Source organism: Psychrobacillus sp. FSL K6-1415 (genome assembly GCF_038003185.1).
Classification (GTDB): domain Bacteria; phylum Bacillota; class Bacilli; order Bacillales_A; family Planococcaceae; genus Psychrobacillus; species Psychrobacillus psychrodurans.
In genome coordinates this window covers 1,672,263-1,729,933 of the sequence record NZ_JBBOOQ010000001.1, presented here as the reverse complement: position 1 = coordinate 1,729,933, position 57,671 = coordinate 1,672,263, and the positions used below count along the sequence as shown (strand labels likewise).

The 57,671-nt window shown below is 34.2% G+C and carries 55 protein-coding genes and 1 tRNA gene (2 of these 56 cut by a window edge); 16 read left to right on the top strand and 40 right to left on the bottom strand.

The annotated features are described in order from the left end of the window. Nucleotides 1–356 carry the 5' end (the start) of an acetyl-CoA C-acetyltransferase gene (locus MKY60_RS08040; RefSeq protein WP_241598779.1) on the bottom strand. The gene continues 826 nt to the left of window position 1, outside the view, so only the first 356 of its 1,182 coding nucleotides appear in the window; it begins with the start codon at nt 354–356; its stop codon lies off the left edge, out of view. A gap of 106 nt (nt 357–462) precedes the next feature. Here MKY60_RS08040 and MKY60_RS08035 point away from each other — a divergent pair, with 106 nt between their 5' ends. Together MKY60_RS08035 and MKY60_RS08030 are read left to right on the top strand one after the other, a co-directional pair. Further along, nucleotides 463–1,359, top strand: a complete 897-nt coding sequence (locus MKY60_RS08035; RefSeq protein ID WP_241598777.1) for a hydroxymethylglutaryl-CoA lyase — start codon at nt 463–465, stop codon at nt 1,357–1,359. 11 nt (nt 1,360–1,370) lie between these two features. Then, nucleotides 1,371–2,300, top strand: a complete 930-nt coding sequence (locus tag MKY60_RS08030) for an alpha/beta hydrolase (protein WP_241598775.1) — start codon at nt 1,371–1,373, stop codon at nt 2,298–2,300. A gap of 62 nt (nt 2,301–2,362) precedes the next feature. Here the strand turns inward: MKY60_RS08030 and MKY60_RS08025 are convergent, their stop codons facing one another. The 5 genes from MKY60_RS08025 to yneA form a co-directional block, all read right to left on the bottom strand. Continuing rightward, a complete protein-coding gene (locus tag MKY60_RS08025; RefSeq protein ID WP_090561886.1) occupies nt 2,363–2,581 on the bottom strand; it encodes a YneF family protein in 219 nt (72 codons plus the stop codon). Between the two features lie 209 nt (nt 2,582–2,790). Beyond that, on the bottom strand, nt 2,791–4,791 hold the full coding sequence (tkt, locus tag MKY60_RS08020) for a transketolase (protein ID WP_090561888.1): 2,001 nt from the start codon (nt 4,789–4,791) through the stop codon (nt 2,791–2,793). Nucleotides 4,792–4,877: 86 nt separating this feature from the next. Further along, nucleotides 4,878–5,111, bottom strand: coding sequence for a DUF896 domain-containing protein (locus MKY60_RS08015; RefSeq protein WP_090561890.1), 234 nt, complete (start codon nt 5,109–5,111; stop codon nt 4,878–4,880). A gap of 62 nt (nt 5,112–5,173) precedes the next feature. Then, a complete protein-coding gene (locus tag MKY60_RS08010; protein ID WP_093494613.1) occupies nt 5,174–5,824 on the bottom strand; it encodes a YneB family resolvase-like protein in 651 nt (216 codons plus the stop codon). After that, on the bottom strand, nt 5,821–6,138 hold the full coding sequence (gene yneA, locus MKY60_RS08005) for a cell division suppressor protein YneA (RefSeq protein ID WP_093494612.1): 318 nt from the start codon (nt 6,136–6,138) through the stop codon (nt 5,821–5,823). Before yneA ends, MKY60_RS08010 begins: the two co-directional genes overlap by 4 nt. A gap of 173 nt (nt 6,139–6,311) precedes the next feature. On the opposite strand from yneA, the gene lexA reads away from it, so the two are divergent. Then, nucleotides 6,312–6,932, top strand: coding sequence for a transcriptional repressor LexA (gene lexA / locus MKY60_RS08000; protein WP_090561896.1), 621 nt, complete (start codon nt 6,312–6,314; stop codon nt 6,930–6,932). A 186-nt stretch (nt 6,933–7,118) separates the two neighbouring features. Here the strand turns inward: lexA and MKY60_RS07995 are convergent, their stop codons facing one another. Further along, nucleotides 7,119–7,694 carry a peptidoglycan DD-metalloendopeptidase family protein gene (locus MKY60_RS07995; RefSeq protein ID WP_269915716.1) on the bottom strand — a complete coding sequence of 192 codons (576 nt, stop codon included), beginning with the start codon at nt 7,692–7,694 and terminating at the stop codon, nt 7,119–7,121. Nucleotides 7,695–8,300: 606 nt separating this feature from the next. Here MKY60_RS07995 and MKY60_RS07990 point away from each other — a divergent pair. The 5 genes from MKY60_RS07990 (at nt 8,301) to MKY60_RS07970 (ending at nt 11,520) form a co-directional block, all read left to right on the top strand. Then, nucleotides 8,301–8,840: a hypothetical protein gene (locus tag MKY60_RS07990; protein ID WP_241598770.1), complete on the top strand. Its 540-nt coding sequence runs from the start codon at nt 8,301–8,303 to the stop codon at nt 8,838–8,840. A gap of 326 nt (nt 8,841–9,166) precedes the next feature. Continuing rightward, nucleotides 9,167–9,337: a hypothetical protein gene (locus tag MKY60_RS07985; RefSeq protein ID WP_241598768.1), complete on the top strand. Its 171-nt coding sequence runs from the start codon at nt 9,167–9,169 to the stop codon at nt 9,335–9,337. Nucleotides 9,338–9,735: 398 nt separating this feature from the next. Further along, nucleotides 9,736–10,170, top strand: coding sequence for a hypothetical protein (locus MKY60_RS07980; protein ID WP_340929451.1), 435 nt, complete (start codon nt 9,736–9,738; stop codon nt 10,168–10,170). 348 nt (nt 10,171–10,518) lie between these two features. After that, nucleotides 10,519–10,653 (top strand): hypothetical protein, encoded by a 135-nt coding sequence (locus tag MKY60_RS07975; protein WP_276517598.1) that lies wholly within the window; start codon nt 10,519–10,521, stop codon nt 10,651–10,653. A 255-nt stretch (nt 10,654–10,908) separates the two neighbouring features. Continuing rightward, nucleotides 10,909–11,520 carry a site-specific integrase gene (locus MKY60_RS07970; protein WP_340879453.1) on the top strand — a complete coding sequence of 204 codons (612 nt, stop codon included), beginning with the start codon at nt 10,909–10,911 and terminating at the stop codon, nt 11,518–11,520. Between the two features lie 108 nt (nt 11,521–11,628). Here MKY60_RS07970 and glnA read toward each other — a convergent pair whose 3' ends face one another. From glnA to MKY60_RS07895, 15 genes are all read right to left on the bottom strand, one after another. Beyond that, entirely contained in the window at nt 11,629–12,963 is a 1,335-nt protein-coding gene (glnA, locus tag MKY60_RS07965; RefSeq protein WP_090561905.1) for a type I glutamate--ammonia ligase, read from the bottom strand. 40 nt (nt 12,964–13,003) lie between these two features. Next, the gene (locus MKY60_RS07960; RefSeq protein WP_090561907.1) at nt 13,004–13,387 is read right to left on the bottom strand and encodes a MerR family transcriptional regulator; all 384 of its coding nucleotides are present in this window, start codon (nt 13,385–13,387) and stop codon (nt 13,004–13,006) included. A gap of 137 nt (nt 13,388–13,524) precedes the next feature. Beyond that, nucleotides 13,525–14,775 carry a methionine gamma-lyase family protein gene (locus MKY60_RS07955; RefSeq protein WP_340929449.1) on the bottom strand — a complete coding sequence of 417 codons (1,251 nt, stop codon included), beginning with the start codon at nt 14,773–14,775 and terminating at the stop codon, nt 13,525–13,527. A gap of 79 nt (nt 14,776–14,854) precedes the next feature. Next, on the bottom strand, nt 14,855–15,154 hold the full coding sequence (locus MKY60_RS07950; protein WP_340929447.1) for a rhodanese-like domain-containing protein: 300 nt from the start codon (nt 15,152–15,154) through the stop codon (nt 14,855–14,857). A gap of 74 nt (nt 15,155–15,228) precedes the next feature. Beyond that, nucleotides 15,229–15,450: an RNA chaperone Hfq gene (hfq, locus tag MKY60_RS07945; protein WP_090561914.1), complete on the bottom strand. Its 222-nt coding sequence runs from the start codon at nt 15,448–15,450 to the stop codon at nt 15,229–15,231. 63 nt (nt 15,451–15,513) lie between these two features. Further along, nucleotides 15,514–16,434 (bottom strand): tRNA (adenosine(37)-N6)-dimethylallyltransferase MiaA, encoded by a 921-nt coding sequence (gene miaA / locus MKY60_RS07940; RefSeq protein WP_340929445.1) that lies wholly within the window; start codon nt 16,432–16,434, stop codon nt 15,514–15,516. Continuing rightward, complete coding sequence (locus tag MKY60_RS07935) at nt 16,427–17,323, bottom strand: alpha/beta hydrolase (RefSeq protein ID WP_340929443.1); 897 nt, start codon at nt 17,321–17,323, stop codon at nt 16,427–16,429. Before MKY60_RS07935 ends, miaA begins: the two co-directional genes overlap by 8 nt. A 25-nt stretch (nt 17,324–17,348) precedes the next feature. Next, nucleotides 17,349–18,995: a glycerol-3-phosphate dehydrogenase/oxidase gene (locus tag MKY60_RS07930; RefSeq protein WP_340929441.1), complete on the bottom strand. Its 1,647-nt coding sequence runs from the start codon at nt 18,993–18,995 to the stop codon at nt 17,349–17,351. Further along, nucleotides 18,996–20,507 (bottom strand): glycerol kinase GlpK, encoded by a 1,512-nt coding sequence (gene glpK / locus MKY60_RS07925; protein WP_340929439.1) that lies wholly within the window; start codon nt 20,505–20,507, stop codon nt 18,996–18,998. A 12-nt stretch (nt 20,508–20,519) separates the two neighbouring features. Beyond that, nucleotides 20,520–22,328, bottom strand: a complete 1,809-nt coding sequence (gene mutL, locus MKY60_RS07920; protein ID WP_340929437.1) for a DNA mismatch repair endonuclease MutL — start codon at nt 22,326–22,328, stop codon at nt 20,520–20,522. Between the two features lie 21 nt (nt 22,329–22,349). Next, nucleotides 22,350–24,917, bottom strand: a complete 2,568-nt coding sequence (mutS, locus tag MKY60_RS07915; RefSeq protein WP_340929435.1) for a DNA mismatch repair protein MutS — start codon at nt 24,915–24,917, stop codon at nt 22,350–22,352. Nucleotides 24,918–25,254: 337 nt separating this feature from the next. After that, on the bottom strand, nt 25,255–25,809 hold the full coding sequence (gene cotE / locus MKY60_RS07910; protein WP_340929433.1) for an outer spore coat protein CotE: 555 nt from the start codon (nt 25,807–25,809) through the stop codon (nt 25,255–25,257). 118 nt (nt 25,810–25,927) lie between these two features. Beyond that, nucleotides 25,928–26,449, bottom strand: a complete 522-nt coding sequence (locus tag MKY60_RS07905; RefSeq protein ID WP_340929431.1) for a nucleotidyltransferase family protein — start codon at nt 26,447–26,449, stop codon at nt 25,928–25,930. A 54-nt stretch (nt 26,450–26,503) separates the two neighbouring features. Next, nucleotides 26,504–28,126, bottom strand: a complete 1,623-nt coding sequence (locus tag MKY60_RS07900; protein WP_340929430.1) for a hypothetical protein — start codon at nt 28,124–28,126, stop codon at nt 26,504–26,506. Then, nucleotides 28,119–28,913, bottom strand: a complete 795-nt coding sequence (locus tag MKY60_RS07895) for an ABC transporter ATP-binding protein (RefSeq protein ID WP_340929428.1) — start codon at nt 28,911–28,913, stop codon at nt 28,119–28,121. The genes MKY60_RS07900 and MKY60_RS07895 overlap by 8 nt, the downstream gene beginning before the upstream one ends. Before the next feature lie 193 nt (nt 28,914–29,106). Between MKY60_RS07895 and MKY60_RS07890 the strand changes: the two genes are divergently transcribed. Next, nucleotides 29,107–30,306: a CynX/NimT family MFS transporter gene (locus tag MKY60_RS07890; RefSeq protein ID WP_340929426.1), complete on the top strand. Its 1,200-nt coding sequence runs from the start codon at nt 29,107–29,109 to the stop codon at nt 30,304–30,306. A 40-nt stretch (nt 30,307–30,346) separates the two neighbouring features. On the opposite strand, the gene MKY60_RS07885 is transcribed toward MKY60_RS07890, so the two are convergent. Further along, entirely contained in the window at nt 30,347–31,402 is a 1,056-nt protein-coding gene (locus tag MKY60_RS07885) for a nitric oxide synthase oxygenase (protein ID WP_340929424.1), read from the bottom strand. A gap of 346 nt (nt 31,403–31,748) precedes the next feature. Between MKY60_RS07885 and MKY60_RS07880 the strand changes: the two genes are divergently transcribed. Together MKY60_RS07880 and MKY60_RS07875 are read left to right on the top strand one after the other, a co-directional pair. After that, nucleotides 31,749–32,012: an excalibur calcium-binding domain-containing protein gene (locus MKY60_RS07880; RefSeq protein WP_090561940.1), complete on the top strand. Its 264-nt coding sequence runs from the start codon at nt 31,749–31,751 to the stop codon at nt 32,010–32,012. Nucleotides 32,013–32,284: 272 nt separating this feature from the next. After that, a tRNA-Val gene (locus tag MKY60_RS07875) sits at nt 32,285–32,357 on the top strand. A gap of 127 nt (nt 32,358–32,484) precedes the next feature. On the opposite strand, the gene MKY60_RS07870 is transcribed toward MKY60_RS07875, so the two are convergent. From MKY60_RS07870 to MKY60_RS07855, 4 genes are all read right to left on the bottom strand, one after another. Continuing rightward, entirely contained in the window at nt 32,485–33,618 is a 1,134-nt protein-coding gene (locus MKY60_RS07870; protein ID WP_340929422.1) for a site-specific integrase, read from the bottom strand. Between the two features lie 103 nt (nt 33,619–33,721). Then, nucleotides 33,722–33,907: a helix-turn-helix domain-containing protein gene (locus MKY60_RS07865; protein ID WP_340929419.1), complete on the bottom strand. Its 186-nt coding sequence runs from the start codon at nt 33,905–33,907 to the stop codon at nt 33,722–33,724. Nucleotides 33,908–33,911: 4 nt separating this feature from the next. Beyond that, nucleotides 33,912–34,040: a hypothetical protein gene (locus MKY60_RS07860; protein WP_340929417.1), complete on the bottom strand. Its 129-nt coding sequence runs from the start codon at nt 34,038–34,040 to the stop codon at nt 33,912–33,914. Between the two features lie 170 nt (nt 34,041–34,210). Next, nucleotides 34,211–34,852 carry a hypothetical protein gene (locus tag MKY60_RS07855; protein WP_340929415.1) on the bottom strand — a complete coding sequence of 214 codons (642 nt, stop codon included), beginning with the start codon at nt 34,850–34,852 and terminating at the stop codon, nt 34,211–34,213. Nucleotides 34,853–35,509: 657 nt separating this feature from the next. On the opposite strand from MKY60_RS07855, the gene MKY60_RS07850 reads away from it, so the two are divergent. From MKY60_RS07850 to MKY60_RS07840, 3 genes are read left to right on the top strand one after another with little or no spacing between them, the layout of a single operon-like run. Continuing rightward, complete coding sequence (locus tag MKY60_RS07850; RefSeq protein WP_340929413.1) at nt 35,510–36,967, top strand: tyrosine-type recombinase/integrase; 1,458 nt, start codon at nt 35,510–35,512, stop codon at nt 36,965–36,967. 12 nt (nt 36,968–36,979) lie between these two features. Next, on the top strand, nt 36,980–38,104 hold the full coding sequence (locus tag MKY60_RS07845; protein WP_340929412.1) for a tyrosine-type recombinase/integrase: 1,125 nt from the start codon (nt 36,980–36,982) through the stop codon (nt 38,102–38,104). Further along, nucleotides 38,101–39,063 (top strand): tyrosine-type recombinase/integrase, encoded by a 963-nt coding sequence (locus MKY60_RS07840; protein ID WP_340929410.1) that lies wholly within the window; start codon nt 38,101–38,103, stop codon nt 39,061–39,063. The genes MKY60_RS07845 and MKY60_RS07840 overlap by 4 nt, the downstream gene beginning before the upstream one ends. Before the next feature lie 497 nt (nt 39,064–39,560). Here the strand turns inward: MKY60_RS07840 and ltrA are convergent, their stop codons facing one another. From ltrA to MKY60_RS07815, 5 genes are all read right to left on the bottom strand, one after another. Next, nucleotides 39,561–40,889, bottom strand: a complete 1,329-nt coding sequence (ltrA, locus tag MKY60_RS07835) for a group II intron reverse transcriptase/maturase (RefSeq protein ID WP_340928248.1) — start codon at nt 40,887–40,889, stop codon at nt 39,561–39,563. A 615-nt stretch (nt 40,890–41,504) separates the two neighbouring features. Next, complete coding sequence (locus tag MKY60_RS07830; protein ID WP_340929409.1) at nt 41,505–41,693, bottom strand: hypothetical protein; 189 nt, start codon at nt 41,691–41,693, stop codon at nt 41,505–41,507. 14 nt (nt 41,694–41,707) lie between these two features. After that, on the bottom strand, nt 41,708–42,037 hold the full coding sequence (locus tag MKY60_RS07825) for a YolD-like family protein (protein ID WP_340929407.1): 330 nt from the start codon (nt 42,035–42,037) through the stop codon (nt 41,708–41,710). Between the two features lie 11 nt (nt 42,038–42,048). Beyond that, on the bottom strand, nt 42,049–43,308 hold the full coding sequence (locus tag MKY60_RS07820; RefSeq protein WP_340929406.1) for a Y-family DNA polymerase: 1,260 nt from the start codon (nt 43,306–43,308) through the stop codon (nt 42,049–42,051). Continuing rightward, complete coding sequence (locus MKY60_RS07815; protein WP_340929404.1) at nt 43,305–43,508, bottom strand: LexA family protein; 204 nt, start codon at nt 43,506–43,508, stop codon at nt 43,305–43,307. Before MKY60_RS07815 ends, MKY60_RS07820 begins: the two co-directional genes overlap by 4 nt. Nucleotides 43,509–43,865: 357 nt before the next feature. Here MKY60_RS07815 and MKY60_RS07810 point away from each other — a divergent pair, with 357 nt between their 5' ends. Then, the gene (locus tag MKY60_RS07810; RefSeq protein ID WP_340929402.1) at nt 43,866–44,702 is read left to right on the top strand and encodes an ATP-dependent DNA ligase; all 837 of its coding nucleotides are present in this window, start codon (nt 43,866–43,868) and stop codon (nt 44,700–44,702) included. Here MKY60_RS07810 and MKY60_RS07805 read toward each other — a convergent pair. The 8 genes from MKY60_RS07805 to MKY60_RS07770 all read right to left on the bottom strand — a co-directional run bounded on the left by MKY60_RS07805 (nt 44,662) and on the right by MKY60_RS07770 (nt 54,069). Then, nucleotides 44,662–44,901, bottom strand: coding sequence for a DUF3006 family protein (locus MKY60_RS07805; protein WP_340929400.1), 240 nt, complete (start codon nt 44,899–44,901; stop codon nt 44,662–44,664). The two genes, MKY60_RS07810 and MKY60_RS07805, sit on opposite strands and share 41 nt — an antisense overlap. Then, nucleotides 44,898–46,253 (bottom strand): MBL fold metallo-hydrolase, encoded by a 1,356-nt coding sequence (locus MKY60_RS07800; protein ID WP_340929397.1) that lies wholly within the window; start codon nt 46,251–46,253, stop codon nt 44,898–44,900. Before MKY60_RS07800 ends, MKY60_RS07805 begins: the two co-directional genes overlap by 4 nt. Nucleotides 46,254–46,279: 26 nt before the next feature. Then, the gene (locus MKY60_RS07795; protein ID WP_340929396.1) at nt 46,280–46,843 is read right to left on the bottom strand and encodes an excalibur calcium-binding domain-containing protein; all 564 of its coding nucleotides are present in this window, start codon (nt 46,841–46,843) and stop codon (nt 46,280–46,282) included. Nucleotides 46,844–47,153: 310 nt separating this feature from the next. Next, nucleotides 47,154–48,851: a P-loop NTPase fold protein gene (locus tag MKY60_RS07790; protein ID WP_340929395.1), complete on the bottom strand. Its 1,698-nt coding sequence runs from the start codon at nt 48,849–48,851 to the stop codon at nt 47,154–47,156. Between the two features lie 185 nt (nt 48,852–49,036). Then, the gene (locus MKY60_RS07785; protein ID WP_340929394.1) at nt 49,037–49,435 is read right to left on the bottom strand and encodes a hypothetical protein; all 399 of its coding nucleotides are present in this window, start codon (nt 49,433–49,435) and stop codon (nt 49,037–49,039) included. A 351-nt stretch (nt 49,436–49,786) separates the two neighbouring features. After that, the gene (locus tag MKY60_RS07780) at nt 49,787–50,626 is read right to left on the bottom strand and encodes a nuclease-related domain-containing protein (protein ID WP_340929393.1); all 840 of its coding nucleotides are present in this window, start codon (nt 50,624–50,626) and stop codon (nt 49,787–49,789) included. 295 nt (nt 50,627–50,921) lie between these two features. Then, on the bottom strand, nt 50,922–52,760 hold the full coding sequence (locus MKY60_RS07775; RefSeq protein ID WP_340929392.1) for an excinuclease ABC subunit C: 1,839 nt from the start codon (nt 52,758–52,760) through the stop codon (nt 50,922–50,924). Between the two features lie 370 nt (nt 52,761–53,130). Beyond that, a complete protein-coding gene (locus MKY60_RS07770) occupies nt 53,131–54,069 on the bottom strand; it encodes a DUF3800 domain-containing protein (protein ID WP_340929390.1) in 939 nt (312 codons plus the stop codon). 196 nt (nt 54,070–54,265) lie between these two features. On the opposite strand from MKY60_RS07770, the gene MKY60_RS07765 reads away from it, so the two are divergent. Beyond that, nucleotides 54,266–57,671, top strand: the 5' portion of a protein-coding gene (locus MKY60_RS07765) for an SIR2 family protein (RefSeq protein ID WP_340929388.1). Its footprint extends 50 nt past the window's final position; only the first 3,406 of its 3,456 coding nucleotides appear in the window; it begins with the start codon at nt 54,266–54,268; its stop codon lies off the right edge, out of view.

Genomic DNA, 57,671 nt, shown 5'->3' with positions numbered 1-57,671 from the left:
ATGTTTTCCATTCCACCTGCAACAATAATATCTGCATCTCCTGCAATTATAGCTTGAGTAGCAAGATGAATTGCTTTTAAGCCAGACCCACATACTTTATTAATAGTCAGAGCAGAAACTGATTGTGGTAAACCAGCCTGAATAGACGCCTGTCTAGCCGGATTTTGTCCTAAACCTGCTTGAAGGACATTCCCCATAATTACTTCGTCCACAGCATCTTTAGAAACCCCTGCTTTTTCTAATGCCTTTTCAATTACAATAGCACCTAGTTTAGTAGCTGGCACATCTTTCAAAGCCCCTTGAAACGAACCAATTGCAGTTCTAACTGCGCTTACGATTACAACTTCATTTGTCACGTGATTTCCTCCTTGTTTCCCCTGTATTAAACAAACTTCTACAAAGCAAAATTTAAATTTGCTTGTTTAACCATCCTTTCTTTACAATAAAGAGGGAGGGATGATTATGTTTAGTTTACCAAATAAAGTGACAATTATCGAGGTAGGTCCAAGAGATGGCTTACAAAATGAAAAAAACGAGGTGCCGACAGAAGTAAAATTAGCCTTTATCGAAAAACTGCAACTTGCAGGAATAGAGGAAATGGAATTGACTTCTTTCGTATCACCAAAATGGGTACCACAAATGAAAGATGCCAATGAAATAGTCACCCAAGTTAAAAAGTTGGGTAGACAACTCGTATTAACACCTAATCATAAGGGCGTTGAAATAGCCAAACAATCCGGTGCACAGAATTTCGCCGTTTTTGTTGGGGTTTCAAACAGTTTTAATAAAAAAAATATTAATAAAACTACGACAGAAAGTATGGATGAACTCAAGCCTATTGTGGGAAAACTATTACAAGAAGGTCATTTTGTTCGTGCCTGTATATCCACTGCATTTTATTGTCCATATGAAGGAAAAGTAGATTCATCGGACACGCTTGCATTATGTAAGGAATTTGTTTCATGGGGTGTAAACGAACTTAGCGTAGCTGACACTATTGGAATGGCTAATCCTCGGGAAAGCTATGAATTATTCGACTCACTAAAGAAGGAATTCCCTGCTACACTAATAACTGCTCATTTTCACGATACTAGAAAAATGGGAATAGCCAATATTCTTGCTAGCCTACAAGCAGGAATTGATCGATTTGATACATCAGCTGGTGGTCTAGGCGGCTGCCCTTTTGCACCTGGTGCTACAGGAAATGTAGCAACCGAGGATGTTGTGAATATGCTACATCAAATGGGCATTGGGACGAATATAAATCTCGACTCATTGCTTAAGGCAGTAGAAGTGGTTGAACCGTATGTGTCCAGGCAGATAGACACGGGAATGTATAATCTATTTAAAAGTAAGTAGGGGTTGATCAGATGAAGAAACGTGTAATTATTTGGACGAGTATTTTTACTAGTGTCTTGACCGCTATGGCTACGTTCTTTGGTTTCTTTGTAACTAATAGGCTTATGTATATGAAGAAAAAAGAAAATGATTTTATATTAAACCGTGAAATAACTTCTAAACGATTAGATGAAGCATGGTTTAACGCAGTAAATAAAACCGAACAATGGATTGAATCTAAAAATGGATATTCCTTAAAAGCAATTTTTGTCGAGCCATTAGAAACAAATAATTATGTCGTTATTTGCCATGGAGTTACAGAAAACAAAATTAACTCACTACGTTTCGTTCGTATGTTCGAAAGACTAGGCTTTAATAGTGTCGTCTACGATCATCGTAGACATGGTGATTCTGGTGGCAAGACAACTAGTTTCGGCTTTTACGAAAAGGTAGATTTACAATCTATTGTTGAGGCAGTAAGAGAAAGAGCTGGGAAAGATGCGGTTTTAGGTATCCATGGGGAATCTATGGGCGCTGCTACTACATTATTGTATGCTGGTTCTATAATAGATGACGCTGATTTTTATATTTCAGACTGTGCATTTTCTGATTTTGAGCAGCAAGTTTATCATATAATGACACAGACGACTCCACTTCGTACTAGTTTAGCCATTCGATTTGCTAATTTGTTTTTGAAACTTCGTGATGGATATACGTTAAATCTCGTCTCACCAATTGATGTTATAGACAAGATTGAAAAACCTGTCTTGTTTATCCACAGTTTGCAGGATGATTTTATCTTACCTAAAATGACCGAAGATTTATACGAAAAAAAACAAGGCCCAAAGACTTTAGAATTATTTGATATTGGTGAGCATGCTAAATCCTTCAATGAAAACAGCAAGGAATATGAGCAAGTTGTTGCAGATTTCCTACAAGAAAATGGCTTACTAAACAAATAAAATCTATTTTCAAATGAAGTAAAGTTTCTTTCAAATAAAAAAGCACTCAGCTGAGTGCTTTTTTATTTTTGCATTTTATTCATTTGATTCATCATTTGTTTAACTTGTTTTTCAGAAGGCTTACGACCCATTTGTGCCATCATCATACGAAGCATTTGTTCATTGATCGGTGGATTTTCTTTTAAATATTTCATCATATATTGACGTGCCGCAAAAAATCCTATTGCCACACCAGCGATTAAAGCAACAATTATAATAACAATCCAAATCCATGTTTGCATATATTCTCCTCCTTTACGAACTTATCTACGTGTACAAGACACCACCCCAAATTATACTATAGATTCTTTTTGCATTCTATTATAATTTTAAATAAAGTGAAACTTCACTTTGAAAGGGTATCTTCTACAGCAACCACATGCAATTGCGCGTATAAAAAAAACAATTCGAATACTTAATATCAAAGTATTCGAATTGCTTGTACAACTTTTTACTTTTGAAGTAATGCTTTCATTTTTGCAACTACGTTCTCTACAGAGAAACCATATTCTTTCATTATAATTTCACCAGGGGCACTTGCACCAAATTTATCAATAGCAATTACGTCCCCTTCAAATCCAACATAACGATGCCATCCTAATGAAGCACCCATCTCAATTGCAAGACGTTTCGTTAAATGAGATGGTAGTACCGCATTTTTATAAGCCGAATCTTGCTTCTCAAACAAATCCCATGATGGCATAGAAACGACAGAAACTTCGATTCCTTCTTTAGAAAGTGCTTGTTGTGCTTCAACAGCAAGACTTACTTCTGAACCAGTTGCAAGTAAGATTGCTTCCGCTTTTTCATTAGGTGCTACAACATAAGCTCCTTTTGAAACTCCTTCTTTAGCTAGTTCAACAGAATTTTCAAGAGTCGGTAAATTTTGTCTAGAAAGAACTAAAACTGTAGGATTATTTTTTGATGATACAGCTAGTTTCCACGCTTCTGCAGTTTCATTAGCATCAGCTGGACGGATCACAGATAATCCAGGCATTGCTCGTAAAGAAGCTAAATGTTCCACTGGCTCATGAGTTGGGCCATCTTCCCCGACAGCGATACTATCATGCGTGAATACATACGTTACAGGAAGTCCCATTAATGCCGATAAACGAATTGCTGGTCTTACATAATCACTAAATACGAAGAACGTACCTCCAAATACATTTAGCCCACCATGTAAAGCCATTCCATTTAAAGCAGTTCCCATTGCAAATTCACGTACACCAAACCATATGTTTTTCCCAGCATAATCATCAGCTGAAAAATCTCCAACATTTTTCATAGTTGTTTTGTTCGATCCCGCTAAATCGGCACTACCACCGAAGAAAGATGGTAGGTTTTGAGCAATTGCATTAATTGCTTCTCCAGAAGCAGAACGAGTCGCATGTGAAGTACCAGCTTCATATGTTTTAAGAGCGTCTGCAAAGTTTTCAGGTAATTCACCAGAAATCGCAGTTTTTAGTGTCGAAGCTAACTCAGGGAATTCAGACTCATACTTCTTCAGTTTTTCATTCCAAGCGGACTCTTCTTGAATACCTAAACGTTCTGATGCTTGTTTAAACGTGTCATAAACTTCATCTGGAACATAAAAGTCCTCTTCAAATAACCATTTATATTCAGCTTTAGCTAAAAGTGTTTCGTCTTTTCCTAACGGCATGCCGTGAGCATCTGACTTACCAGAACGGTTAGGAGAGCCAAACCCAATAACAGTTTTAACTTCAATAATTGTTGGCTTGTCATTTTGAGACTTCGCTTTTTCAATAGCACTTGAAATTTCTTCAATATTATTTCCGTCTTTTACATGAATGTAGTTCCAACCGTATGAATCAAAACGTTTTTCTACATTTTCTGAGAATGATTTATTTAAATCACCATCTAAAGAAATATCATTACTATCATATAATACAATTAATTTATCCAACTGAAGATGTCCAGCAAGAGAAATTGCTTCTGCAGCTACACCTTCCATTAAATCACCATCACCACATAAAGCGTAAGTGTAATGATCAATAATAGAATGGTTTTCTTTATTATAAGTAGCAGCTAAATGCGCTTCCGCCATCGCCATTCCTACTGCCATTCCAATTCCTTGACCAAGTGGACCTGTTGTTGCTTCTACTCCTGCAGTGTGACCGAACTCTGGATGTCCAGGAGTTTTAGAATCCCATTGTCTGAAGTTCTTAATCTCCTCCATTGGTAAATCATAGCCACCAAGATGAAGTAAGCTATATAAAAGCATAGAGCCATGACCTGCCGATAACACAAAGCGGTCACGGTTGAACCATGTTGGGTTACTTGGATTATGACGTAAATGTTTTGTCCATAATGTGTAAGCCATTGGCGCTGCCCCCATTGGTAAACCAGGGTGACCAGAATTTGCTTTATCAATTGCATCAATAGATAAAGTTCGAATCGTATTAATTGCTAATAAATCGGATTGTAATGACATGAATGACATCCTCTCAAACAAATTTTTTCTATATTTCTAGTTTAGACAAGAATGTCTGTATTATCAATGGTTTCTGAAATGATTAATTAATTCAGAAACTTTCCTTTCTTTGCTTCCTGAACTTTTACAGGTGTTACATCATTTCCTTCGGGGTCAATTATTTTTACACTTTCGATTGTATCTCTCATTGTGGAACGAAAAGTTTCCAAATATTCTTTGCGTAAAGAGCTTTGTTCTTTTGCTTCTTCAATAGAAAGACCCGATGTTTTAGATTTTCTAGATAACTCGCCAATTCTCGCTAATTTTTCTTTGCTTAACAATTTATTTCATCCTTTCACTTTATCTAAATATAAAGGTAAGGAAAAAACACACAGAGTGCAAGTCATTTCACTCCATGTGCTTCTATATACTCAATATAACGTCTATGTACTGTTGCTTTACTAATATTAAATCCTAAACCTTTTAAGGTCATTGAAATCTCTTCATAAGTAAGTCCTGCATTCCGAAGTCTGACTACTTCTGCTAAAGGAACATCTATTCTTTCTCTACCTTCAGGATTGCCTTTTGTCTTTAAGTTTTTCTCTGGTCTATATCCCTCGGAGACCGCTTTCTTCATACCTCTTCTGATTTTAGCGTTGTGTAATTTCCTTTGATATTCTTCTACAAGCGCAAGTATTTCCAGTAACATAGAATCCATTTCATTTAAATTGATAACACCCTTATCCTGTAAAGTATATATTGAGGTATTTGTTTTTTGAAGAAGATGCAGAACTGCCATTCTTCCATTTCCTCTACCAATCCGGGTTTCATCTTGAACAAATATCGCTTTAATTTCATTTTCTTTTATATAATCCAGTAAATCTAATAAGCCTTCACGTTCAATATCATATCCACTATGTTGATCTATAAATACTTTCTCTACTTCATAATTGTGTAGCGCTGCAAATTCTAATAGCTCTTCCTCCTGTCTTTGTAAAGATGTCTCTTGAGATTCTTTTTCAGTACTCACTCGACAATATATAACTGATTTCATTTAGTATCGCCCGCTATCTCCGTTTCATGATTGAAATGGTAACTTTTTTCCTCCACTGGGATTTTAAGCATCTCCCCAGCTTTAATATGTCCATCTTGTAAATTATTCATAGCTATAACCTTATTAATCCATACTTTTTTATCTTCCTTCACGCCATACTCATTTGCTAACTCCCATAAAGAATCGCCTTGCTCTATATTAATATGAAGACTCTCATCAGTTGAAAAAGAATTCGAGATTATTATAAACATTATAAAAGCAATACTACACGCTACAAATATTGTTAGAAAATAGTTTTCTTTAATCCAAGTCATAAATAATACCTCCAATAGAATGTGTGTTCGTAATGTATATTTCAATAATAATGCGAACACTTGTTTTTGTCAACAACAATTAGAACCTATGTTTGCATTAAAGTTCTTCGCCTGTTATACTATTAATAAGATAGAAAAGGATAGAGATTAATTACTCTAAAAGAGGTGAGCATATGAAAAAAGCATCTAAGAGACAGGAAGACATTCTAGCTTTTATAAAAGAAGAAGTTCGTAAAAAAGGATATCCGCCATCTGTTCGAGAAATAGGAGAAGCTGTGGGCTTAGCCTCTAGCTCAACCGTACATGGACATTTAGCACGACTGGAAAGTAAAGGTTTGATAAGAAGAGACCCAACTAAACCACGTGCCATTGAGATTCTTGATGGATTAGGTAGTATTGCTGAAAAACAAAACGTTGTGCATGTCCCCCTTGTAGGTAAAGTTACCGCTGGTGTTCCCATTACCGCAATTGAAAATATAGAAGAGTTCTTCCCGCTTCCAGAAACTTTTGGTACTGCCGATGATAATTTATTTATGTTGGAGATAATGGGTGATAGTATGATTGAAGCAGGTATATTGAATGGTGACTACGTCGTTGTAAAACAACAGCAATCAGCCAATAATGGAGATATTGTAGTTGCTATGACAGAGGAAGATGAAGCAACCGTTAAACGATTCTTTAAAGAGAAATCTTACTTCCGTTTACAGCCTGAAAACTCTTCCATGGAACCTATCATCGTAAATTCAGTTAGTATTCTCGGAAAAGTAGTTGGTGTTTACCGCAATATTCAATAGATTTAACGGACTTGACAATATACTTAAATGTCAGTAAGATAACGAAGAGCCGATATCATATTTCAACGAAAAGTGGACATTTTCGTTGAAATCATCGAAAAACCCCTTTACCTTTATGGTTGAGGGGTTTTATTTTGTCCGAATTTCTTTTTTAGTTAACATATTCTGTTTTCCTCTTAGTGTTTTTTATTTTTTCTTTAAAGCAGCTAAAGTTCTTGGCCCAACTATTCCGTCAACTGCCAAGCCGTTTTTCTTTTGAAAATCTTTAATTGCTGCAATTGTTAAAGGTCCCTCGATCCCATCAACCATTAGTTTATAACCTACTGAATTTAAAAGTTTTTGTACTTCGGTTATATCTGTTTCGCTTATATAGTTTAAAGGATTCACCGCATTTGGCTGCCCCGCCTCGTAAGATGGTATGTGAATTTCAAAATGCAAATGTATTCCTGTACTATTTCCTGTTGTGCCCTTTATACCAATCTGTTGGCCTTGTTTTACATTTTGTCCAATCTTTACGGTGAAAGATTTTAAATGAGCATACAAGGTTTCATATTTCTTACCGTTTAAAGTATGGACAATTGTTATTGTGTTTCCATAGCCACCTATAACTTTTGCTCTCGTCACTACTCCACTTGCTGATGCCTTTATAACCGGACTTCCATCACTTCCGAAATCCACTCCTTTATGCTCTTTAACTATATTATTCTTTCGAATTTCCCCAAAATGCGATGTAATTCTTCCTTCGCATGGTCTGATAAACAATGTTTCCCCCCCTTCTAATTTAAGTAGAGATTCAATATCCCCTTACTAGTAAATGCTAAAATAAATAGTAACAAATAGTCAAATGCCATTATATTTATCAAATAAAATAATAAAATGGTTAAAAATGCGTAAATTTGGGTATTAGTATTTATAATTGAACATAGGTTAAATTAATTATATTATTTTATGTCAGCCTATATAACTATAAAGGGGCAAAAAACTTATGAAACTAATTATAGTAGAACTAAAAAAGCTAATTAATGATTACTATAGATGCAATAACTACCATCTGAAGGAAGAAATTTTGATCGATATCAATTTGTTAAAAGATGCTATAAGAATCTTAGAAAAAAGAAAGTTAGAAATAAACACAAACAGCTCACTTGGTTATTAACCAAGTGAGCTGTTTTATATATTTTTTAAAACCATACTTTGTTTTGTTGTATCTCTTTAAATCACCTACCTATATCAAACTACTTCAAATCCCTCCATATTTATATTATTTATTCATACGAGATAATCAATCTAACTAGTTCTATTAATTTATAGGACATATATTACTGTATGCCGATAATTTGGCAAATCTATTAAAAGGAGGTGATTTATATGGTTCTTGTACTTCAAGAGTTTACTACCCCAGCTAATACAACTGTCATTGCAGATACAGCTGCACCACCCGGAACACTTCCTACGCCTGCAATATTAACTCCTCCAGCAATGGTTTCACCGTTAATAGACGGAAGCAATGCTTACATTTGGTCTCCAAACACAGAATCCAATCAGACAGTGACATTTCAAAGTATCTTTGATATTGGAGCTTTGCCACTTCTAACTCTAGCATTACCTATTTCCGCCTACTATGCTTTTGCGGCAAACGAAACCGCTACAGTTACTGCATCTTTAGAAGTAGTAAATCTTCTAGGTATTGTAATTGCTACTATTCCACTTTTTGATGGAGCAAACTCAGGTAGCTCTCAGGACGTTGCTATTACATCCGGTGACACATTAGTTGGAGTAGGCCTTCTAGGCAATACAGGTCGTATTGTAGTTAATGCTACTGTAACTTCTCCAGTAGCTGCCGGTTACTCACCAAATCCCGGTAGATATTTGGGACAACTTACAGTGCACAGTTTTCTAGCAGTGTAGTATGGATGAAAAAATAAAATAAGGTAACAGTATTTGCCATCAGTGACACCTTGAAATAAAGAAAAAGGCTCCTTTTCTAACAGAGAAAAGCACACATTTCTAGGAACAAGCCCTCCTTGTTTGTGGAAATGTATATATTTTGGAGGGGCGCGTATAAAACCGAGCCCCTCCAATCTTTCTATTTATAACTAACTATATACAATTGCATTATATAAACTTACTAAAGCTACTAACATTTCAAAAATTATAGGTCAAATTCCTTCCAATTACACATAATTTGTTACATAATATAAAATAGGAAATATAGATCATTAGGGGGAGTAATTTTGCCTATCATTTTAATTTACAAAGAACTAAATCACCTAATAGATGATTACTACAAATGTCCCTTTACTCATATAAAAGAGCAAATTCTCATAGATATTAATCTTTTAACAGACGCATTGTTAATGTTTGACGCAGATATTCAATTGGAAGCTCCACTTAAATCTGTTTAAGTACAATCAACTTATCAACGGAATGTAGGTTGGGCAATTCTTGTCAACACATTAAACAAGGACATGTGCTACAAAAGACCATTTGCAACTTACAACAAATGATATGGTCAACATATAAAAAAGCGTTGATAGCTTCGTGCTACCCAACGCTTTTTTATTTTATCATTTTCAAGCATTGTTCAAGAGTAGAGTGTTTCATACTAAGAATTCATATAAGTATGTGGTAACATACGCTATTTTATATGAATAATAGCCAAGGTGCTCGATTATAATTACTTTTACCGAGTCATTCATCTTATATTTCAACTTTAAATACTAAAACTGCCTCTTAAGAATCTCAATGAGGTTGTTTACTTTTTGTGTTTCCAATAAAATGAAATAAAGGGAGATGATAGAGTATGAAAAAAATATTTTTCATCGGCGCTTTAGCTGTATTATTGTTAACTGCTTGTGGGAATGAAGGAAATTCTGATGAAACCAACACCTATAAAGTATCACAAGGTAAAATAACGAATGAAAAGCTATTAATTAATCTAGCAGTTCGCGCAGAAACTATTATTGAAAAATATGATGGAGTCGATAGTGTAAAGGTAGAGGATGCTGAAATTGAAGCTAAAAAACATCCTAATTTGAGAAATGATGAAACTAAAGAAATTTATAAGAATGTTTACTATATCGATGGTGAGTATTCATATCAGGACAAAAAATATGATTTCGTGTGGAGTGTCTCTTTTAATAATAACGATATTGATTCTGGAGGACAAGTTCTTCAATATATATCTGACATGGAAACAGGCGAAAAAGTAAATGTCAATAGATCACTAGCAGATTGATTATTATAATCCTCTACAATATATAAAAAAGCGTTGGAAGCATAGAGCCCCAACGCTTTTCTATTAATACATTTTTAGATATTGTTCACGTTCCCACGGGTGTACAGTCGTTCTAATGACATACTTATTTAATTTCAAGTTATTTGAGGTCAGAGAAGTACCAAATGCCCTAGTTGAAACTGACATAGATTTATGATTTATTCAATTGTCCAAAATTTCGCAGTAAGATATTTTTAAACTCATAAAAACTCATGTCGAATACTGTAGAAATTATCATACTAAATGCCCTTTATTTCCCATTTTTTCAATGTTACAATAGATTTAATATTCAGAAAGGATGTGATATTAATGAAAAAAATGAAAAAAGTTATTATATCTGCCTTACTTCTTTCAGCAATATTTGCAGGTACAGCGACATCAGCATTTGCTGATAACTCAACCAAAGGGCCATGCGGCGCTAAGCCATGTCTTCAAACACCTTAAAACATGCACTATGAATGTCTATTCTTTGTCTTGAAGAAAATATTCTTTAAGGCAAAGAATAAATAATCAAGTGAGAATCTCAATGAGGTCATACTTTTTTATAAATTCCCTCTTTCACATAATGTTGTCTACTGCGTCGTACCTCTCCATTCTTTTAACTCGCTTACATAAATTCAAAATGTATAGAATGTTTTCCAATCCACCAATGGCTAGAATAAGTAGGATGATTAGAATGATTGTAATATTCCAGAACTTTTGAATCATGCATATCAGTACGGTTATATTTATTGGATATTTTTCAAAGTGCTAATTGAAACAGGCATGCGAAAAGGTGAAGCCGCTGCTTTACAATGGAATGATATTAATTTAAAAGAAAAGACTATTTCTATTAGTAAGAGTATGGATTTTCAACCTGGAGAAAATGGAGAAATATTCGGAGATACCAAGAATAGAAAGACAAGGGTTATCGATATCGCTGATACTACAGTAAATGCATTGAAAACACATTTCAATTCACAAAATCAAAACAAACTTCTTTTAAACGATATTTATCGTCATGATTTAAACTTAGTCTTCTGTAGGAAAGATGGGCAGCCCATGCCCAAAACTAGTCTATTCAATGCTTTTGGCAGGATATTAAAAAGAGCTGGATTAAACTCTTATCCAATTCATTCTCTACGTCATACGTATGTAGTTATCCTATTAGAAGATGGTGCAGATATAAAATACATTCAGAAACAACTAGGTCATGGAAGTCAACAAATCACTTCAGATGTTTACGCTCATTTATCTAAAAAAATGAACAAGAAAAACACCGAACAAGTCAACGAAAGACTGAACGATGTTTTTAAGGGTATAAGTAAATGATATTTTTTTATAAAAATAATGGGGTGAATATGGGGTGCGAACTATTTCTTTGAACAACTTTATAATTACACCCCATACCAAAACCCTTTAAAACTCTATATTACGGGATTAATACATTTTTAAATATTGTTCACGTTCCCACGGGTGTACAGTCGTACGGAACATATCCCATTCAATTTCTTTCGCTTCTACAAAATTTGCATAAATATGCTCACCTAATGCTCCGCGAATAGTTTCACTCTTACCTAACTCTTGTACGGCAGCATGTAAAGTTGGTGGTAGGTTATGAATGCCATTTTCGATGCGTTCTTCTTCTGTCATTACATAAATATTACGGTCCACTGCTGGTGGTGGAGTTAGTTTATTTTTAATACCATCTAAACCAGCTTGTAGAATTACTGCCATCGCAAGATATGGATTGGCTGCTGGATCTACTGAGCGAACTTCAACACGTGTACTTACACCTCTTGAAGAAGGAATACGGATTAATGGACTTCTGTTTTGTCCTGACCATGCCACATAACAAGGAGCTTCGTATCCAGGTACTAGGCGTTTATATGAGTTAACTAATGGATTTGTAATTGCAGTAAAGCTTTGTACATGCTTCAACACGCCAGCCATAAATTGCATTGCTGTTTCACTTAACCCGATTTCTGCTGATTCATCATAAAATGCATTTTCTTTCCCTTTAAATAAAGAAACATTAAAGTGCATTCCTGAACCGTTTACGCCAAATAGTGGTTTCGGCATGAATGTCGCATGTAAACCATGTTTACGAGCAATTGTTTTTACTACAAGTTTGAACGTTTGAATATTATCACATGCTGTTACTGCATCTGCATATTTAAAGTCAATTTCATGTTGACCTGGAGCAACTTCATGGTGAGATGCTTCAATTTCAAAGCCCATTTCTTCTAGCTCGAGAACGATATCACGACGGCAGTTTTCCCCTAAATCCATTGGTGCTAAGTCAAAGTATCCACCATGGTCATTCAGTTCAAGTGTTGGCTCCCCTTGAGCATCTAATTTAAATAAGAAAAATTCAGGTTCAGGTCCCAAGTTAAAGCTAGTAAATCCTAACTCTTCCATTTCCTTTAAGATACGTTTTAAATTATTACGGGGATCTCCTGCAAAAGGAGTTCCATCTGCTTTATTTACGTCACAGATTAGACGAGCCACTTTCCCTTTACCCGTAATCCAAGGGAACACTACCCATGTATTTAAATCTGGTACTAAGTACATATCTGATTCTTCAATTCGTACAAAACCTTCAATAGAAGATCCGTCGAACATCATTTTGTTATCAAGAGCTTTATCGAGCTGACTCACTGGAATTTCTACGTTTTTAATCGTACCTAGTATGTCTGTAAACTGAAGACGTATAAAATTCACCTCATGCTCTTGAACGAACTTTTTAATATCCTCTTTTGTATACTTGCTCATTGTTTCACTCTCCTAGTTAATTAATGTATATGAACCTCGATTATCTAAAGAATCGAGATAGGTCCCCTTGTCGCAGAGAAGCTCGTTGTTGTCTTTGAGCTAAATGCATTTCTTCTTTTACTATTGCACGTAGTTCTCTGTCCGAAATTACTTGTCGAACTTCTTTTGAAGTAATTGGACTGTTTTTCATTTCAAAAATCTGCTTGATTCCAGCAATATTAACTCCTGTTTTCAATAAATCTTTAATCTCTAATAATATATCAATATCATCTAATGAAAACATGCGCTGTTTACCTTCAGTACGTGCAGGGTGAACCAGTTCTTGCTCTTCATAGTAACGAATTTGCCTTGCAGTCAAACCAGTAAGCTGCATGACAATATTCATAGAAAGTAATGGCATTGAACGTCTCCATTCCTTTTCCATCACTGCACCTCCTAGTAGGTTATATAAATAGTATATGTCATGTTAGTTAACATGTCAACACCATGTCAGGAAAACTAACAACTATTTTTCAGAAAATTAAAACCATTCCTTATAACTCAGAAATGGTTCTACACTTTTTATTTGTTGAATGTTTGTACGGCTCCTAAAATAGCATATTTCACATGTTCGTATGTTAATCCACCTTGAATAAATGCCGTGTAGGGAGGACGGATTGGCCCGTCGGCTGTTAACTCCATACTCGACCCTTGTACAAATGTACCTGCAGCCATTATGACATCGTCAGCATAACCTGGCATATAAGCTGGTTCAGGCATAAACTGAGCATTTACTGGGGAATGCATTTGTATTGCTTTACAAAACTGAATCATTTGATCGGCAGTTCGGAATGATACCGATTGTATTAAATCTGTACGGGGCTCTGCATAGTGTGGTTCCGTTGTCATTCCGATTTCCTCCAAAAGTGCCGAAGTGAATATTGCTCCCTTCACTGCTTGAGATACAACATGCGGAGCAAGAAAGAATCCCTGGTACATATCCATTAATGCATTTAAAGAAGCACCCGCTTCTGCTCCTATACCCGGTGAAGTCATTCGGTAAGCACATTTAGTGACATATTCCTCTTTCCCCGCAATATAGCCCCCTATTTTAGCAAGACCACCACCAGGGTTTTTAATCAAAGACCCAGCCATTAAATCTGCCCCCACGTCCGTCGGCTCCAACTCTTCCACAAATTCTCCGTAACAATTGTCCACAAAAATAACAGCATCCTCTTTAATACTTCTAATTTCGATAACCATTTGTTTTATTTGTTCTATCGTAAACGAAGGACGTACTGCGTAACCCTTCGAGCGTTGAATTGCAATTACTTTCGTATTACTTTTCACAGCGCTTTTTACGGAGTCCCAATTGACTTCCCCAGTATCCATTAAATCCACGTGATTATAAGTAATGCCAAAGTCGGCTAGGGATCCAGTATCCTCTTTCCCTCCACTAACTATCGATTGTAAAGTGTCATAGGGTTTGCCCGTTATATATAGTAATTCGTCATTCGGTCTAAGCACACCGAACAAGCTTATAGAAATCGCATGGGTCCCTGAAATAATTTGAGGACGCACAAGTGCTGCCTCTGAACCAAACGTCGTTGCATATACTTTTTCCAGTGTATCTCGACCTTCATCATCATAGCCATATCCAAATGACGGATGGAAATGGTGATCACTAACCCCGTTATTCTTAAAAGCCTGAATTACTTTTTGTTGATTTAAAAATGCAATTTTTTCTACAAGTTTGTGATATGGTGCTATTTTGGATTCAACCTGTTCTGCACGATCCAATACTTCTTTTGATAATGTGGTTGTAAATGTCATGTAATATTCTCCTATTTTTCTTCAAAATACAAATAGAAAAGACTAATCTCATAAATGAAATTAGCCTTTTATCTATAAGTTAGAACTGCAACTCGCCGTCCCAGTCTATCATACCTCCAGCAATGTTCGTTACATTATATCCATTTTCCTCTAGAATTTCACAGGCCATTGCGCTACGGCCACCCGCTTTACATACTATGTAATGAGGAACTGATTTGTCGAGTTGATCCATGCTGTTTTCGATTTGTCCTAATGCGATATGCTTAGCACCGGGAATAATCCCAGTTGCCACTTCATCACTTTCACGTACATCGATGACACTGATTTCTTCGCCAGCATCTATTTTTTCTAAAAGTTGTTCTGTCGAAATAACATTCATATTAAACTCTCCCGATTCTCTGTTTATTCTATAAAATCATAATAGGAGCATGCCCATCTGTCAAACAATCCATGTTACTCTTCTGTTAGCTTAACTGGTTTAGAAGGAGCAAATGTAGAAATTGCATGTTTGTAAATTAACTGTTGCTTTCCATCTGATTCAAACAGGACGGTAAAATTATCGTAAGACTTTACTAACCCCTTTAGTTGGAAGCCATTCAATAAAAATACTGTTACAAAAATATCATTTTTTCTAAGCTGATTTAAATATAAATCTTGAATATTCATAGGTTTCATCCCAATACCCCCATTATACAATTTGCATGTGTAAACATACTACATTGTTAATATTCGCTTTAATTATTCATTTTCCTGCATAAATTCATTAATTTCTTTTATAATTTTTTCGGAATCAGTAAACGGATTATACCAATGAATTTCCATTTTGTTTCTAAAATACGTTAACTGCCTTTTTGCATACCTTCTAGAGTTTTGCTTCAGCTGTTCAATTGCTTCCTCGAATGAAACCTCTCCATCCAAATATGCATATATTTCTTTATAACCGATGGCTTGGATTGATTGAACATTTCGGATGCCTTTACTGTAGAGCGTCTTTACTTCTTCCAAGAGTCCTTTTTCTAGCATTATGTCTACTCGATCATTAATGCGATTATATAATTGCTCACGTTCTATAGACAGGCCAATAATATAATGTTGATATATATCTTCATGACCTTGGTTTTGTTCAATATCATTCTTTTGCTTCCCAGTTAGTTCCACTCGTTCAATCGCTCGTATCACACGTTGGATATTATTTGGATGTATATCCTTTGCTGCCTCCGGATCAAGTGATTCTAAATGTTCAAATAATTTATAAGGAGCCATATTTTCTAATTCCGCAAGTCTAGTTTCATCTCGATTCGGTTGTTCCGTAAATCTAAAGTCATACAGAACAGATTGAATATAAAGACCAGTTCCTCCAACTATAATCGGAATTTTACCCTTTAATGTAATTTCCTCAATTTTACCTCGTACGAGCTTTTGATACTCCGCAACAGAAAAATTCTCCTCAGGTTCCTTAATATCGAGTAAGTGATGAGGAATACCTTCCATTTCTTCTTGGGTAACCTTTGCAGTTCCTATATGGAGCTCTCGATACACCTGCATCGAGTCTCCATTTATAATTTCTCCATTAAATGCCTTAGCCAGTTGAATACTTAAAGCAGTTTTGCCGACGGCAGTCGGTCCGACTATTGCAATTACATTTGCAGTATTATGCATTTTCTATCATCCAATTTGCAATTATTTCATATGTTTGAAGCTTATTTACCTCGTTTAATATTTCGTGTCGCGCATCCTCTATCAAATATAAGGTTACGTTTGTCATTCCAACACTCTTTAATCCAGTAGCGACTTTGAATAAATCTTTTCCGTCTTTTCCAACAGGATCCTTGGCACCACTAATAACTAAAACGGGTAAATCCTTTTTTATATGATTATTTTCTATGTCTTGGTGAATTATTTTTAATCCATCGAAAAGGTCAATATAGAATTGGTTCGTTGGTATAAAACCGCATAGCGGATCTTCAATATATTTTTGTACTTCTAGTTCATCTGTTGTAAGCCAATCAAATGGTGATTTCGGATTTTTTATTTGTTTATTGAAACCTCCAAAGGCCATACTGTTCAGTAATTTCCCTTCAGATTTGGGACTTTTTACAGCAGATATAAGTTTACCGACTACTTTACCAACGTCCCCCATAACTCCAGGACTATAAGTGGTGCCAGAAAGGACAACTTTCGTTAAGGAGTCACTATATTTTTGCATATATCTTCGAGCAATAAACGACCCCATGCTATGGCCGAATAAAATAAGCGGAATATCCCCTAAATCCTCCCTCACATGCAGCAAAACTTCGCGAACGTCTTCGGCAACCCGTTCAAAACCTACTTTATCTGCAAAATATCCAAATTGCCCATTTTTTTCAGCTGTTTTACCATGTCCACGGTGATCATGACCGGTAACGACAAACCCTTTATTAACTAGAAATGTAGCGAAATCATCATAACGACCAATATGCTCTACCATTCCATGTAGAAGATGGATATGTGCAATCGGGGGTGTATCAGGAGAAAACTTAACGATATGAATTAGATGATCATCTGACATTTTGCCTTCTAAGATAGTTTTCAGCTTAATCCCAACTTTCTTTTAATGTAGCTTCATTCAAGAGTGTATCTAGTTGTTTATTAAAAGCCTTTGTTTCCTCGTCTGAGTATTGAAGCAATTTTTTCATCACATTCACTATTTCTTCTTTATACTCGTTAAAATGCTGTATATCAAAATAGAGCATACCTGTTCTTCTTACCAAAAAGTCTTCAGGAGAATATGCCATCTCTTCATGCACTGCGTAATAAATTTGGGCTAGTATTGCCAAAGGTAAAGTTGAAGGGAATGTAGAAAGAATTTGTGCATACTGAAATACTTTATCTACATTCGTCCCGTACATTTTGGCCAGTTTCCTTCCTTCCAAACCAGAAAGTCCGTAAGCTTGAGCTACTTGTTCCTTTTGAGTGAGAAAAGCCTCCCATTGTTTAGAGCCTCCAACGTCTCCTCCGGATAGCGTTAAATGCCTCGTTACACATGGTCCGTATTTTTCATCCCCTAATTGCTTCGATATTTTATCTACAATAGTTTCAGCCATTTTTCTATACCCTGTGAGTTTACCTCCAGCTATTGTAAATAAACCAGCTTCCGACTGCCAAATTTCATCTTTTCGAGAGATTTCTGATGGATTCTTCCCATCCTCAAATATCAATGGACGAACCCCCGCCCATGTAGACTCCACTTGATTTGCGGTAATATGAACTAAAGGAAACATAAAATGAATTGCTTGAATTAGGTAATCGACATCTTCCGTTGTAGCTACAGGATGCCGAATATCACCTTCAAAGAACGTATCAGTTGTTCCTACATAAGTTTTACCATCACGTGGGATAGCAAAAACCATTCGTTTATCAGGTCCATCAAAATAGACAGCCTGTTTAAGAGGGAAAACAGATTGGTCAATAACAACATGCACACCCTTGGTAAGCTTTAGTTTTTTATTGTTCTCAATAGCATCCAAAGCACGAACTCCATCAACCCAAGGACCAGTAGCATTAACTATTTTTTTGGCATGAATGGAAATTCTTTTATTGCTAACTGTATCAACGATTTCCGCACCAATTACTTGATTATAATCGTCATATATAAATGAACGTGCTTTAGCATAGTTTAAGCACACCGCACCTTTTTCCATTGCTTTTTTTAGCACCTCAATCGTTAGACGTGCATCATCTGTACGATATTCAACGTAGTATCCTCCACCTAGTAACCCTTTACTTTTTAGTAGAGGTTCTTTTTCAAGTGTCTCTTGATCGGAAAGCATTAATCTTCTTTCCTCTTTCTTAACACCAGCTAAATAGTCATACATCTTTAAGCCAGCTGATGTAGAGAGTGGTCCAAAGGTACCTTTTTTATGAAACGGTAGTAGCATCCATATAGGTTCAGTCACGTGAACCGCATTTTCATATACAATTTCTCTTTCTTTTCCTACATCAGCAACCATTTTCACTTCCAATTGTTTCAAATAACGCAAACCACCGTGCACAAGTTTTGTGGACCTACTGGAAGTTCCAGCAGCAAAATCTTGCATTTCTACCAAAGCAACAGACATACCTCGTGTAACAGCATCTAGTGCTATCCCCGCACCTGTAATCCCTCCACCTATAACCAACACATCGAATTCATAATAATTTAGTGTATTTACTATTTGGTCACGCTCTACAGAAGACTTCAATTATTCCACCTCTTCGTCTGAAAGTTTGAAAATACGTGTTGCTTCGACTGCTTTTGTCCAACCCTTATATAGTTGTTCTCTTTTCTCACTTTCCATTTTTGGCTCATACTGCTTTTGACTTTCTCGCAAACCGGATAGTTCTTGTTCATCTTTCCAGAAACCAGTAGCTAACCCCGCTAAGAAAGCAGCTCCTAATGCTGTTGTTTCATTGAGCTTAGCAAGTTCTACAGGTAAGTTTAATAAATCACTTTGAAACTGCATAAGAAATTCATTGCTTACTGCTCCACCATCTACTCTTAATATCTCTACATCTACTCCCGAATCTTTTTCCATCGTATCAAGCACGTCTTTTGTTTGGTAAGCAAGAGATTCTATCGTTGCACGTATGAAATGCTCCTTAGATGTGCCTCTCGTTAATCCAAAAATTGACCCCCTTGCTTCAGAATCCCAATAAGGAGTTCCAAGCCCGACAAAAGCTGGAACAAAATAGACACCTTCCGTAGAATCTACTTTTTTGGCATATTGTTCTGACTCAAGTGCACTCTTTATCATGCGAAGCCCATCTCGAAGCCATTGGATCGCAGAACCAGCAACAAATATACTTCCCTCTAACGCATAGGTCACTTTACCATTTAATCCCCAAGCGATTGTCGTTAATAAACCAGAAGGCGAAGTAACTGCTTCTTCACCTGTATTTAAAAGCATAAAACATCCAGTTCCATACGTATTTTTAGCCATACCTTTCTCAAAACAGCATTGCCCAAATAGTGCAGCCTGTTGGTCCCCAGCTGCTCCTGCAATGTCTATTTCTTTACCAAAGAAAACAGATGGATCAGTCTGTGCGTATACTTCAGACGAAGACGCTACTTTAGGGAGCATTCCCATAGGGATAGATAGCTTTTCACAGATTTCTGAATCCCACTTTTGATCATATATATTATAAAGCATCGTCCTAGATGCATTGGAATAATCAGTCACATGTGCTTTTCCATTTGAAAGTTTCCAAATTAGCCACGTATCTATCGTTCCGAAAAGTAGCTCACCCGCTTCTGCTTGCTCTCTCGCACCATCAACATTATCCAATATCCATTTTACTTTGGTAGCAGAAAAGTATGGGTCCAATTTCAAGCCGGTCTTGTCTTGAAAAAAAGTTTCCAGATTATCTTTTTTTAGTTCCTCGATAATGGATTGAGTTTGTCTGGATTGCCAAACAATCGCATTATAAACAGGTTTCCCTGTATGTTTGTTCCATACGACTGTTGTTTCTCGTTGATTTGTAATTCCAATCGCATGTACATCCTCAGGCTGGTTCCCACTTTCAGTTAGGACAGCAGCCAGAACCGATAGCACAGATCCCCAAATTTCTTTCGCATCATGCTCAACCCAACTCGATTTAGGAAAATATTGTTTAAATTCTCGTTGAGCAGAGTGAACAATATTGCCGAGCTTATCAAAAAGTATTGCTCTAGAGCTTGTCGTTCCTTGGTCAATTGATAATATATATTTTCCCATTCCCGTTTCCTCCTACATAACTCGTTTGAACATTTTCTCAACCTCATACGTCGAAAAATGTACGATTACTGGTCTTCCATGTGGGCAAGTCAATGGATGTTGCGCATTTTTTAAGCTTTCGAGCAGCTGTTCCATATCATTCATCGTTAAATAATGATTTGCTTTGATGGATAGCTTACAACTCATCATAATAGCTGCATCTTCTCTAAGCTTTTTTATATCCGTTTTACGGTTGTTCAATACCTGTTCAATCAGACCCTCGATTATCTTCGTCTCTTCGCCTTTAGGGAACCAAGTAGGGTAATCTCTTACGACAAAGCTAGCAGAACCAAACTCCTCTAAAAAAATCCCTACATTATTCAATTCGCTCAATGACTCCTTAATACGGTAGGCCTCGTCTAAAGAATAGTGAAAAGTCAGTGGCAGCAATAGTGATTGTCGTTCATTTGCATTTACTTCCCCAATCTTTTCCTTATAAAACTCATATTTTACACGCTCTTGCGCAGCATGCTGATCTATTAAATAAAAACCATCATCACTTTGGGCAACAATATATGTACCATGGATTTGTCCTACAACATGCAAATCAGGAAATGGCTTTTTATCCTCCACATATTCAATCGGTTGAATATCGAGGTCCGCCAATGGCTCTACCTCTTCATATACAATACTAAGCTGTTCTTCAGGTGGATTATGTGTTTGTTCGGATATCACACCCTCATAGTTTGGAGTAATGGGTTCCTTTTGAACTGGCTCATATGTTTGTTTGAAGAAATCGAATTGTACACTCGGCTGCTTTTTCACAACTGGCTTCTCTATAATTTCAGGTGGTTTCTGCACGCGATGCATGATCGAACGTATTGTTACTCGGATCATTTCCATCAGCTCTTTTTCCTTACTTAGACGAATTTGATGCTTAGCAGGATGAACATTCACATCCGTTAGTATCGGATCCATTTCAATATTTAAAACAACAATCGGATACCTGCCAATCGGTAACAATGTATGGTAGCTATCTACTATTGCGTTATTTATACCATAGTGTTTAACCCAGCGACCGTTCACGAGAACGGTTATATAGTTTTTAGAGGCTCTTGTTATTTCTGGTAATGTTGCAAAACCTGAAATACGAAAATCTGATGATTCCTTGTCGAATGCAACCATCTTTTTTACATTAGAAATCCCATAAATTGAAGCTAAAACCTGTTTCAAGTCTCCCCTTCCACTGGTCTGCACAATAGTTTGATGATTATGTGTAAGTTTAAACGCAATCCTCGGGTAACTGATTGCTAAACGGTTTATCAAGTCAATGGAATGCCCTAACTCTGTTTGAATCGTTTTCAAATATTTTAAACGAGCTGGTGTATTATAAAATAGCTGGCTTACGATTATATCAGTCCCTCTTCGAATAGGAGCAGGGGTATTAGATAATACCCTACCACCTTCTAACTCTACTTTTGTCCCAATATTTTCGCCATTTGATGTCCATAAACTAATTTTAGATACAGAGGCTATACTAGCAAGTGCCTCTCCACGAAAACCTAATGAACGTATTCTAAAAAGGTCATGCTCCGTAGTTATTTTAGAGGTCGCATGTCTAGAGAACGATTTTACAGCATCCTCCTCATCCATCCCCTTACCATTATCAGTCACTTGAATTTTAGCCAGACCCGCTTCTTCTAGTGTAATTTCAATAGAGGTACTTTCTGCATCTATTGCATTTTCTACCAATTCTTTCACAACTGAAGCTGGTCGCTCTACCACTTCACCGGCAGCAATTTTGTTGGACAGGAGTTCGTCCATTAAAATGATTTGTCCCATTTCATTCACCTACTTCCTGCGCTATTCTAGCTCGTTTTGTAACTCGTACAATAGTTGAAGTGCTTCTAAAGGAGTCGTACCTGATATATTGACTTTCTTCAACTTTTTTATTATTTTATCCGTCGATTTATCATCTTGGATAACTACTGGTTCTTTACGTGTCTTTGGTTGTTCATCGAAGAAGGATAATTGGGTTTCGCTTACCTGAACAGCACTCCCTCCTTTTTCCTCCTGATCCTCGAAGGTCGCTAGGATATCACGTGCTCGGGAAATAATTTGTTCCGGCAATTGTGCTAACTCTGCTACATGGATACCGTAGCTCTTATCAGCAGGACCATCTTTTAGCTTGTGTAGAAAGACCACTTTTCCATCTTTTTCAGTTGCTGACACATGTACATTGCGGAGCTTCGGTAACGAGTCCTCTAAATCCGTCAGTTCATGATAATGAGTGGAGAAAAGCGTATTTGCTCCAATATTTTCATGAATATATTCCATCATCGCTTGTGCCAAACTCATGCCATCATAGGTAGAAGTACCACGGCCAATTTCATCGAATAACAACAAGCTCTTACTTGTAGCATTCATAATGGCATGCTGTGATTCCATCATCTCAATCATGAAAGTACTTTGCCCACCTGCCAAATCATCGGCAGCCCCAATACGAGTAAATATTTTATCGACAATTGGAAGCGTCGCAGATTCTGCAGGTACATAGCATCCAATTTGCGCCATCACAGTTGTTATGGCTATTTGACGCATAAAAGTACTTTTACCAGACATATTAGGACCAGTGATCAATAGCATATTAATATCTTCCGTCAGAACACAGTCATTTGGTACATATAACTGATTGTTCATCATTTTTTCAACAACTGGATGCCTTCCCTCTTTAATAATCATTGCATTGGAATCATGGAAAACAGGTTTCGTTAATCTATGGTTCTCTGCAACCTGGGCAAAAGAGATAAAAACATCTAGCTCACTAATTTGTTTCGCTAATTTTTGAACTAGCGGAATATATGTTTTTATTTCTTCTCTAACTTGCGTAAATAATTCATATTCCAAAACTAGGCTTTCATCTTCTGCAGATAAAATCAGGGATTCTTTCTCTTTAAGCTCGTCGGTAATATATCGTTCTGCATTCGCAAGTGTTTGTTTACGGACATATCTAGACTCATCTGCTAAATGAATATTCGATTTTGTTAGCTCGATATAATAGCCAAAAATCCGGTTATATCCTATCTTCAAGTTTTTAGAACCTGTAATTTCTCTTTCCCTTTGCTCAAGTTCTGCAATCCACTTTTTACCGTTAACAGAGGCATCACGTAGCTGGTCCAGTCGGTCATGGAAACCGTTGTTAATCACTCCGCCGTCTTTTACGGAAATCGGAGGGTTCTCACTAATCGCTTCTTGTAACTTTCTCCAAATAACTACACAATCCTCTAATGCGTTCCCAAGTTTTTGCAACTCTTGATCTTCCGATTCTACGAGTAGTTGTTTAATAATCGGGACCTTAGATAGGGACTGCCTTAACTGGGCAAGATCTCTACCGCCAGCACTACCAAATCCAATACGACCTACAAGACGTTCTAAGTCGTACACTTCCTTGAAAGCTTCTTTAATTTCTTCACGAAGCATAAAGTCATTCAAAAAACTCGTTACTATTTCTTGACGAGCTTCAATCGATTGTCTGTTTGCAAGGGGCTGATGAATCCATTGCTTTAATTTGCGTCCACCCATTGCAGTCACTGTTTCATCTAATAACCATAATAATGTACCTTTTTGATCACCACTTCGAATAGATGATATAAGTTCTAAATTTCGCTTAGAATGATAGTCCATTGCTAAAAAGGATTCTCTTTGTTGAAAAGTGAATGATTGAATATGTAATAGAGATTGTTTTTGCGTTTTTTGAATGTATTGTAATAATCGTTTCACCGTTTGATGTGTTTGATCGGGATGGTTCGGAATGTATTTATGAATATCTTCATTCGATAACTCATCTTTTTCAATGGAAACCGTAAAATCATGAATAGCAGATAATTCATTGATCAAGACGTACATTTGTTCACTGACTATCAATTCTTTTGCCTGGATTGCCAGTAACTCCTGTACTACTTCCTTTTCATCTCCTGTAAGAATAGTCGTAAAGCCATCCCCTGTTGATACATCTAAGTATGCAAAAGAGACTTCATTGGTAGCAAGCAAGTCAGCAGAAGCAATAAAATAGTTAGACTTCGTTTGCATAGCTTTTCCTTCGATTATAGTTCCTGGTGTAACAAGACGTACAACCTCTCTTTTAACTACACCCTTCGCATGTTTAGGATCTTCCACTTGTTCACAAATAGCGACTTTATAGCCCTTACTTATAAGCGTTTCGATATATCCTTGAGCAGAATGATGAGGTACTCCACACATCGGTATATTGTCCTTCCTACTAGTCAGCGTAATTTCCAAAATTGCAGCAGCTTTAATTGCATCATCGTGGAATAATTCATAAAAATCACCTAAACGGAAAAACAAAAACGCATCTATGTGGTCTTCTTTAATTTTTAAGTATTGTTGCATCATTGGAGTTTGTGTAGTCATTTAAATCCTTCTCTCTTCATTACTAATATAATGATTATACCAAAAACAATAAGAAAAGAGGCAGAAGTAAGAATCGCGTAAAGGATATATGCGATTAGTACTAATAAATTGAACCCTGAATTATCGACCTATTCAGGGTTCATAATTAGGTTACTTTTTAATCGGATTATCATGAGAGATATTCAGTCAGTTATATAATTGAAACAATTGAATAAAACAATAAAAAATAAATTTCACGTAAATATTCATTTTCTTGATCAAAAAATTGACTCAATAAAAAAAGTCACTTCCCAATTTTTTAGGCAATAAAAAAAAGCCGGAAGAAATAGCCGGCTTGTTAAAGGGACGAAGAATCTTCTGCTTCTTTGGAGGAACCGGTGGGTCCTGTAGAACTGGATGACGAACTAGAAGAGCTTTCTTCCCCATATGCCCATTCTTCTTCAAATTCCGCTTCATGAACTTGAATGCATATAGTTGTTTCTCCTACAACCTCAACAAGTATTTCTCTTTCTACAGTTACCTGGAACTGTGTTCCTCCTGAAATAATAATTGCCTCTGTACAATTTGGTTGCTGTAACACACGTACATGTACTTCTTCCCCAGTAGAGTCTTTATCGCGATAATGTAGCTTAATACGATCTTTGTAATTTATCGTTTCTGTGAACACAGAAGTTTTGGAATGGTCATGATGTGCATACCAAACGTTTATATCAAATTTCCCAGTTACCTCAACGTATCTTCCATGTTTTTTAGACGAACATGTGTGATTAATAACCCAACATCCTAAAATACTCGACGGTGTATTTGGTGGACGAAGCACTTCACAGGATTCTGTTCTCTTTTTACCTTTAGCAACAACAGCTTTCGTCACAATATGGCGCATGTGTTTCATTTTTTTCCTCCTTGTAATCAAGTCATAACATCATATGCGCCCATCGCCCAATCGGTTCATCAAGTTTCAAATGTTATGTAGAATTAAAGAAGGAAAACAAAAACTAACGTACTTTTTGTCACATTTTGCTGTTACTTATACTTATATTTGGCCAAATAGAATGCCAGTTTTTTCTATGGATACGTTGCTCGTAAATTTCTAAAAGTTCTTTATTTGTTGCAAAACGAGGAACGGGTTTCACTGTCATCTGCAGGATATCCACTATTCCATGTGGAGCCACAACTACTATTTCATTCTGATCATTTAATTTCACTCCTATTGCTGTCACTGTTTCCGGAAAATTGGATATTCCTTCTTCCGAAGATTTATAAGGCGGCAGGTTATTTATCCTATGCATTCTAGCCTGATTTTTCACAGACCATGGAATATTTGGTCTCAACTTCTGTAGCTGATCCTCCCATTTTTTCTCCTCTGACTCTTCCGTATTATGAGGATTAAAATAAATAACATCGATATCCGCTAATGGAGTTTTTTCGTTATATCCATGTAAAGTATCCCAAATCTTCGAGCGTACAAACCCTGCGCATATCCACCAGTCTGGCAGCTCCAATTGCTGAGCTACTTTTAATATATCCATCATCCATTTATCTTCTATTATTAAATTCTCTATATCTTCTATTGTTTGAATAACAATTCATCCTTTCGAGAACATTAACTTCCACCCTATGAAAATACTTATTAACAGTATGAAGGCATATACCGGTAAACCATAAGGAATGATTAAAACCACAGCATGTAACGCCGCCATAAGTCCTACTATGAACATACTACCGAAAACTTTAAAAAAGGCATTAGTTTGTGTATGCTCATGCGAACTAGTGAAGGGAAACTTCCCCTTCTTAAAAATGCCATAAGATACTAATGTTAGTGCAATTGTGGCTAATAGGACAACGACTAAGTCCAGAATTATATTAAAGGAAAAAATCCATAAAAATATAACACTAAGCATAGTTAAAATAGGTATGAAATAATTCATTATGCTTGCCTTTAGAGTTGCACTATAAACAATTGATTTGTTTTTAATAGGAGCAGCGTAGAAGATCCATTGTCCTTTATAATTGCCAGAGTACTCGAGCATTTGCACAACGGATGGAATCATAATTAGCGCAAAATATATGACCATAAATGAATTTCCGCTTTTCATTTCCTCATAAGAACCAGTGCTTAATGTATTGAATAAAAAGATAAAAGGAAAAATAACCGCAAATCCTAATAGGGGAAAGATTTTTAGCTTTAATTCCCTTTCTTCTTTTAACATAAGAGATGCAAACTTATAAAAAGTACGCTCCTCTTTAGTTCTACATAAAATTTTTGCAAAAACTAATTGTAATTTACGATTTTTCTTTTTCCTTCTGTTTGTATCACTTTGTAATTTAGATAGGTTTCGTTCAAAGGTCGGCATTAGACGAATATACACCGCAATCGCAAGAAATGGAGTTAAAAGAGCGAGTAATGATAATACAATTATATGAAAAGAAAAATCTTTATTTAAGATTAATTCAAAAGGTGCTGCGAACCAAAAAGGAGGCAGTAACGTATGCCACCAAGCAAAGGTATACGAAATTTCAATATTAACTATTTGAAATACGCGCCCAACTAATTGATAACTTACCGCCATCCCAATTGCTAAGAAAATTTGTACATAGTTAATAATATCCTTTAACATTTCACCACTAAAAAAACGAAGAATGAACAAATAAACAAAAGCGGTCAACACCACAGCCAAACTACTTATCAATATTATTTCTATTAAAAATAAGAGTGCAAATATAATACCAAATTTAAATATACTTACAATAAGTGGAATAATTACAAACGCACCAGTTAAAAGAACCATATATATCATAATATGAGTAATCTTCGCTGCATTTAAAGTCTTTTCACTAACGGGTTTCGGGTGAAGTATATTTTTATCCCGTATATCAAGCAGAACAGCAGAAAAATCAGATACCATTGATGTCATTAAAATGACAAATAAGGAGCTAAACATAATAGTAAGAGAGAATAGAAACTCATTACCTAAAAATAGAAAAGGAACTAAAAAGAGAATTCCAAATAACGCGTACATCCATAAGGATTTTAGAAACTGGTTCCCTTCTTTTTTTACATTTGAACCACTAAAAATAGCCGGCATCCTTCTGCTATCCATCGTCAGCTTCAGTTGTAGAATCAAACGCATCACATCATAGTCTATATTCAACTTTTGAAAGACAGGTCTAAAACGATCTAGTATTCTAAGTGATGCAAAATCATTCATGGACGCTGCCTCCACGAACTAAATCTACAAACCTGCCTGCAATGTCCTCGTGCTCGGTAAAACCAGTCAACTGATTGAAGATGTCTTCTAACGACCCTTCCTGATTCTGCGATTTTAACTCTTCAAAAGTTCCATCCGCTACTACTTGACCATCTACTAATAATACAATTCGGTTACTGATTTTTTCTACAACATCCATAATATGGGAAGAATAAAAAATAGTCTTCCCTTGCTGTGCAAGCTTTGCAAGTATCTCTTTTATAACCATTACACTGTTCGCATCTAAACCACTAAGCGGTTCATCCAAAAACAATAAATCCGGGTCGTGTAACAAACTCGAAATGATTAATACTTTCTGCTTCATCCCTTTTGAAAAAGAGGAAATTCGTTGATGAAATACAGTTTCTAAACCAAATTCCTTCATTAAACCGAATGCCTTTTTCTCCGCTTCCTCACTACTTAATCCGTATAGTTCACCTGTGAAGGATAGATATTCGAATGCAGTAAGATTTTCATAAAGCTCAGCCGTCTCTGGCACATAGCCAATTCTCTTTTTATAGGAATAATCACTTTTGAGAATATTTTCTCCAAAAATTTCTATAAATCCAGTATAGCCATCTAAAAGGCCAAGCATCATCTTTACAGTTGTACTTTTTCCTGCTCCGTTTGGTCCGATATAGCCAATAATTTGACCTTCAAATACATCTAGATTGACACCTTTTAACACTTGTTTATTTCCAAAACCTTTAGATACTCCCACCAATGATAATACTTTCTTAGCAGTCAATTGAATCCCCCTATTAATATATCAATTTCGAATTGTAAATATTTACATATCTATTTTATCATAACAATTCTCTTAATATTCCATTATTTTCTTTTATAGAAATATCTTTCTAATATATCTATTGAACTTCAAGGACAAAGGGTGTAGCATTTTCTAATATCGAAATACATAATCTCGTAAGGAGAGAATTCATTTGTTAACGAATCAAGAAACAAATAAAAAGACAATTGCATTATTAATAATTGGAATTATTTTCATTTCAACGACACTACGAGCACCACTTACTGCCGTAGGTCCAATTATTTCGTACATACGAGATGGATTAGCCATATCGAATGTATTAGCTGGGTTTATCACAACGATTCCACTTCTGGCGTTTGCGATCATATCCCCTTTTGCCCCAAAGATTGCACGACGCTTTGGGATGGAAATGACACTCTTTCTGGCAATTCTATTATTGGCAATCGGAATAATTATTCGCTCGCTCGGAACACCATTCTTCTTACTATTAGGCACTGCTTTAATAGGAATTGCGATTGCTTTTGGTAATGTACTAATCCCAAGTTTTATAAAGCTTAAATTTCCTTTACAACTTGGTCTAATGACTGGAGTGTTTACCGTGTCCATGAACTTATCTGCAGGTATTGGGGCAGGTATCAGCTATCCAATAGCAGATGGGACTTCATATGGTTGGCAAGGTGCACTTGGTTTTTGGTCGGTTCTTGCGATAGTCGCGTGTATCATATGGTTACCACAAATCAAGCAAAAACAAATAGTTGTCGTAAGCCCTACAACTAATGTGGTAAAAGCTAAGTCTATTTTAAAATCACCTTTAACCTGGACCATAACCTTATGTATGGGTCTACAATCACTTATTTTTTATACAACTGCAGCATGGATTCCTGAAATATTACAAACCAAGGGAATGGATGCTGAAAGTTCTGGATGGATGCTTTCCTTTATGCAATTTGCGCAGCTTCCAATGACTTTCCTTATTCCAATTCTCGCAGGTCGACTTAAGGATCAGCGAACACTTGTTGCATTATTTACGGTTTTCTATTTAATAGGTTTCACTGGTTTATTGTTTGGAGATATTTCACTTTCTTTACTTTGGATGATTACACTTGGCTTAGGTGGGGGGGCATCGTTCGGTCTCGTAATGATGTTCTTTTCCCTTCGTTCTCGCACACCCATGGAAGCAGCTGATTTATCGGGTGTTGCTCAGTCAATTGGATATTTACTCGCAGCAGTTGGACCGGTGTTCTTTGGATTTATCCATGATGAAACAGGAAGTTGGTATACACCAATGATTTTATTCATTGTAACCGTCGTTTTCCTCTTCTTAGCTGGAATGCATGCTGGTAGAGATCGATATGTCTCGGAGGAAGTCTAACAAGAATTGAAAAAAAGAAGCATGAGATCATGCTTCTTTTTTAATACGGTGATGGTTGATAGGAATAATTTGGCGTTACTTTTTCATTATTATAGTGCTTATGGAAGATATGAGTGGTAGCAGGGGACATTGGAGGAATTAGCCATGTCCAGTTGCCTGTTACGTCACGATCTGCATCCTTCTCAATTTCTTCGAATTTTTTAAATTGCTGTGCTGCAGTATGATGATCTACAATACTGACACCGTCTTTTTTGAAGGAATACAATACCGCTACATTTAGTTCCAATAGCGCACGGTCTTTCCATAGAGAAGCATTGGATTTCGTATTTAATCCCATATGTCTTGCAACTGAAGGTAACATATTGTAGCGATAATCGTCGGCCAGATTCCGTGCACCAATTTCAGTTCCCATATACCATCCATTAAAAGGAGCAGCAGCGTAAGTAATACCTCCCATTTCTAACTTCATACTTGAAATCATCGGAACTGCATACCATTTTAGTTGTAAATCCTCAAACCAGTCATATTCAGGATGACGAATGGGCACTTCTAAAATATACTGCTCCGGAATATCAAATAATTTCGGAGGGTGATCTTTTATCTGAATGACAAGTGGTAGCACATCAAAATTGGTTCTCTTCCCTTCCCATCCAAGCTCCTCACATTTTTTCGTAAAATCAATAGAATCAGAATCTCCTATTATCCAATCTTCCGTTTCATAGCCAGCATATCTAATTAGCTGATGATTCCAAACTCGTACATCTTTTGGTGAAAATATTGTAATGGTAGGTCTGATCCGACCTTCATTTGTCGCAAACTGCATATGCTCTATTAGTGCTTCAAATACAGCGTCTTCGGTATGTAAATCCCGTTTATCAAAAACAGTAAGGCTCTGCCAAAATAGTCGTCCTATGCACTTATTGCTATTGCGCCACGCTACCTTGGCCCCAAATTCTAACTCTTCGGTAGTATGTTCATAGGTACCTTCTATTTTTATCTGATTTTCTACTTCTCTCAATCGCGTATGCATGTCTAATTCTTTTTTACCAGTTTCATCATAAAAAAGACGAATAAAATTCTGTGCTTCCAATAACATGATTGTAGCACCTCCCTTATATCTCCATCTTAGTAGAATGATGCCTCTGCAAACAAGTACCAGAGATGAAAAAGATGTGAGGAATTTATGACAGTAAAAGCACTTGTATTAATCCTTTTTGGTATATACGTATTTATCTTATATATGTTAAAATATAATTAACATGGGATATTATGGTTCGTCTACTTCGGGTTTTGAAAATCTGCTTAAAGTTAAAGGACCCTTTTAGATTGAAAGAACGAGATATAGTTATCTATGTCTCTTTTTTATCAAATGGATATAGTAGTTTTTACACGTACCTTTAGACATAGTTATTTACTTATTAAAAAATTTAGGAGGAGTTACAATGAAACGAATTTCAGTAATTTTACTTTCAGCAACATTAGTTTTTGGAGTTTCTACAATTTCACCAACAGAGACAGATGCTGCAGCCAAAAAATTTAACAATTGCACAGAGTTAAACAAAACCTATAAAGGGGGAGTAGCCAAAGCTGCAAATATTAAAAATAAAGGTGGAAAAACTAAATTCACTCCTTTTGTATCAAAAGAAATTTATGATGCTAACATAAAAAGCGATCGTGATAAAGATGGCATTGCTTGTGAAAGATAACTATAAACTAATAGTTTGAGAATAGTTTTATGAGATAGAATATTATTCTCTTGTTTTACATTGACTCGATTCCTTTTTTTACTTTTTAATATAACTATAAAATAACCTTGAAAGGTGTTAGCTTTTCAAGGTATTATTTTTTATTTTGTTTCAGGATTCCTCTTTTAATAAAGTGATTTTATGTATGAATATATCTATAAAAGTATTCCTTTTAGATATATACTAGCTCCCTACTTTATAGTATATTTATATACAGAAACATTGAGGAAATCGGTCTTGTAGCTCAGTTGGGAGAGCACCACCTCGACAAGGTGGGGGTCGCAAGTTCGAGACTTGTCGAGACCATCCTTTTCACCAGCCTGTAAACGTTGATGTATCAATGTTTACAGGCTTTTTATTTTAATGAAATTTCCTAACATATACTTTGTAATCTAGGGTATGTCCGCAATTTGTCCGCAGGATTTTTACTGTATTAGTTAGCGTGACTTTGCATGGTCTGATGAAAAGTATCTGCAATATCACAATCTGTATTCGGTAATAAATGCGCATAGAATTCTAAGGTTATTTTGGGATTTGCATGGCCCAACCGTTTAGAAATTTTAACGATATCTACGCCTGCCGAGATAAGTATGGATGCATGTGTGTGTCGAATATCATGGAACCGAATATTTGGCACTTTGGCGGTCTTTAAAATACGTTTCATTACTCGAACAATATTGCGCGGATCTTGAAGGCTTCCTGTATTTGTACAAATGACCAGCTCTTGGTCCTCAAATACAGATCCCACTAACTCCTTCCATTCTTCTATTCGTTTTTTTTGCAAAACTAATTCATTGAGAACGAATTCAGGAATAGGGATTTGTCGCTTGGAATTTTTCGTTTTCAATGATGTGAAAATATACCCCTTTTTAGGGACATGCGCTAACGATCTTTTCACATGAATTACTTTTTGTTCCAAGTCTATATCACTCCACTGTAACCCTAAGATTTCTCCTCTTCGCATACCCGTATAGATGGCTAGTAAAAAAGTTAAATAATGCCGCTCTCCCTTGCAGTTGCTAAGAAACTCTTGTATATCTTTAAGTGACCAAATAGACATTTCCTCGTACTTCACTGATGGCGGATCTGCATCGCCAACTGGATTGAACATTATTTTCTTCCATTTAACAGCTTGGCTGAATGCCTGATTTAATAGTTGATGCATCTTGCGGATGTAACTGGTACTATAATTTTCTTTTAATTTTTGGTTATAGAATAAATCAATATCCGACGTAGTAACTTTAGCTATTTCTTTATTTGCAAACGCATTTTCTTGTAGGAGGTGTTTCTCTATAATATACCTACTGTTCGTCGCGGATGTTTGTTTAATCCTGTTTCTGTAATGGTTATCGAACCAATTTAATATATAATCTGAGAAGATTTCTTTGCTAGGAACTATATATCTTTTTTCATCTAACAATAATTCAATCTTCCGCGCAGCTGCCTCGGCATCCTTCTTTTTAATAAACCCGCCTTTACTTATTTGCTTCCGTTTTCCAGTTAGCGGGTCATGTCCAATGTCAATAGCATACGAATAAGTTTTACCTCTTTTTCTGATGTGCGCCATTTATTACATACCTCCAAATTTATTTTTGCACAACAAAAAGTAAACAAGTGGTCTAATACACAGTCTAACCACTCGCTTAAACTTTTATAATTGCCGCGAGTTACTAGTGATTACTTAACCATAAAAAGAACTCATCTCTTAACACTCTTTTACACCTTCCTATTTTTATTAGTGGAAAGTCATGTCTATTCATGAGTTCATAAGCAGTTGGTTTGGAAATTTTTAAAATTTCACTGATTTCAATGGCAGTTAAGATAATAGGATACGAGTCGATTTCAGATTCCTTCATATAATTATTCACTCGCCACTTTGTCTTTTTTTAACATTTTGAGCCATTGATTTTTGGTTACCATTTTTCTCTTTTGAATATATTTTGTCTTCATAAACCTCATTCTTACTTTTTCTAGATTCTTTTTAACCAAAATAAACCCTCCTAAGATTTTACTCTTAAGAGGGTTTCTAAATAAATTTTTTATTTACATGTAACCCATATATGGGTCACGATTAATAATTACCTTTAACTAAATGCATCACTTGATGATTTTACTTATTCGACTACATCATAGGAAGTTTTAAAAATTTCACTTTTACTCTACGGAAGAAGGAGATTTTTCCATAAAAATCGTTTGTGCAAGTATTCGATTCTTGGTTTAAAAGAATCATCTAATGGAATTACAATATAAAGCTTATTATTTTCTCTTAAAAAAGCTTTCCGAATGTATATTTCACATTTCACTTTTAAAGTGTTTTCTAAGCTTAATAATCCTAGATAATCAATACTAGCTTCATTTTCTAGATGTATCTCTACTGTAAAAAACTTCTCTCTAATATCAACCCTTGCATTTAGATACAACTTTTCATAGTTGAAAAAGTCATTCTTAACCTTTACACCGTAAATTTTTCTACTAATATCTTGAGTGTTCTTCACTTGAGTTAATGTATCATTAATAAGCTCTGAAATAGGTTTTGATTCCATTGTTGTTCTGTCGTATTCAACAAATGAATTAATCATATTATATGTGGCATTTGTATCTGCAAGATATCGATGTGGTAGATCTAATACAATTGACAAATTATAAATCAACTCAGGAGTAAAATTCCGTTGCTTATAAATATTTCTATCAATATCCCTAACATTGTTCTGTTTAATAAGTTCACCAATCGTATTCTTTGAAGATTTGGTAACTCTACCTATCTCATCATTTGTTAAATCAAATAGCATCTTCATCGCCATAATTCTAATACTTACTGATACCTTCGCCAAATACAAATTAAATAATGCTGGCTTATTATTAACAATTAGTTTTAATTCACTCAATTTCTCCGTTCGATGAATATTTCTTTTTTTTAGATATTCATCTAAATTTATTTCATCTTTAATAAATTGGATAATTAATTCTAAATTATATTCATCGTTAGATTTTAACGACTTTAAGTTTTTAGTATCGATAAATCATCACCTGAATTAAATACTAAAACCTTGAATTACCAAAATGTTCCCTGACCCATATATGGGCCAAGCTAATAGGCGTTTTAAGTTAAACAAATACTCTATAAAGTAGCATGCAACAGTTTAGTCTCGAACCTACAGCTGCTTCGATAAATAAATTAAATTTTCTCATTGAACCTATCCTCAGCAATTATGAGGAGCTCCAATTCAATATCCTGTTTTATGATTAGTACTCATATCCTTGAAAGCATTTAACAGAACGGAGCATAGAATTACTATTTGAACAGTTTCTATAAAAACTTGTACTAAATTTAGCAATAAGTTTCATAAGCCCCACCCCCTTTCAAAATTATGATTAAGAATCTGAGTACACGATTTAAATGTAATTAATTTCCACTTAATTAAGAATCCACAATAAACCACTAAAGGAGTGTAACAAGAATGGAAAAGAACGACGATCTCTTTATTACTGACCAAGCATTCATTAATTTCCTACTCCATGATAATTCGGGGAATATGACAAATGTTTCATGGAATGCTTCTTCCATGACAAATCTGTCACACACCTGTTTAAATTCCCTTTCGAATGTTCACAATGATATTAAGACATATTCAAACGAAAGTATGGTGATATTATTGAACAACCTCTACCAAATAAAGATGGAAGAACAACAAATATACAAAGGTCCCCTAGGTATCAATTCATTGTTACTCGAATCCATTCAGGCAAATAAGTTACTAAAATTTATGCAATCAAAAAGTAATCCTAAATCATTTTTCTTGCATTACAAGATTATTGAAGAGTTTCTTTTTTATTGTTCAATCCAACTAAATAAACCCCCATCAAATATCAATGATTTAGATTTATACAATGAAAAGCTTTTCCTTAAATTTGCTGCTGAAAAAAAAATAACAACTAAAGAGCATTTTAAAAGGATATACACATTATATTTTCAAAATGGTGATTATTTAAATGCTTTAGATAAAGGCAAACAGATTGAAGAATTTAAACACCCTTTGATAGAACGTCACTTGGAAGAATTAAAAAGAAAATGTACTAACAGTTCTTTTCTTAGACGAAAGTTACATTATAGAAAATTTTTCAACTGGTTAACCACTGTTTTTAATGAATTTCAGAATTACTCGATAAATACGGTACCTCTTTATCTAGTTACCAAAAATCAGTTGGAAGAATATAAAGTTGTCCTTATGAATCAGTTTAAGAAAGGAATTTATAAAAAACATACCATTAGTGATGCATTTTATAATATCCGTTCTTTATTTGCTTCTTTATATCAAATGGGCATAATACCAAATGATATATCAATAAATGTAATTGGTATCAAATTTGAAAAATATAAATATCGTGACATCCCTACAAACCTGGAATTATCTAAATTTTTTAACGCAGTTATGTGTTATGCACCAGATCCTTTAAAATTTTGTACAGCTTACAGATTGATGCTCTATTTAGGGTTAAGACAAAGCGAAGTTGCTAATTTAGAAGCTACTAATATTAACTTTGGTACCAATACAATCTCCGTGAAGGGAAAAGGCGGTAAATATGATATCCTTCCCCTACCTAAGCTATTAGTAGACGATTTATATTCATTAGTTAATCTAAATGAGAATTATGTCTTTAGCAATAAGCCAAATATATTTAAAAATGAATTGTATACCTATTATAAATTAATAAGCTTTATTTTAAATTGGGATTACCCAGGTGGAGTTCATATATTCCGACATACCTTTATTACAAGACTCTCGGAACTACCAAATCTACCACCTCAAGTCATACAATATTTAAGCCGTCATAGTCGCCCAGATACAACAAGTCTTTATATCCATCGAAATGAGAAATTTTTAGATAACGCAATTAATAAAATTGATTACTTTTAAAGGAGTTTTAATATGCCCATACAAAAATCAGGTGGCTCTCCACTAGATAAGGTAAGAACAGAACTACAAGTCATTTTAAATAACTATGGTCCTGGATTACTCGAACAAGTAGTTAATGAGATAGGACTGACTAAAGTAGAAACAAATATAATTAAAAATCAAGATGTTACTTTAAACGAAGCCATAGAATATTACTTGTGTAGTTCATTTTTTCTCGGTTTAAGCGACTCTTCAAAAAAGACATATACATCAGAATTAAATCAATTTAAATCATTCTTAATTAAGGAATATGGAGAAAATACGAAACTCCAAGAAGCAGCGGAGCCAATGATATTAGTGAAATATTTGCTTCCTTATAAATATTCCAACACCAAAGCTAAGAAGAGTGCTTTCCTTCGTTCTTTTTTTAGATGTGTTTTAAAGGAATATCTGGATAAAGATATATCAGGTATAAAAGATGTCTTAAAATTAAAATGGTCAAATGATAATTTACCAAAGGCCCTCACAAAAGTACAACTAGCAGAAATAATTTGTTTGTCACAAATGTTTAGTAATGAGCTCCGTAATTATACAATCCTTTGGGTCTTTTTAGGTTCAGGTATCCGCTTAAATGAGTTGCTTAATTTAAAAATCTCAGATATTGAAGCAGATAATAAAACAATCAAAGTAATACCTAAAAAATACGAAGAGAGTAAAAAGCCCAGAAAAATCAGTCAAGTCGCTCTACTTATACTTTTAGACTTTATTAAATTCAAATACGATTATCACAAAAGAAGCCTAACCGATACAGAATTTAATAATCTATATGTTTTTTCAACCGATAACGGACGGACTGCTATCAATAGAAGAACTGTTCAGCATATGATGAAAAAATTAATTAATGAAGCAACTACAATACCAGAATCAGAAAAAAATCGTTACAGTGTCCATACACTTAGGCATTGTTTTGCTGTATATGGACTAGAAGCTGGAATTGATATATACACTTTATCTAAATTATTAGGCCATGAATCCATAAATTCAACAACTGTTTACTTAAAATTATTTGATGATCAGCTGGAAAAGGCAATTGAAAAGCATCCACTTGCCCAAAATGAAAAAATAAATATACAAAAAAGGGTAAGTGATGAGTTATGAACAAAATTTTATTGGATTCTGATTATTATAAAACTTGGAAAACTTATACTAATTTAAAACCTAAATCAATTAAGACATATACAGTCGCTCTTAAGAAATTTGAGAAATACTTAGCTCATTGTGGTTACGAGGGCCATTTAAATTTTGATAATTTTTACTACTATAAAGGTTCTAATGAATATGCTCCTATCGACAAAGAATTTATCGATGAATATATAGATTATTTACGTTATGAAAAAAATGCTACCAAGCACATTCTGTATGATAATATCGTTTACTTGAAAAATTTCTTTGGATTTTTAAAAAGTGTGAATATGATTAAGTCAAACCCTATGGCACATTATAAAAATAATCATTATGAACGAAAGTTGATTGATCGATCTATATCTTTAAGGGAATGCAGAAAACTTTTGAAAGCTGCATTAACTAATGATCCTTTTTTTAGACAAGACTATACTTTATTCCTTCTAATGATGACAACAGGACTACGAAATGCAGAGGTTAGAAACTTAACTCTAGAACAAATTTCTTTTGAAAGGAGTGTCATTATAGTTGATAAAGGGCAAAAAAATTCAGCCAACATAGTCTATATGCCTACATCACTTAAAAATGAATTAAAACGTTACCTCTCACATCCACTGTATAAAGAATGGGAAAAAAACGGTAACCAACTTGTCTTTTTCAAAAATTCAAAAATGTTAAGTTTCGAAAAAATAAATAAACTAATTAAAAGCATTTCAAAAACAGCTGGAATAAGTAAGAATGTTACTGCCCATACGTTTAGGCATACAACGGCTTACCTTATGCAATTAGGCAACATTGACATTTCTATAATTCAAAAGCAGCTAAGGCACGCTTCGAGTTCTACAACAATTAGATACCTACCGCCAATAGACAAACATAACGCAGCAATAGACGCTAATGCCCAGAGTATTGAGGATGACAATAATTTGGAATAGTTATAATGATTATTTGGAGTTAGAAGACACACTTAAATAAAACCAAATTAATTTTACTAATACTTTTGCTTGAGGTGTATTAGCAATTGAAGATGTTAGGTACATCTTATGAACTATTAGAGGAATAGTTAATTTCCTGCGAAGAACAGGATTGATTTTGGGTGGGTATTTCAAATATACCATAAAATTCAATTAAATCCATACAATAATTTCACTATTTTTTATCAACTTATTCTTTTTAAAAGGAAAAACCGCAGTAGAGTATCAAACTTAATGGTAATACTATATTCGGTTTTTTCTTGCTAATAAAGACCTTACAACGTTTTCCATTTATAACAACACCTTTATTATTTTAATTTATTGTTTATTTTATCGCATGTTCTTCTTCAACTAGTCGAGTAGAGGGGAACCTCTCTACCTTACGGTAGATTGTGTTCCTCCCCCCTCACAGAACCGTGCTTGCGCTATTCACGCACACGGCTCCTCCTAGTCATCATTCACAAAATGTAGCTAATCTTCTTTCTTAAATCGTATATATTCACTTTAATTCTTGGTGAAGGTAACGGATATTTATGTAGAAAGAGATTGAATTTATCCCAAGTAAAGGATTTTCTTTGACTTCTTCTGTTGAGCCATTTAAAGAGTAAATATTGAATTTTGTCTCTAAATTGGTGAACACTTGGAGTATTATCTGTGATGCAATAGTAGTTGTAGTAACCTACAAGCGAGCGTTTAAATCTATCCATAATCATATGAATATCTTTATTTCGGTTACTCTTTATCCATTCTTTCGATTCCTTCAGTTTAGCCTGTAGCTTCTTCCTACTTGTTTTCCGTTTCACACGAAAATTTCCTTGTTTACTCTTCCCACAATAGTGTGTGAAACCGAGAAAATCAAAGGTTGCAGGTTTTCTATTCCCCGTTTGTTTTGCATCTTTCTCAGCAAATCTCCCGAAGGGAATAATTTTGGTTTTATCCTCCGCTACTTCTAAGTTAAACTTCTGTAATCTCAGCTTCAATGATTGAAAGAATTCCTGAGCTTCGCTCTTATATTGAAAGCAACAAACATAATCATCGGCATATCTAACTATGTATGCTTGTCCTTTACACTGTTTCCTAACTTCCTTCTCGAACCACAGGTCCAGGACATAATGGAGGTATAGATTGGCAAGTATCGGAGATATGACTCCACCTTGCGGTGTGCCTTTATCTGTCTTGTACTTCTTTCCTTCCTCCATGTATCCACCTTTAAGAAACCTACCAATTATTCTTAGTAAGTTAGGGTCAGCAATTCGCAGTTTTAAGAACTCCATCATCCATATGTGATCAACATTGTCAAAGAACCCTTTGATATCTACATCTACTATATAATTTACTGATTTCTTCTCAATATAATGATTTAATATTTTCAAAGCATCGTGGCAGTTACGATTGGGGCGGAACCCAAAAGAGCAGTCTAGAAAATCATTTTCATAGATCGCATTTAGTATTTTTGTAATGCCTTTCTGTACAATCTTATCTTCATGTTCCGGTATCCCCAACGGTCTTTTCTTGTTGGAGTTAAGCTTGGGAATATACATTCTCCTTACAGGAACAGGATGATAACCTTTACTTTTAAGCCTTCTTACTAAGTCCTCTATATTTCCCTCTAATGTTTCACTATATTGCTCTTTAGTTGTGCCATTAATCCCAGTTGCCTTCTTATTAGGTAATTCATGATGGCATTGAACTAGAGATTGCTTATTTAGTAAATGTGCAAGCGATGTAAATCTCATTCTCGGTTCAGATTTAGCTAATTCTGCTATCCTTAATAGTTTTGTTTCCATTTATTATTCCTACCTCCGTGTGTAGTAAATGTGTCCCTAGTAAGGGTGATAACTTGGTAGCAGCCTTTCCTCCGTCGGCATTACCCAACTTCATTGGTACTACGCTGCTATCCGACTCCCTACAACGGCATTTGGTTTCCTTGCTTATTATCGCTTGTACACCATACTCTTCTATAAGAAGAAAAGACCGGTAGGGTCTCCCGAGTTGCCGTATCATATCCATGTGTGACGTGCCAAGGTCTCTGACCCCAGAGAGGTTTTATCCTTCTTGCCTTTAGCGAAGGATAAAATGTAGCTTTCTACCGCAGTTAAGGCATCAGCCCTCTCGATTTACTAACATTATGGAGCTCAATCCCTTCAACCATTTGGCTTTCGGCCCGCCACCTAACTGTCTACGCTTAAAGGCTAATGTTACCATTAGCCCTCCAAGACTCGCTACGAGTGAATGGCTAGTTCTTTCTCGGCGGGAATCCCACCCGCTATATGATACGACCTAGGCTCGGCCGCACAACTGCGTCGTTAGTTTAAGTGTAACATTTCACAAACAGTCCTACCTTACGAAAAATCAACCCTTACCATTAACATAGCCATAAAATAAAAACAAACCACCTTCTCCTAATCGAGTTGGTGGTTTTTAGCTTTTTCGGTTTCTGCAGCTTCAGCTCTATTTATGATTTCACATAGTTTTCCAAGTGCTAGTAATTCCTCTTTCGGCATCCGTGCCATTTCATCTAATGCACCGAGGATCAATTCTGGAGGATGTTCATCCAATAATTTATTAAAAAGTTCTTCTGTTCTATCCAATACATTCACACCCTTTAATCCATTATAGTTACGTCGACTATTTCATCAAGCTTTAATGACAACAAATAAAAAGGATCTTGCAATTCTATTTCTCGCTTCTGTAGATTCACACCTTCTACTGTTCCTCTATTGCAAATAAATTCTCCATCTTTCCATCTTTTAATTTTCGTATCAGCCTTACTTTTAATGGCTGCATCCAAAGTATGTTGGATGGCATCATAATCCCATTCGTCTAATTCTGGTTTGGGTTCTTTTTTAATTTCCTGGTTATATCCTTTTAACATTGCCACGTGCTCTGTTAACATCATGCCTTGCCATTTCTTCATGCCACGGTCTCTAATCAAACTTACTCCTCCTATTCCTTATGTCCACCGACCATTTTAGAGCGTTTCACGGCAGTGCCTGCAGGAGTATAAGACACCGCTCTTAATAGCGCAGCAGAACCGTATCGATTTCTAATGTTATCCATCGCTGTAGCTAGTTTTCGCTTCTTCCAATTATCTTTTTCAAAAAGACTGAGCTGCATGGATTGTTCATCTTCTAACTTTGTGATGGAAATTGATATATGTCGTACTAGATTTCTATTATAATTTTCTTTTAATAAATCTAAACACACTCCATATATTTTCATGGTATCGTTCGTTGCATCATGAATGGTCCTAGACCTTTGAAATCCCCCGCGAAAAGCATTTTTACTATAGCCTATTCCTAATGAAATAGTTCTAGCTGCTTGGAAAGTATCTCTTGCCCTCTTTGCTACGTCCTCACACATTTCAAGGATAACTGCCTTAACGTCCTCAATTTTATTATAGTCTCGCATTAGAATTTGGCTTTTACCATAACTGATTTGTCTCTCTGCTACAGGTGCTCCTAATTCTGATAAATCAATTCCGTGTGCATGGTGATACAATTGATTCCCCATTATGCCAAATTTATCTTCTAATAGTTCTAAAGGGGTTTTAGCCAACTGACCAATACTAAATATCCCCATATTGTTTAACGTTTTCTCAGTTCCAGAACCGATTCCCCACATTTCTGATAACGGAGTAACTGGCCATAGTTTTGTTTGCACATCCTCATAAGCCCATTTAGCAAATCCAGTTTTCTTAGCATCTAGATCTAAAGCAAGCTTCGCCATTAACATATTAGGGCCCATCCCAGCCGTTGAATGTAATTGTAAGGTTTCTAATATTTCTTTCTGTATTTCTTTAATTGTGTGTTCTGGAGGACCCCAAAGTTTTTCAGTACCAGTAAGGTCAATAAAGGATTCATCAACACTATATACATGTACGGCTTCAGGAGGAACATATTTGTGGAGGATATTAGTAACAGCCATCGAAATTTCAAGAAAGTACTGCATCTTAGGTTCAAAAATTTGAATGTCTGGGTGGTTTGGTATTTCAAAAAGTCGTGTTCCCGTTTTCACTCGGAAACGTTTTTTCATTGCAGGAGATGCAGCTAGTACAACAGAACCTTTTTGTTCCAAATTACCAACAACAGCAATAGGGACTGTCCTTACATCTAAGTCATGTAATACTACAATACAAGACGCATAAAAGCTCATCATATCGATACAGGCAATTGAACGGTTAGGTAGTCCGCTGTAATCGATCATTGTACGATTTGCAAAGTTCTTGGAGAAGAATGAACAAAATCGATATAGATTATATCTCGTACTCGCTCCAGATGACCAAGTACTGTTGAAACAGATTTTAGACCGACTGCTGCAGTGATTTCTCTTATTGATGGGGAATACTTGTTTTTAGATAATTTTTTTTTGATGTATCCATAAATTTCTTTTTGACGATTATTCACACTACCTCACGCTCCTGGCGGATGATGGGAACACATGCGAGCACATTATCAATAATAAAAGTACGTTTAGCATTTCGTTTAAAACAAAACACCTGAAAGGTATCACCTTGAATCTTCAGGACCTTCACTCTCCTCTTGCTTATGTTCCCATTGTTATCAGAATACATTAACTCAACCAGCTGATTACGTTCCATACATTTCATCAAATTTATACGCACGCTTGTTCCCTCCTTCTTTTGTTTATTATACGAACATTCGTTCGTTTTTACAACAAGTAAATTTTTCTAATTTCATTCACTTCACCTATGTATTGTAAATTTTCTAAATGGAAACAATATAGTTTGAGGTGAAAGATGCATGAAAATCATTAAGCCTATTCTATTAGGATATCAAGAAAAGGTTAGTTCGGAAGAAGGTTGGATATATGAACCTAAATACGATGGAATAAGGCTTATAGTAGGTAATAGCTTCTCATATACTCGTCATGGAACAACAAATCGTTTTCCGGAACTCTTATTTTCAGTTCCAGAAGTTTTATTGGACGGAGAATTAATAGCACCTGGCACAATTGCTCCAGATGATTTTGAAGGGGTTATGTCTCGTTTTAGTGGTAATAAAGAACAGGAAGTAATATTCATGGCATTTGATATTATTGCCTATAAAAATGAAACAATAACAAGTTACCCACTCGAAGAAAGAAAGGGACTCCTTACTGAAGCATTGTCAAATATAGATTCTATATACTTTAACTTAGTGCCGTACATATACACTGAAGGTGAAGCTGTCTTTAATTTAATGAAAGAAAATAAGATGGAAGGCATCGTCGCTAAACGTTTAAATACACCTTATCTAAGCGGTAAACGTACAGACAATTGGAGGAAAATTATTAATTGGAGTTATCATGATTGTATTGTTTCGAAGGTTACATATGGACCATTAAGTGTGCAATTGATAAGTGTGGAAGGAGATTATCTAGGAAGTGTACGAATAGGTTTTACAAAGGAAATTAAAGACGAGATTCAAAGTAGAACTCCACCGTATGTATGTAAAGTAAAAGCTCGGGGATGCCATTGGTGGAAAATTACGGACACCTCAAATATATTTAATAGAAAAAAGCGACCAAATCAATTAAGATATGGTCGCTTTTCCGTTATTATTTATTTCTCAATTGCTCTAACAAACTACTTACTTTAGCCATCGCCTCTTCTGTTTCACACTGCAGAAGAGTAATTTTGTAGTTTTCGTTTGTTTTTATAATTTCAACAATATCTCCTTCATGCAAATGAACGTTAATTAAATTTTTAGGAATCAACAATTGTACGGATTCATCCTCACGCAATAAAAATGTGCCAAAATCTGCATCTAAGCTATCAAGAGTATATTTTTTAATCATTTTCGTTCACACGCATGACCGTCACCGTCTCCATCGTGTTTCTTTGCATAAGCGGGGTGACCTCTTTCAACTCCATTTGGATAATCTTTTCTTAATTCGGTACAATTTTTATAGCCTGATGGTGTAATTACGGGTTTCTCTACTGGTATTTCTATCGGCTTTTCTACAGGCTTTTCTACTGGTTTTTCTACTGGTTTCTCGACAGGCTTACTTTCTTCTTTCTTACAGCTGCTTGAAACTGTATGAGTTGTTCCATCCGTGGAAACTGTTATATTGCAATCTGTAACTGTTTTATATATTTTCGAGCCAATTGCATTAAGATTATTAACTACTTCCGCATGTGGATGTCCATACGAATTGTCTTTTCCGTAACTCAAAATAGTTGTTTCCGGTTTCACTGCATTAATGAATGCTGCAGAACTACTTGTATTTGAACCGTGGTGCCCTGCTTTTAGAACATTTACTGAAATTTCATCGAATGTAGATAGTAAATAATCTTCAATGTCTGAACTCGCATCAGCCATTAAAAGAAAATCTATATCTTTATAGCCTGTTTTAATAACGATCGAAGCATCGTTCGTTTCAGCCGCTTCTTTATCTGCATATAATACTTGCAGATAAAAATCAGAGTTCCAGTCCCCTAGTAAAATATCTTCTTGAGTTGGTTCGATATAATTAATATTTTTTTCATTTATAAGTGTTAATAAATCAGCATAAGTTTCTGTCGTATGCACTTTCCCACTGTTGACAAAATTACTTACAGCAAATGAATTTAATACAGATATTAAACCGCCTATGTGATCAGCATCCGGATGAGTTGCTACTACATAGTCTAATTTATTTACACCTTTCGTTTTTAGAAACGCTACTACATCAGCACCGGCCGCTTTAGTACCGCCATCAACAAGGATGTTTTTCCCATCTGGAGACTGAATAAGAATAGAATCGCCTTGGCCAACATCGATAAAGTGTACTTTCATATCTTTAGCAACTTGTCCTTGTTGTTGAAGTAGGGCTAATTTACTTTTAGATGGGGTTTCGTACTTCACTTTAGCATTTTTTTGAACGAAACTTCCGCTTCCTACTCCATATAAACCACCGTGATTACTTTTAAAACTATATACCCTATATTCTTCACCTTTTTTCATCGGACGAACAGTTGTTAGAGAACCGTCTTTTTCTAATTTAACTAGTTTGGTATCTGAAGAAATTGTCACTTTACCAATTTGACCTAGCTTTAACTCAGTTTTACCCCACATGATAGATGCGGCATCTGCAGAAGGAGTAATAAATGAAACCAAACTAAATAATAAAATAAGACTAAAAAGTAGTTTTGACCATGTATTTTTCAATTAAATCCTCCTAGAATTACTTTAATTTATCTCCAGCTAGGTTCACATGCCCAACCATCTTTGTCTCTATCATGTTTTGACGCATACGCAGGATGCCCTTTTTTTACTCCATCTGGATAGTGTTCTTTTAGGGCAGTACAGTTTTTAAAACTAGAAGGAGCACCTGAGATAACTTCTAATCCTTCCTCAACATTTGGCTTTGAAGGTTGTGGTGTAGGTTCAGGATTTTCACTAATCTCTTTTAATAAAGCTAATTTCGATTTAGAAGGTGTTTCATATTTAGCTTTATTGTCTTTTTTAACAAAACTTCCTCCACCAACTCCATATAGACCCCCGTGATTACTCCTATAGCTATATACTCTAAATTCTTCACCTGGCTTCAAAGTGCGCACAGTAGTTAATGACCCATCACTGTTTAACTTCACTAAAGGTGTATTTTCTAATATTGTAACTTTACCGATTTGTCCTAATTTTAATTCCGTTTTACCCCACATTACAATTGACGCTGCTTCAGCAGAACTAACAGTTGAAACACTTACTCCAATAGCCAACGTTGCAATTAAAATACTCTTGATAACTTTGTTGTACATTATGTATATCCTCCTTTTTGAATTACTTTTATAGTACAATTTGGAAGTAATAAAGTCTATAGCATTATCAGAAAATAAAAAAAGCGACAAAAATGAACTGCACCCCAAATGTTAGAAACCATCTAACAATTGGATGTGCAGTTTTTCTATGACAAAATATAGTTCTGAATTAATATTACAGGCAGTTTAACGTATCTGAAAGGAACAGCCTCAATCTCGCCCGATTGTTGAAGATTGTTTTAAATTATTGATTGCAAAATTGCATTAAATATTAATAATTCCATACAAAATATCTATATTCTTTCTATAATTAGTCCTCTGGATGATTCATCTGATATTCTATTTGATGTTCCATTTGAGATTCATGATACATTTTTATGTCCACAGCATAATCAAAATACTGATATTTCTTTTTATTAGTAATAGAGTTGTCCTTATTGATACGTTCAACAAAGTAGTTACCTATCAACTCACTTTTAGTTACCTGAATAAGCTTTTCAATTTTCTCCTGATTTTCCTGAGAATATTGAATTTCTAGTTTACTAAAATAGTAATCAAATATTTCTTCAAACTGTGAAAACTCATTAATTTCGTCATTTTTAAACAACATTAATAATCTTTCATAATCTTTCGCTTGCATACAATTAGTGATTATTTCATTCATAAAGCTATTGTATTTGTCTTTACACTTACCATTCAATTCTTCGATAAATGATTTAATTTTTTTGCTACATTCCATTTCGTTACCGAACATGTCAACATCATTCCATAAAGTATGCTTAAATGGGACATATGTTGAATTTTCTTTAGGTGCATAAATTTCAATAGCAATTCTTAATAATTCTTTATATCTTTCTCCATCAAGCATTTTATTCTCATCTAATGCACTTGCAAGAGAAATTGTGCTAGTCTGGTCAATAAAATAACCAAATTCATTTCTACTAATTTCCTTATCAATTTTTTTAATTAGAAAACCGAGTTCTTCATCATTTAAACGGTACAAGTTATACAAAGTTTTGATATCCTGTCTGATTTCTGAAAACTCGCTCTTGTAGGATTTAAATGAATCAATTGAGATATTTTCAAATATCAAAAGCTTCTTTAAATCATTGTAAATATTAAATTTATCAAAATTCATTTGTTTATTCCCTTTGGTTTTTATTGGGAAATAATAATCATATACAACTGCTTTACACATTCTTAAAAGTTCTTTATCAATATTTTCAGTCCTAATGTGTTCTTTTGAACGTAAAATTAACTCCAAATATTTTAGAAATATTCTCAAATTATTCATATTTTCAGCTAAATACCCTTTAGGAGACGATCCAAATGCAATTATATTTTCAAGATATATATCAATTATTTCATCTTTGTTAGGTTCATCTACACCGTCTAAAATTAGCTTTAATGTCTCTCTATTTAACTTATTAATTTTAATAACATGATCAACTACTTTTTCCTTATATAAATTAAATACATTTAAGTCTTCTTCTCCGAATTCCTTTGTATTTGCGATTAATATCACATCGAAATTTATTGTCGCTCTTTCAATTAGACCAAGCATTTCTTTCATATTAATTGAATCAGATTTTCTTTCAAGATCATCAAAACATATTACTTTCTTTTTACTATCTTTTTTATTATTTTTAAAGTCTTCTATTGAAAACGAATTTAAATAATTTTCAATATTAACTCCGGCAAATTTATCAACAATATCTTTTGTAAAGTTTCCAAGTAGCTTTGAAAATCCACCAAAATCTTTAACATCCTTAAATCCAGGTATTAAGTTAATTAAGAGTGTACTTTCAATTTCTTTGACAGAATTCTTACCAAATGTAGAAACGTATATTACTTCGTATTGCACTTCTTGTTCAAAATAATTTTTGATGAGATGTGTTTTACCTATTCCCCAATCACCATCAACTAAAGTACATAAGGTATTTTTATTAAATCTATTCGTATCTTCTAATATTCTTTTGATAGTAATACTTGCTTGTAAAGCATCCATTCTCTCACTCCTACTTTCTTTCTATAAAAATACAATTTCGGACTTTCCTTTCATTTAACAATATGGCCCGATTGTTGAACATGAGTTAAACAACCCTCTTCAACTAATCTGCCCCTTTAGTTCAATTAGAAAAAAGGCTTTACTCCTTCCTGAAGTAAAGCACCAATTAGTCAATTTTCTTCTGTTTAACTTTTAATATCTCTATTATTAATTGCTTCTATTTTTTCATCAACAAGCTTAATCATATACTCATTTATATAAATCTGATTTCTTCTGTTTCTATCTGCAATAAAAAAATCTACTGTCGTTATAAAATATATTAATAGAAAAATGATAAATACAATAATAACAACAATTTGATTGATAATATAAGATGATAACTGGCTTCCTAATTCATGCCCACCTATATTTGAGATTATTTGGGTATTGAATAAATAAACAAAAATAGCTGTTACTAGTCCAATCAATATTCCTCTCAAACCAAAGTAAGCTATTTCTTTTTGGTGTGCTTCTAGATGCTTTTTAACTTCAGTATATATTGTTAAGTCATCCAGTCTACCATTCCCAAAATAATTAACTAACACATTTAATTCATAACGGGCTTTTTCTCTTAACTTTTTATATTTCCCCTAGTTGCTTATAATCTTCTTTTTTATTTTTCGCATATTCATCTAATCACCATACTTTAATATAGATGATTAGTTAAAAAATGACAATACAATTTCTTAGCCAGAACCAACTTATCTTTAAACACGCTCTATCTTATGGAATGGAAGTTTAAGTCTATTTCCTACGGTACACAAATGAAGCGGGGGAAGTCGATAAATACCGTATCTGCGGTATTCATCACAAGTGTACCAACTTTTAAGGTAGATACTACTAATAGTTACATATACTTTGATCCACTCTATATTGTAAAATTTATCATCATATGATTACTTATGAATTTTTTGATGTTCAAAACAATAAGTATAACCCTTAAATTGGTCTTCATGTGACAAACAGTACGTACTAACTTTCTCAGAAACTGCTTTCCCACACGTTTTACAAGTCGATTGGATACTTCCACTCTTAACAATTTCTTTACTGCCCTTTTCCCTAAGCTTTTCAACATGACTCTCCCTTATTTGAGAATCAGTTATGTTAGTTACATTTAGTTTGTTATATAACTCTTGTAATTCTTCTATTGAAAATAATGGTTCTGGATTCTGAAGCTTAAGTACATTAATCTTTCTCAAAATAAATTCGGATAACTCTGTATCGTAGACAATCAAATCATTTGATTGAATTTTTCTTATTTCCTCATTTACCTTAAATGTACACCTTTTAGTAAAAGATACCATTGATACGAATAGTATCTCATCGTTTAGTTCTAGAACTGTTTTTATCGCTTGAATATGACCATAGTTCTGACGAAATGGGTTCATCATCGGAAATTTCCCATTAACACTCCACTGACCTCTATTTCTATCACCATAGATAGTACCAGCATAGTTTTTAGTTTCTATAACAAATATCGCATAAGGAGTAAATATAACGTGGTCTATTTGCGAATACCCAGACTTAGCATTAGGGTTGTTAATTAATATATCACTTAGATATTTGCTATTCTTAGGAAGTTGATCAAGTTGTATATTTATTTTATATTCCCCAAGGTCGCCAATTCTTGTAGAAGTAATATTAGACTTGTTCTCGGTATTACCTTTATCAGAAACAGAGACTTTTTTTGTAGATACTCCCTTAAATACCTTTTGAAAAATCCTTGAAAACATCATAAACTCCCCCCTTACCCTTATATCGTAGATACTCTCTTTTAGTTAATAGTCTAATGATTCGAACTTCTATACACTCCAATTTTATTAACATTAAAAAGACTACCTCCTTTTTTAAAAGAAGTAGTCTTGGTATTACACCTTACACTCACAGCTTCAGTTAGCTCTTTACTATGCTTTTCAACTATTTAGACAAATAATCTGCTTGTAAATTGATTATTCATAAATTTATACTTATATTTCTTTTATTGGTCTTTTTATTTAGAGATAATCCGTCATCTGTATTTTAAAAATGTGTTTATTTATTAGTCGTATTTTTACAAAACGGGCAATGAGGTCTTTTTAATAAATGATCACTACGTATCTCCCACTTATAATCACAAATCATACATTGTGCGGTAACTTTTTTTCTACTTGAAACGTATTTTAATACCTTAACAGTATTATCCGACTTTTTTAATACTTTTTGTTTATATGCTTCTGCCCTTTTAACGGTTGCATCAATTTTAAGTTCGTTAGAATTATCTACTACTTTAATTGAAGATTTTCTTTTTTTCTTAATTTTAGGTAATTTTTTTGCAAGTAATTTTTCTACCAAAGGATTATTTTGTAACCCTTCATTTATCATACACATTTCTATGCACCTATACGATTCTGAAGCCCCAATATTAAAGCCAGTATCATCATCAGTTATTTGTTGGATTTCATCTAATACAGACGATAATTTAACCAATTGTTTATCTTCTAAGGTGTAATCATTAATCCCATGCTTATATTCAGCCTGAACAGAAATAAAAGAATTATCTATTTCATTATCTCTAACGCTAGATATTGAAAATCTTTCTCGCTTCATAGCAAAAATATTATTAAAATCTTTCTCAATATACTCTATTCCTGACTGACAAATTATTGTTGTTTGATTATCAATATAATACCTATTTTCAAATTTATTTTCTTCATAATCAATGAAACAAGAATCAATCATTATAATATTCGATTCTTTTCGGGTATCACCCCTACTAACTCCATTATTCGAAATGTATATTTGGATATGACATGTGTTTAATAAATCATTATCTTCATTTATTTTTATTGTTGGATTGTTAGACCTATCTCTCAAAGAAAAAGACTCAAATTGACATATAGGAAATATCAATTTATATCTTTCATGTCTAATTTCCTTTATACTTTCTTTCCTTAAAACATCAGTACTTTGAAAAACCTCAAATTTTTTTTCGACTAGTAGTTTGTTATTTTTAATATTTTTTTCAAATATTCCTATCTTTTCATTAAATTTCTGCGCTATTTCTTTTCCTTGTTGATTTACCATTTCATCCAATTCAGCCTTAGCAATATTGTATTCTTCTAATGTCTTGCCTACTTTTTCATTTAATTTTTGAATTCCACGATTTTGAATATCTAGTTTATATAGTTTAAACAATTCATCAAGATTAAGTTTTACTTCATCGTATTTAGATAATGTGTTACTGTTTAATTGTTCATTCTCTTTTAATAAATGAGCAATATCTCTAGGTATCGAATGTTCAAAATTAAACCTTGTAAAACCATTTTCGTAATAAGAATATATACCTTTAACATCCTCCAGCAATATATTTAAATAATCATCTTTTTCCGAGTTATTCATTTGTGAATTTGAGAATCGAAACTTAAGCTGTTTAATAAAAGAATTCAGCTGATTAAAGCCAAAAAATGAAGGCAATAATCTTTGAAAGTACTCCTGTTCTTTTTCATCTAAATCTTCTTCTTCCACCTCTTCTAAAATAACCATACGGAAATCTAGTAGAGTACAGTTATTTTCTAGCATATATTTAAAAATTTTACATGATTTCAATTTCCCTTCATAGAAAGAACTATTTTTTGAAAAGAAATACTTATTATATTCATCATAAGAAAGCCTATTTAAAGCAATAATTTCAGAAAAATGTTGTTTATATCTTCTTTGTATATCTTTTGATTGTCCTATATAAATCGGAACAATCTTTTCAGAAGTGAAATTATCTATGTAAATCATATAGATACCTGCAATATTATGCTTTGTTTCTGGTGTAACTTCCCAATATAAACTCTCTTGTATCAATTGTTTTACTTGGTATTTTATATTATCTATTTTTTTCATAGTATCACACCCTGCTTCTACATAATTAGTTAAGTTAATTGTACTATAAAAAATCTATTTTTTAGGGGATCCGAAACCAATACTATTTATAAGTGAGAGTTTAACTTCAAACTCGGTATTCACGTCGCTTGAACCCATTTTTGTTTGAGTATCTCTAAATTGACCATTTTTACTATTTGATGACAAAAAATTTTTATTAGTATGTATATCCCATAATCATTAAAATTATCAGACGCAATTTGACTTGAAAAATTAAGATTTTAATAAGAAAAGCTGCCTGATATGGCAGCTTTATTAGAATATTAATAACTTAATTGACAAAACTTAAAAAGGAAAACTTATTTCAAAATCCTTGTAGCTCAGAAAATTTTTACAACCCTTTTTTTCGTAAGGTGATATGAGATAAAGGCCTATTTTCTTTCCCCCCAATAGCATTTTTAAGTACTTTATAGCATTCTTTATACTCTTGTACGTTAGGATTGACCAAATAGTTATAAATTGTATTCGAAATTATGTCCACTAAGCGTAGCCCAGGTTCTTTTTTCGAATCTATAAAAGTACAGTTTTCACCAAATATTTTGTTTAAGTATAGCCCTCTATTTCCATCTTTAACTTCTAAGGTGTATCTATCTATGAATGGGTGTCCCTCTTTCCAAAAGTCAACCATTGGGATTCTATTTCCAAGTTTTGATTGGGCATCCAAAAAAGGCATTACATATGTTTGAAAATACTTTTCCATTCCTGAGAGTTTATTTGGTTGTTTTCTATCAAACACAAATGAAAAATCCTTAAAATCTCTACGATATTTAGATTCATAAAAATAAGCCATACAAAAGGTCAACACATCTAATAGTTGTTCAACAAGTAAAATTGACTGCAAAAAATCTTCATTACTCATCCTTGTTTGGTATTGAGCTATTTTAACAAGCTTATCAAAATGAGTTAATATTTCTCTAGACTTACCGCCTTTATTAATATACCTTTGCTTATTTTGTTGAAAAGTTGTACTTTGCATAGTACGGAAATCTTTTAATTCTTCTAAAGTAACCTTTTTAGGAGAAACAATCTTTAAACTAATTTTCAGTTTGCTTTGATTTTTCTTGATAAAATTGCATACCTTTAACCGTTGCGCGTAAGTAAGCCGAGATCCTTTAATTTCTTCTCCGTCATTATAACGCTGTTCAAAAGCGTTCATAAACTGTCTAATTCCTACATACATATCTTCCGTACAAATTAGGCTTGCGACAAGACTTGGATTCCGTGTATTAGTGAGGGAGAAATCTCCGGATTCATCTGTGAATATTTTCATACTATTATTCCTTTTTGGATATATTTGTTAAAGACATTATTATTTAGTATAGCATCCTTTGATATTTTCTGATAGACGTCTAAATCTGTAATATTTCGGCATCTGTTCTGATTCTAGTAATAATGGTAAAATAATGAATATTCATAAGCGTGATGAAATATACACTTAGATGAGGGTTACTTCCCTGGAAGGATGGATGATTGGTTTAATGGAATTTAACGAGGCACATGACCAATATCAACAACATTTGTCATTAATCAAAGAAGCTATAGAAAAAAAAGAAGCCTATTTATTCATTGGTGCTGGTTTTTCCCAGAATGCGGAGCCAAAAACCAAAAATATAGAAAATCAATATAAAACGTGGAATGGTTTTATGTATCAACTAGCAGAAAAGCTTTGGCCAACCGGTTCACCTGAAAAGTTAAAGGAAAAAATATCTGGGGATCATTTAATGATTGCGCAGTTATTTGAAGAAGAATTTGGAAAGGCGACTTTTTATGAAGAATTAATAAAGGCTGTTCCTTATAAAGATTATTTACCCTCAACAATTCACAAAGAAGTAATTACTTTAAACGGAAAAGGAAGTTGGGCGGGAATAATGACAACAAATCAGGATTGTCTTATAGAAGCAACCCTAAACGAACAACATATAAATCATGATGTAATTATCAGTGATTTTGATATTTCAACGAAATCAGCTTCAACAAAAGTATTTAAACTCCATGGTACGATGGAACGACCTGAAAGCATTATTTTTTCTGAAGAACAATACAGAACATATGAAAGTGACCATCCCCTTCTTCATGTTAAATTAAAGTCTGTCTTTGCCGAGAATGTTACAGTATTTATTGGTTTCAGCTTAACTGACCCTAATTTCAAAAGTATTTATGGATGGGTTAGAGACATCCTGCAGACAAATTATCAAAGAAAGGCATATGCGTTTATTTTTGATAGTGATATTGATGAATACACCCGTCGTTATTGGGAAAAGCGCAACATTATTATAATTCCAATACCAACAAATGGTTTCCATGATAAGGGACGAGCATTTGTAAACGGTATGAGACACTACATTGAAACACTTACAGAAACACCTAAGATAACTCAAAATAATGATGTTCAAATGTCAGTTTCAGATATAGAGCAATCTTTATACAACTTAATAAAGGAAGAAGAGTGGACCTCTAAAAAAACAATTACATTAGTCACACTGTTATCAGAATTGAAAAAAAAGGAATTACTAAGAAATTTTGAGTTTCAACCTTTTTTCAAAAAAGTTTATCCACATTTAAAACAACAGGATAAGCTAAAGATATTGTTAGCACTGTATCCACTTGTATATCCCTTTCTTGATATCAACGGAGAGCCTATAATAAATGAAGTAATTCAAATTCTAAAAGAGGATCAAAACCTTCAGGACTTTGACCTTCTATATCAAATTTTAGCTGATAAAGCAGAGTCATTATTTGCATTTGGAAAGTATGAAGAATTAAAAACTTATGTGGACGAAACTCTTGTGGAGTATTCTGATTTAAATGTTAAGTATAGAAATGAGCTTCTTTATTGGCTGATAGCGAGTGAAAAACTTAACTTGAATTTCGAAGGGATTCGATTGTATCTCAATAGAATATCTGTTGATTGGAATGATCCACTTTGGTTAAATCGGATGGCATCTGTTCATTACTTTGTTGGAGATCATTCAGTTGCTTTAAACTATATTAACAGGGCGATTCAAGCCGCTGAGCAGAAAAAAGACGATTGGAATCTATACCTTTCTTGCCTAAGTAAACGCAGTTTATTCGGTCCTGATATCTTTAGGGATGATTACTTTTATACAGAGGCAGATCATATCCAAAATGTTGATTTAATCAGAAACTTAAACGCGAAATTAAAAGATACCAACAATCCCACCTACCAGAAATGGCAAGAGCTCGGTGATTTAAAATCAAAGTGGTGGTCAGAGTATATGAATTGGAAAGAAAGTTTAGGTCCTCATAGAAATGGTTTCCATTCCATGAAATCAAGTTCATTGAATATGATTGAACATCTTGTTTGGTTTCATGAAGCAAATGGGATTCCCTTTACGGCCTTAATGGAAAAGAAATACGATGTTATTCCTGATATTTTGTTGGAAAACCACCAATTAGTAAAAGCAGCTATTTATGGCATACTGCTTGGTTTTGATAAGAAAATATCAACCTTGTTACACTTTGAATCATTAAACAATATATCACTAGAGAGTAGATTAATATTGTATCAACAAACCATATCATTTGCAGAACATTTATTAGTATACATGAATGAGACAAAACAAAATATTCGACATGAACTACTGGGATCTTGGTTAAATGCTTTATTACAATGTTGGGAACGCATTATTCCAATCTTGTATGATGATGAAATTAGAGGAATTTACGAAAAGATATGGGACTTTCAATCTTTCTACCGACAAAAGCCAGTACACTTTGACCATTTTGCAAACATTTATGAACGACTAATCTCCGTCTTTTCAGTATGTATTTATTTTATTAAAGAAGATTCGGCTTTCTCACGTCTTAAAGAGTGGAGCTTAAGTAAAATCAATAGTCCAAGGAAATTCACTTTGTTATCTGATATATATTGGGAAGATTTAAAAGAAAATTTACAAACCGATTCAGACTTTATCAATAAATTACTCCAAATAAACAATAAGAATGCCGATGAACTAGTTGTTCATTGGTTAGAAAATGATATTTTTACAGAAGTACAAAAGGAGCTTGTACACAATTATATATTTGTCCAAGAGAATGAAAATGAAAAACGCAAACAATTGTTTTCATCATTTTTTGCTGATAAGTTAGAGTATCCAACTATAGAAAAAAGAGTTTTAGAAGAAATAAATCAATTTATTCAACATAATTCAAGTTCAGATGTTAACCAACTCCATGTACTATCAAAACTAGTAAAAGAAATGAATGAAGAACATATAAAAACCATACTGGAGTATTCAGAAAAGAAGATCAGTTTTTCTAAGAGGGAACAAGGAGAATTTATGTCTGTATTCACAATAGAGGAAATAACAAGTGCATACTTATCCTTTATTATTCAACTTGTAATTCACGGAAAAGCAACTAATGAACAATTACTATCCAAGCTAGAAGAATTTCCTTATTGGTCTGAAAGATTTAATCAAGGATTACTAAAACTCAACAAAATCAAGGGCTTAGATCAAGATAGAATAACTAAATTAATTTTGCAAGGATTACAAGTTTTTGATCCTAATCATCGTGGGACCTTTTGTGTTTTAAGTGGGTTCTGGCTAAAACAAGAAGGTGACTTAACACTTAATGAAAATGACATAGTTGAAATTTTATTACAATCTGCTCGTGACACTAATATCAACGTGGCAAGTAAAGCCATTAATGGATTAGCAAGAACATTCCAAGGAAAAGGCAAAAGCTTTTCCTTGCAAATGATAGGGCATATACTAAAAGTAACCGATAATACCTTAACTCGTAGACATATTAGCCTTTTAACCAATCTAGCATTTTTATATAACGAACTAAATAAACTAGAAAACCTTGAAGACCACCAATCATTAAAAATTCAAGAAACTCGTGCAT

Excerpts from the sequence above, each read along its gene's own strand:
- MKY60_RS08035 (WP_241598777.1), top strand. The coding sequence starts at position 463 with ATGTTTAGTTTACCAAATAAAGTGACAATTATCGAGGTAGGTCCAAGA.
- MKY60_RS08030 (WP_241598775.1), top strand. The coding sequence starts at position 1,371 with ATGAAGAAACGTGTAATTATTTGGACGAGTATTTTTACTAGTGTCTTG.
- MKY60_RS08025 (WP_090561886.1), bottom strand. The coding sequence starts at position 2,581 with ATGCAAACATGGATTTGGATTGTTATTATAATTGTTGCTTTAATCGCT.
- tkt (WP_090561888.1), bottom strand. The coding sequence starts at position 4,791 with ATGTCATTACAATCCGATTTATTAGCAATTAATACGATTCGAACTTTA.
- MKY60_RS08010 (WP_093494613.1), bottom strand. The coding sequence starts at position 5,824 with ATGAAATCAGTTATATATTGTCGAGTGAGTACTGAAAAAGAATCTCAA.
- yneA (WP_093494612.1), bottom strand. The coding sequence starts at position 6,138 with ATGACTTGGATTAAAGAAAACTATTTTCTAACAATATTTGTAGCGTGT.
- lexA (WP_090561896.1), top strand. The coding sequence starts at position 6,312 with ATGAAAAAAGCATCTAAGAGACAGGAAGACATTCTAGCTTTTATAAAA.
- MKY60_RS07990 (WP_241598770.1), top strand. The coding sequence starts at position 8,301 with ATGGTTCTTGTACTTCAAGAGTTTACTACCCCAGCTAATACAACTGTC.
- MKY60_RS07980 (WP_340929451.1), top strand. The coding sequence starts at position 9,736 with ATGAAAAAAATATTTTTCATCGGCGCTTTAGCTGTATTATTGTTAACT.
- MKY60_RS07975 (WP_276517598.1), top strand. The coding sequence starts at position 10,519 with ATGAAAAAAATGAAAAAAGTTATTATATCTGCCTTACTTCTTTCAGCA.
- glnA (WP_090561905.1), bottom strand. The coding sequence starts at position 12,963 with ATGAGCAAGTATACAAAAGAGGATATTAAAAAGTTCGTTCAAGAGCAT.
- MKY60_RS07960 (WP_090561907.1), bottom strand. The coding sequence starts at position 13,387 with ATGGAAAAGGAATGGAGACGTTCAATGCCATTACTTTCTATGAATATT.
- MKY60_RS07955 (WP_340929449.1), bottom strand. The coding sequence starts at position 14,775 with ATGACATTTACAACCACATTATCAAAAGAAGTATTGGATCGTGCAGAA.
- MKY60_RS07950 (WP_340929447.1), bottom strand. The coding sequence starts at position 15,154 with ATGAATGTTATTTCGACAGAACAACTTTTAGAAAAAATAGATGCTGGC.
- hfq (WP_090561914.1), bottom strand. The coding sequence starts at position 15,450 with ATGAAACCTATGAATATTCAAGATTTATATTTAAATCAGCTTAGAAAA.
- miaA (WP_340929445.1), bottom strand. The coding sequence starts at position 16,434 with ATGCATAATACTGCAAATGTAATTGCAATAGTCGGACCGACTGCCGTC.
- MKY60_RS07935 (WP_340929443.1), bottom strand. The coding sequence starts at position 17,323 with ATGTCAGATGATCATCTAATTCATATCGTTAAGTTTTCTCCTGATACA.
- glpK (WP_340929439.1), bottom strand. The coding sequence starts at position 20,507 with ATGGGAAAATATATATTATCAATTGACCAAGGAACGACAAGCTCTAGA.
- mutL (WP_340929437.1), bottom strand. The coding sequence starts at position 22,328 with ATGGGACAAATCATTTTAATGGACGAACTCCTGTCCAACAAAATTGCT.
- mutS (WP_340929435.1), bottom strand. The coding sequence starts at position 24,917 with ATGACTACACAAACTCCAATGATGCAACAATACTTAAAAATTAAAGAA.
- cotE (WP_340929433.1), bottom strand. The coding sequence starts at position 25,809 with ATGAAACACATGCGCCATATTGTGACGAAAGCTGTTGTTGCTAAAGGT.
- MKY60_RS07905 (WP_340929431.1), bottom strand. The coding sequence starts at position 26,449 with ATGATGGATATATTAAAAGTAGCTCAGCAATTGGAGCTGCCAGACTGG.
- MKY60_RS07900 (WP_340929430.1), bottom strand. The coding sequence starts at position 28,126 with ATGAATGATTTTGCATCACTTAGAATACTAGATCGTTTTAGACCTGTC.
- MKY60_RS07885 (WP_340929424.1), bottom strand. The coding sequence starts at position 31,402 with ATGTTATTGGAAGCACAGAATTTTATTCGTCTTTTTTATGATGAAACT.
- MKY60_RS07880 (WP_090561940.1), top strand. The coding sequence starts at position 31,749 with ATGAAACGAATTTCAGTAATTTTACTTTCAGCAACATTAGTTTTTGGA.
- MKY60_RS07870 (WP_340929422.1), bottom strand. The coding sequence starts at position 33,618 with ATGGCGCACATCAGAAAAAGAGGTAAAACTTATTCGTATGCTATTGAC.
- MKY60_RS07865 (WP_340929419.1), bottom strand. The coding sequence starts at position 33,907 with ATGAAGGAATCTGAAATCGACTCGTATCCTATTATCTTAACTGCCATT.
- MKY60_RS07855 (WP_340929415.1), bottom strand. The coding sequence starts at position 34,852 with ATGGCGATGAAGATGCTATTTGATTTAACAAATGATGAGATAGGTAGA.
- MKY60_RS07850 (WP_340929413.1), top strand. The coding sequence starts at position 35,510 with ATGGAAAAGAACGACGATCTCTTTATTACTGACCAAGCATTCATTAAT.
- MKY60_RS07845 (WP_340929412.1), top strand. The coding sequence starts at position 36,980 with ATGCCCATACAAAAATCAGGTGGCTCTCCACTAGATAAGGTAAGAACA.
- MKY60_RS07840 (WP_340929410.1), top strand. The coding sequence starts at position 38,101 with ATGAACAAAATTTTATTGGATTCTGATTATTATAAAACTTGGAAAACT.
- ltrA (WP_340928248.1), bottom strand. The coding sequence starts at position 40,889 with ATGGAAACAAAACTATTAAGGATAGCAGAATTAGCTAAATCTGAACCG.
- MKY60_RS07820 (WP_340929406.1), bottom strand. The coding sequence starts at position 43,308 with ATGATCGATTACAGCGGACTACCTAACCGTTCAATTGCCTGTATCGAT.
- MKY60_RS07810 (WP_340929402.1), top strand. The coding sequence starts at position 43,866 with ATGAAAATCATTAAGCCTATTCTATTAGGATATCAAGAAAAGGTTAGT.
- MKY60_RS07805 (WP_340929400.1), bottom strand. The coding sequence starts at position 44,901 with ATGATTAAAAAATATACTCTTGATAGCTTAGATGCAGATTTTGGCACA.
- MKY60_RS07795 (WP_340929396.1), bottom strand. The coding sequence starts at position 46,843 with ATGTACAACAAAGTTATCAAGAGTATTTTAATTGCAACGTTGGCTATT.
- MKY60_RS07790 (WP_340929395.1), bottom strand. The coding sequence starts at position 48,851 with ATGGATGCTTTACAAGCAAGTATTACTATCAAAAGAATATTAGAAGAT.
- MKY60_RS07780 (WP_340929393.1), bottom strand. The coding sequence starts at position 50,626 with ATGATGTTTTCAAGGATTTTTCAAAAGGTATTTAAGGGAGTATCTACA.
- MKY60_RS07775 (WP_340929392.1), bottom strand. The coding sequence starts at position 52,760 with ATGAAAAAAATAGATAATATAAAATACCAAGTAAAACAATTGATACAA.
- MKY60_RS07770 (WP_340929390.1), bottom strand. The coding sequence starts at position 54,069 with ATGAAAATATTCACAGATGAATCCGGAGATTTCTCCCTCACTAATACA.